Annotated in this window: 58 protein-coding genes and 3 pseudogenes; 27 read left to right on the plus strand and 34 right to left on the minus strand. The window is 59.6% G+C overall.

Translation table 11 applies throughout. The annotated features are described in order from the left end of the window. On the plus strand, positions 1-1,549 hold a 1,549-nt coding region (groL, locus tag EN745_RS00770; RefSeq protein ID WP_127420325.1), incomplete at its 5' end, for a chaperonin GroEL. A 58-nt stretch (positions 1,550-1,607) separates the two neighbouring features. Continuing rightward, on the plus strand, positions 1,608-1,823 hold the full coding sequence (locus tag EN745_RS00775) for a hypothetical protein (protein ID WP_127420326.1): 216 nt from the start codon (positions 1,608-1,610) through the stop codon (positions 1,821-1,823). A gap of 37 nt (positions 1,824-1,860) precedes the next feature. Here EN745_RS00775 and EN745_RS00780 read toward each other — a convergent pair whose 3' ends face one another. The 4 genes from EN745_RS00780 to EN745_RS00795 form a co-directional block, all read right to left on the minus strand. Next, positions 1,861-2,802, minus strand: coding sequence for a DUF72 domain-containing protein (locus EN745_RS00780; RefSeq protein ID WP_127420327.1), 942 nt, complete (start codon positions 2,800-2,802; stop codon positions 1,861-1,863). A 126-nt stretch (positions 2,803-2,928) separates the two neighbouring features. Further along, positions 2,929-3,450: a cupin gene (locus tag EN745_RS00785; RefSeq protein ID WP_348630934.1), complete on the minus strand. Its 522-nt coding sequence runs from the start codon at positions 3,448-3,450 to the stop codon at positions 2,929-2,931. Between the two features lie 83 nt (positions 3,451-3,533). Next, complete coding sequence (locus EN745_RS00790; RefSeq protein ID WP_127420351.1) at positions 3,534-5,087, minus strand: FAD-dependent oxidoreductase; 1,554 nt, start codon at positions 5,085-5,087, stop codon at positions 3,534-3,536. Between the two features lie 23 nt (positions 5,088-5,110). Further along, a complete protein-coding gene (locus EN745_RS00795; RefSeq protein WP_127309128.1) occupies positions 5,111-5,617 on the minus strand; it encodes a ferritin-like domain-containing protein in 507 nt (168 codons plus the stop codon). Positions 5,618-5,666: 49 nt separating this feature from the next. Between EN745_RS00795 and EN745_RS00800 the strand changes: the two genes are divergently transcribed. Next, on the plus strand, positions 5,667-5,933 hold the full coding sequence (locus EN745_RS00800) for a hypothetical protein (RefSeq protein ID WP_127404939.1): 267 nt from the start codon (positions 5,667-5,669) through the stop codon (positions 5,931-5,933). A gap of 9 nt (positions 5,934-5,942) precedes the next feature. Here the strand turns inward: EN745_RS00800 and EN745_RS35810 are convergent, their stop codons facing one another. The 8 genes from EN745_RS35810 to EN745_RS00835 all read right to left on the minus strand — a co-directional run bounded on the left by EN745_RS35810 (position 5,943) and on the right by EN745_RS00835 (position 14,277). Then, positions 5,943-6,143 carry a hypothetical protein gene (locus tag EN745_RS35810; RefSeq protein WP_145991969.1) on the minus strand — a complete coding sequence of 67 codons (201 nt, stop codon included), beginning with the start codon at positions 6,141-6,143 and terminating at the stop codon, positions 5,943-5,945. Further along, positions 6,131-7,441: a divalent metal cation transporter gene (locus EN745_RS00805; RefSeq protein WP_127420329.1), complete on the minus strand. Its 1,311-nt coding sequence runs from the start codon at positions 7,439-7,441 to the stop codon at positions 6,131-6,133. Before EN745_RS00805 ends, EN745_RS35810 begins: the two co-directional genes overlap by 13 nt. A gap of 236 nt (positions 7,442-7,677) precedes the next feature. Further along, the gene (locus tag EN745_RS35860) at positions 7,678-7,845 is read right to left on the minus strand and encodes a hypothetical protein (protein WP_189362918.1); all 168 of its coding nucleotides are present in this window, start codon (positions 7,843-7,845) and stop codon (positions 7,678-7,680) included. Next, positions 7,842-8,147, minus strand: a complete 306-nt coding sequence (locus EN745_RS00810) for a hypothetical protein (RefSeq protein ID WP_127404942.1) — start codon at positions 8,145-8,147, stop codon at positions 7,842-7,844. The genes EN745_RS35860 and EN745_RS00810 overlap by 4 nt, the downstream gene beginning before the upstream one ends. Before the next feature lie 221 nt (positions 8,148-8,368). After that, complete coding sequence (locus EN745_RS00815) at positions 8,369-9,223, minus strand: PRC-barrel domain-containing protein (protein ID WP_127420330.1); 855 nt, start codon at positions 9,221-9,223, stop codon at positions 8,369-8,371. 235 nt (positions 9,224-9,458) lie between these two features. After that, positions 9,459-11,165 carry a DNA polymerase/3'-5' exonuclease PolX gene (locus EN745_RS00820; RefSeq protein ID WP_127404943.1) on the minus strand — a complete coding sequence of 569 codons (1,707 nt, stop codon included), beginning with the start codon at positions 11,163-11,165 and terminating at the stop codon, positions 9,459-9,461. Positions 11,166-11,256: 91 nt separating this feature from the next. After that, positions 11,257-13,089 (minus strand): DNA ligase D, encoded by a 1,833-nt coding sequence (gene ligD, locus EN745_RS00825; protein ID WP_245487581.1) that lies wholly within the window; start codon positions 13,087-13,089, stop codon positions 11,257-11,259. A gap of 468 nt (positions 13,090-13,557) precedes the next feature. Next, a complete protein-coding gene (locus EN745_RS00835) occupies positions 13,558-14,277 on the minus strand; it encodes a DJ-1/PfpI family protein (protein WP_127420332.1) in 720 nt (239 codons plus the stop codon). A gap of 241 nt (positions 14,278-14,518) precedes the next feature. Between EN745_RS00835 and EN745_RS00840 the strand changes: the two genes are divergently transcribed. Beyond that, the gene (locus tag EN745_RS00840) at positions 14,519-16,285 is read left to right on the plus strand and encodes an adenylate/guanylate cyclase domain-containing protein (protein ID WP_127406484.1); all 1,767 of its coding nucleotides are present in this window, start codon (positions 14,519-14,521) and stop codon (positions 16,283-16,285) included. Between the two features lie 269 nt (positions 16,286-16,554). Here EN745_RS00840 and EN745_RS36680 read toward each other — a convergent pair whose 3' ends face one another. The 4 genes and pseudogenes from EN745_RS36680 to EN745_RS00860 all read right to left on the minus strand — a co-directional run bounded on the left by EN745_RS36680 (position 16,555) and on the right by EN745_RS00860 (position 19,372). Beyond that, positions 16,555-16,710 (minus strand): hypothetical protein, encoded by a 156-nt coding sequence (locus EN745_RS36680; protein WP_245455599.1) that lies wholly within the window; start codon positions 16,708-16,710, stop codon positions 16,555-16,557. 257 nt (positions 16,711-16,967) lie between these two features. Further along, positions 16,968-17,736, minus strand: a pseudogene (xth, locus tag EN745_RS00850) (exodeoxyribonuclease III). 123 nt (positions 17,737-17,859) lie between these two features. Beyond that, the gene (locus EN745_RS00855) at positions 17,860-18,465 is read right to left on the minus strand and encodes a general stress protein (RefSeq protein ID WP_127406485.1); all 606 of its coding nucleotides are present in this window, start codon (positions 18,463-18,465) and stop codon (positions 17,860-17,862) included. Between the two features lie 25 nt (positions 18,466-18,490). Further along, on the minus strand, positions 18,491-19,372 hold the full coding sequence (locus EN745_RS00860; protein ID WP_348630935.1) for a DUF4142 domain-containing protein: 882 nt from the start codon (positions 19,370-19,372) through the stop codon (positions 18,491-18,493). Positions 19,373-19,418: 46 nt separating this feature from the next. Between EN745_RS00860 and EN745_RS00865 the strand changes: the two genes are divergently transcribed. Continuing rightward, a complete protein-coding gene (locus EN745_RS00865) occupies positions 19,419-20,057 on the plus strand; it encodes a hypothetical protein (RefSeq protein ID WP_127420333.1) in 639 nt (212 codons plus the stop codon). Positions 20,058-20,072: 15 nt separating this feature from the next. Here the strand turns inward: EN745_RS00865 and EN745_RS00870 are convergent, their stop codons facing one another. After that, on the minus strand, positions 20,073-21,575 hold the full coding sequence (locus EN745_RS00870; protein WP_127405055.1) for a PAS domain S-box protein: 1,503 nt from the start codon (positions 21,573-21,575) through the stop codon (positions 20,073-20,075). Positions 21,576-21,816: 241 nt separating this feature from the next. Here EN745_RS00870 and EN745_RS36685 point away from each other — a divergent pair. Further along, positions 21,817-22,048 (plus strand): annotated as a pseudogene (locus tag EN745_RS36685) (short-chain dehydrogenase/reductase); the annotation flags it as partial. A 77-nt stretch (positions 22,049-22,125) separates the two neighbouring features. Here the strand turns inward: EN745_RS36685 and EN745_RS00880 are convergent. The 3 genes from EN745_RS00880 to EN745_RS00890 all read right to left on the minus strand — a co-directional run bounded on the left by EN745_RS00880 (position 22,126) and on the right by EN745_RS00890 (position 25,720). Next, entirely contained in the window at positions 22,126-23,532 is a 1,407-nt protein-coding gene (locus tag EN745_RS00880) for a hypothetical protein (protein ID WP_127420334.1), read from the minus strand. After that, the gene (locus tag EN745_RS00885; RefSeq protein WP_189362919.1) at positions 23,529-24,722 is read right to left on the minus strand and encodes an MFS transporter; all 1,194 of its coding nucleotides are present in this window, start codon (positions 24,720-24,722) and stop codon (positions 23,529-23,531) included. Before EN745_RS00885 ends, EN745_RS00880 begins: the two co-directional genes overlap by 4 nt. 107 nt (positions 24,723-24,829) lie before the next feature. After that, positions 24,830-25,720 carry an AraC family transcriptional regulator gene (locus EN745_RS00890; RefSeq protein WP_245487582.1) on the minus strand — a complete coding sequence of 297 codons (891 nt, stop codon included), beginning with the start codon at positions 25,718-25,720 and terminating at the stop codon, positions 24,830-24,832. A 266-nt stretch (positions 25,721-25,986) separates the two neighbouring features. Here EN745_RS00890 and EN745_RS00895 point away from each other — a divergent pair, with 266 nt between their 5' ends. From EN745_RS00895 to EN745_RS00915, 3 genes are all read left to right on the plus strand, one after another. Then, complete coding sequence (locus EN745_RS00895) at positions 25,987-26,973, plus strand: class I SAM-dependent methyltransferase (RefSeq protein ID WP_127420335.1); 987 nt, start codon at positions 25,987-25,989, stop codon at positions 26,971-26,973. Positions 26,974-27,103: 130 nt separating this feature from the next. Next, positions 27,104-28,045, plus strand: coding sequence for a LysR family transcriptional regulator (locus EN745_RS00900; protein WP_127420336.1), 942 nt, complete (start codon positions 27,104-27,106; stop codon positions 28,043-28,045). 788 nt (positions 28,046-28,833) lie between these two features. Then, positions 28,834-30,153, plus strand: coding sequence for a DUF6600 domain-containing protein (locus EN745_RS00915; RefSeq protein WP_127420338.1), 1,320 nt, complete (start codon positions 28,834-28,836; stop codon positions 30,151-30,153). Between the two features lie 1,250 nt (positions 30,154-31,403). On the opposite strand, the gene EN745_RS00925 is transcribed toward EN745_RS00915, so the two are convergent. After that, positions 31,404-32,042 carry a DUF6766 family protein gene (locus EN745_RS00925; protein WP_126056305.1) on the minus strand — a complete coding sequence of 213 codons (639 nt, stop codon included), beginning with the start codon at positions 32,040-32,042 and terminating at the stop codon, positions 31,404-31,406. 449 nt (positions 32,043-32,491) lie between these two features. After that, positions 32,492-32,860, minus strand: coding sequence for a low affinity iron permease family protein (locus EN745_RS00930; RefSeq protein WP_126056304.1), 369 nt, complete (start codon positions 32,858-32,860; stop codon positions 32,492-32,494). Positions 32,861-33,002: 142 nt separating this feature from the next. Here EN745_RS00930 and EN745_RS35865 point away from each other — a divergent pair, with 142 nt between their 5' ends. The 3 genes from EN745_RS35865 to EN745_RS00940 all read left to right on the plus strand — a co-directional run bounded on the left by EN745_RS35865 (position 33,003) and on the right by EN745_RS00940 (position 33,902). Beyond that, entirely contained in the window at positions 33,003-33,176 is a 174-nt protein-coding gene (locus tag EN745_RS35865) for a hypothetical protein (protein WP_189362920.1), read from the plus strand. Beyond that, a complete protein-coding gene (locus EN745_RS00935; RefSeq protein WP_127420339.1) occupies positions 33,173-33,487 on the plus strand; it encodes a DUF982 domain-containing protein in 315 nt (104 codons plus the stop codon). Before EN745_RS35865 ends, EN745_RS00935 begins: the two co-directional genes overlap by 4 nt. A gap of 91 nt (positions 33,488-33,578) precedes the next feature. Beyond that, positions 33,579-33,902, plus strand: coding sequence for a hypothetical protein (locus EN745_RS00940; RefSeq protein WP_126056302.1), 324 nt, complete (start codon positions 33,579-33,581; stop codon positions 33,900-33,902). Positions 33,903-34,828: 926 nt separating this feature from the next. Here EN745_RS00940 and EN745_RS00945 read toward each other — a convergent pair. The 4 genes and pseudogenes from EN745_RS00945 to EN745_RS36695 all read right to left on the minus strand — a co-directional run bounded on the left by EN745_RS00945 (position 34,829) and on the right by EN745_RS36695 (position 37,244). Then, positions 34,829-35,017 carry a DUF3606 domain-containing protein gene (locus EN745_RS00945; protein ID WP_126056301.1) on the minus strand — a complete coding sequence of 63 codons (189 nt, stop codon included), beginning with the start codon at positions 35,015-35,017 and terminating at the stop codon, positions 34,829-34,831. Positions 35,018-35,288: 271 nt separating this feature from the next. Beyond that, positions 35,289-35,795, minus strand: coding sequence for a ferritin-like domain-containing protein (locus EN745_RS00950; protein WP_127420340.1), 507 nt, complete (start codon positions 35,793-35,795; stop codon positions 35,289-35,291). Positions 35,796-35,861: 66 nt separating this feature from the next. Continuing rightward, positions 35,862-35,936: pseudogene (locus tag EN745_RS36690) on the minus strand (KGG domain-containing protein); the annotation flags it as partial. A gap of 951 nt (positions 35,937-36,887) precedes the next feature. After that, complete coding sequence (locus EN745_RS36695) at positions 36,888-37,244, minus strand: hypothetical protein (protein ID WP_245455596.1); 357 nt, start codon at positions 37,242-37,244, stop codon at positions 36,888-36,890. Between the two features lie 401 nt (positions 37,245-37,645). On the opposite strand from EN745_RS36695, the gene EN745_RS36700 reads away from it, so the two are divergent. From EN745_RS36700 to EN745_RS00990, 5 genes are all read left to right on the plus strand, one after another. Next, positions 37,646-37,858: a hypothetical protein gene (locus tag EN745_RS36700; RefSeq protein ID WP_245487583.1), complete on the plus strand. Its 213-nt coding sequence runs from the start codon at positions 37,646-37,648 to the stop codon at positions 37,856-37,858. 183 nt (positions 37,859-38,041) lie between these two features. After that, a complete protein-coding gene (locus EN745_RS00970) occupies positions 38,042-38,866 on the plus strand; it encodes a Ku protein (RefSeq protein WP_127420341.1) in 825 nt (274 codons plus the stop codon). 61 nt (positions 38,867-38,927) lie between these two features. After that, the gene (locus EN745_RS00975) at positions 38,928-39,242 is read left to right on the plus strand and encodes a hypothetical protein (protein ID WP_126056296.1); all 315 of its coding nucleotides are present in this window, start codon (positions 38,928-38,930) and stop codon (positions 39,240-39,242) included. A 3-nt stretch (positions 39,243-39,245) separates the two neighbouring features. After that, a complete protein-coding gene (locus EN745_RS00980; protein WP_127420342.1) occupies positions 39,246-40,763 on the plus strand; it encodes an FAD-dependent oxidoreductase in 1,518 nt (505 codons plus the stop codon). A gap of 883 nt (positions 40,764-41,646) precedes the next feature. Further along, a complete protein-coding gene (locus tag EN745_RS00990; RefSeq protein ID WP_127420343.1) occupies positions 41,647-42,519 on the plus strand; it encodes a hypothetical protein in 873 nt (290 codons plus the stop codon). Positions 42,520-42,539: 20 nt separating this feature from the next. Here the strand turns inward: EN745_RS00990 and EN745_RS00995 are convergent, their stop codons facing one another. Both EN745_RS00995 and EN745_RS01000 read right to left on the minus strand, forming a co-directional pair. Beyond that, entirely contained in the window at positions 42,540-42,833 is a 294-nt protein-coding gene (locus EN745_RS00995) for a hypothetical protein (protein WP_127405968.1), read from the minus strand. 189 nt (positions 42,834-43,022) lie between these two features. After that, entirely contained in the window at positions 43,023-43,331 is a 309-nt protein-coding gene (locus EN745_RS01000) for a low affinity iron permease family protein (protein WP_245482339.1), read from the minus strand. A 470-nt stretch (positions 43,332-43,801) separates the two neighbouring features. On the opposite strand from EN745_RS01000, the gene EN745_RS01010 reads away from it, so the two are divergent. The 6 genes from EN745_RS01010 (at position 43,802) to EN745_RS01035 (ending at position 48,468) form a co-directional block, all read left to right on the plus strand. Then, on the plus strand, positions 43,802-44,422 hold the full coding sequence (locus EN745_RS01010) for a hypothetical protein (protein ID WP_189362921.1): 621 nt from the start codon (positions 43,802-43,804) through the stop codon (positions 44,420-44,422). Then, positions 44,419-44,814, plus strand: a complete 396-nt coding sequence (locus EN745_RS01015; protein WP_126056291.1) for a phage holin family protein — start codon at positions 44,419-44,421, stop codon at positions 44,812-44,814. Before EN745_RS01010 ends, EN745_RS01015 begins: the two co-directional genes overlap by 4 nt. Beyond that, positions 44,811-45,692 carry a DUF3618 domain-containing protein gene (locus EN745_RS01020; protein WP_126056290.1) on the plus strand — a complete coding sequence of 294 codons (882 nt, stop codon included), beginning with the start codon at positions 44,811-44,813 and terminating at the stop codon, positions 45,690-45,692. The genes EN745_RS01015 and EN745_RS01020 overlap by 4 nt, the downstream gene beginning before the upstream one ends. A gap of 629 nt (positions 45,693-46,321) precedes the next feature. Continuing rightward, positions 46,322-47,377, plus strand: a complete 1,056-nt coding sequence (locus EN745_RS01025; protein WP_127420344.1) for a glycosyltransferase family 2 protein — start codon at positions 46,322-46,324, stop codon at positions 47,375-47,377. Continuing rightward, positions 47,352-48,044, plus strand: a complete 693-nt coding sequence (locus EN745_RS01030; protein ID WP_127420345.1) for a class I SAM-dependent methyltransferase — start codon at positions 47,352-47,354, stop codon at positions 48,042-48,044. Before EN745_RS01025 ends, EN745_RS01030 begins: the two co-directional genes overlap by 26 nt. Then, positions 48,022-48,468 carry a GtrA family protein gene (locus tag EN745_RS01035; protein WP_127405691.1) on the plus strand — a complete coding sequence of 149 codons (447 nt, stop codon included), beginning with the start codon at positions 48,022-48,024 and terminating at the stop codon, positions 48,466-48,468. The genes EN745_RS01030 and EN745_RS01035 overlap by 23 nt, the downstream gene beginning before the upstream one ends. Positions 48,469-48,485: 17 nt before the next feature. Here the strand turns inward: EN745_RS01035 and EN745_RS01040 are convergent, their stop codons facing one another. Further along, positions 48,486-49,109, minus strand: a complete 624-nt coding sequence (locus EN745_RS01040) for a hypothetical protein (RefSeq protein ID WP_126056286.1) — start codon at positions 49,107-49,109, stop codon at positions 48,486-48,488. Beyond that, positions 49,096-50,259: a hypothetical protein gene (locus tag EN745_RS01045; protein ID WP_127420346.1), complete on the minus strand. Its 1,164-nt coding sequence runs from the start codon at positions 50,257-50,259 to the stop codon at positions 49,096-49,098. The genes EN745_RS01040 and EN745_RS01045 overlap by 14 nt, the downstream gene beginning before the upstream one ends. Positions 50,260-50,501: 242 nt before the next feature. Between EN745_RS01045 and EN745_RS01050 the strand changes: the two genes are divergently transcribed. The 4 genes from EN745_RS01050 (at position 50,502) to EN745_RS36705 (ending at position 53,341) form a co-directional block, all read left to right on the plus strand. Further along, positions 50,502-51,035, plus strand: a complete 534-nt coding sequence (locus tag EN745_RS01050) for an inorganic diphosphatase (protein ID WP_126056284.1) — start codon at positions 50,502-50,504, stop codon at positions 51,033-51,035. Between the two features lie 165 nt (positions 51,036-51,200). Then, positions 51,201-52,115, plus strand: coding sequence for a hypothetical protein (locus EN745_RS01055; protein ID WP_126056283.1), 915 nt, complete (start codon positions 51,201-51,203; stop codon positions 52,113-52,115). 49 nt (positions 52,116-52,164) lie between these two features. Next, positions 52,165-52,596 (plus strand): hypothetical protein, encoded by a 432-nt coding sequence (locus tag EN745_RS01060; RefSeq protein WP_126056282.1) that lies wholly within the window; start codon positions 52,165-52,167, stop codon positions 52,594-52,596. Between the two features lie 412 nt (positions 52,597-53,008). After that, positions 53,009-53,341 (plus strand): alpha-ketoglutarate-dependent dioxygenase AlkB, encoded by a 333-nt coding sequence (locus EN745_RS36705; protein ID WP_245487586.1) that lies wholly within the window; start codon positions 53,009-53,011, stop codon positions 53,339-53,341. 41 nt (positions 53,342-53,382) lie between these two features. On the opposite strand, the gene EN745_RS01070 is transcribed toward EN745_RS36705, so the two are convergent. From EN745_RS01070 to EN745_RS37580, 4 genes are all read right to left on the minus strand, one after another. Further along, positions 53,383-54,396 (minus strand): ATP-dependent DNA ligase, encoded by a 1,014-nt coding sequence (locus tag EN745_RS01070; RefSeq protein WP_127420347.1) that lies wholly within the window; start codon positions 54,394-54,396, stop codon positions 53,383-53,385. Further along, positions 54,390-54,740 (minus strand): GFA family protein, encoded by a 351-nt coding sequence (locus EN745_RS01075; protein WP_245455590.1) that lies wholly within the window; start codon positions 54,738-54,740, stop codon positions 54,390-54,392. Before EN745_RS01075 ends, EN745_RS01070 begins: the two co-directional genes overlap by 7 nt. A 233-nt stretch (positions 54,741-54,973) precedes the next feature. Continuing rightward, complete coding sequence (locus EN745_RS37575) at positions 54,974-55,153, minus strand: hypothetical protein (protein WP_348628231.1); 180 nt, start codon at positions 55,151-55,153, stop codon at positions 54,974-54,976. After that, a complete protein-coding gene (locus tag EN745_RS37580) occupies positions 55,150-55,299 on the minus strand; it encodes a hypothetical protein (protein ID WP_348627261.1) in 150 nt (49 codons plus the stop codon). The genes EN745_RS37575 and EN745_RS37580 overlap by 4 nt, the downstream gene beginning before the upstream one ends. Positions 55,300-55,394: the final 95 nt, after the last annotated feature.

The raw sequence follows: 55,394 nt of genomic DNA on the forward strand, positions 1-55,394 counted from the left end.
GAAGGTGACCCTCGGCCCCAAGGGCCGCAACGTCGTCATCGACAAGTCGTTCGGCGCCCCGCGCATCACTAAGGACGGCGTCACCGTCGCCAAGGAAATCGAACTTGAGGACAAGTTCGAGAACATGGGCGCCCAGATGGTCCGCGAAGTCGCTTCGAAGACCAGCGACATCGCCGGCGACGGCACCACCACCGCGACCGTGCTTGCTCAGGCGATCGTTCGCGAAGGCGCCAAGGCGGTTGCATCGGGCATGAACCCGATGGACCTGAAGCGCGGCATCGACAAGGCCGTCGAAGCCGTCGTGGCTGAGCTGAAGACCAATGCCCGCAAGATCACCAAAAACGATGAGATCGCCCAGGTTGGTACGATATCGGCTAATGGCGACGCCGAGATCGGCCGCTTCCTTGCGGAAGCCATGCAAAAGGTCGGCAATGAGGGCGTCATCACGGTCGAGGAAGCCAAGACCGCCGAGACCGAACTCGAAGTCGTCGAAGGCATGCAGTTCGACCGTGGCTATCTCAGCCCGTATTTCATTACCAACCAGGACAAGATGCGTGTCGAGTTGGAAGAGCCCTATGTGCTTATCCACGAAAAGAAGCTGTCTAATCTGCAGGCACTGCTCCCGGTGCTGGAGGCTGTCGTTCAGTCATCCAAGCCGCTGCTGATCATCGCCGAGGATGTGGAGGGCGAAGCGTTGGCGACACTGGTCGTCAACAAGCTGCGCGGTGGCCTGAAGGTCGCCGCCGTCAAGGCGCCCGGCTTTGGGGATCGTCGCAAGGCGATGCTGGAGGATATTGCCATCCTCACCGGCGGGACCGCGATCTCGGAAGATCTCGGCATCAAGCTTGAGAATGTCACGCTGGCGATGCTCGGCCGCGCCAAGAAGGTGGTGATCGAAAAGGAGAACACCACCATCGTCGACGGGGCCGGCTCGAAGAGCGAAATCCAGGGCCGCGTTAGCCAGATCAAGGCGCAGATTGAGGAGACGACCTCCGATTACGATAAGGAAAAGCTGCAGGAGCGGCTAGCCAAGCTCGCCGGCGGTGTCGCCGTCATCCGGGTCGGCGGCTCGACCGAGGTCGAGGTCAAGGAGCGCAAGGACCGCGTAGACGATGCCATGCATGCGACGCGCGCTGCGGTCGAGGAAGGCGTATTACCGGGTGGCGGCGTAGCGCTTCTGCGTGCGGCCAAGGCACTGGACAGGGTTCAGGCCGAGAATGAGGATCAGAAGCACGGTATCGAGATCGTGCGCCGCGCGATCGAAGCGCCCGTGCGACAGATCGCCGAGAACGCCGGCGCGGAAGGCTCGATCATCGTAGGCAAGCTACGCGAGAGGCCGGAATTGGGCTGGGGCTGGAACGCACAGACCAACGCGTTTGGCGACCTCTATAAAGAAGGCGTCATCGATCCGGTGAAGGTGGTGCGGACCGCACTTCAGGATGCGGCATCGGTTGCCGGCCTGTTGGTGACGACGGAAGCGATGGTGGCCGAGAAGCCGAAGCAGGAACCCGCGGTGCCGGCAATGCCGAGTGGCGGCATGGATTTCTGATGAGAAACGGCGGTGTCCGCGCCCATGAGGCGCGGGCACCTGACAAATGGATAAAGCCATGAACGTGACGCACTTCAACGTGATTCCGCCGCCGTCACACGCGGCCACCGATCTGAACTACGAAGCGGAACTGAAGGTCGCGCTCGACCCCGTTCTAGACGATTTGCTCGACAGAACCGCCGCTGCGGGTTGGGACCGGCGAAAAGCCGCGTACACGATAATGTTTCTGGCCGCTCGCAAACTTTCGGACACCATGCCAAGCCCCAGAAGCTAGCGCTTTGTTGGCGGATTCATCGGACGCGGATTTCATACTATGATGAGGGAGCCGCCACGGGAACATCCACTTCGGACGGAGCTTGATCGAAGCCTGTTTGATCGAGCAGCCGGCGCATGGTCAAAGCGTTGCAGGGCGCAAAGCTTTCATGGTCGTTGTTGAAATAAACCCAGGCTCTCCGCGCGCCGCTGTTCTTGATCCTCTCGGCCCATTCGGCTAACTCGCCTTCGGAATAGTCGTGCCTGTACCAGCGCTCCGGACCGTGCATTCGGAGGTAAATATCGTTGGCTGTGCGAACCAGAACGTCCGGAAGCCGTGGACCGCTGCAGGAACAGAATATCGTGCCGCTCTCGCGGAAGGCGGAATAGACGGTCTCGTTCCACCAGCTGGCATGACGAAATTCCACAACGTTGCGTCGCGTGTGGTCGAGCTGGCTCAGAATGGCGCGGAGCCTCTCCTCGGTGAAGCGATAGCTTGGCGGAAGCTGGAAGAGAAAGCAGCCCATCCGCTTGCCAAGGATATCGCCTATCAGTCCAAAATCTTTTACCAGGGTTTCGGTATCCTCGAATCTCTTGACGTGAGTGATCAGCTCACAGACTTTTATGGTGTAAACGAACGCGCGCGTTCCGGGCTGACGAAGCCAGGTTTTCACATTCGCGACGGTCGGCCAGGAATAGAAGGATGCGTTTATTTCGACGGTGTCGAACTGCTGCGCATAATGAGTGAACCATTCGGAGGTTGGCATCTCAGCCGGATAGAACTTTCCGCGCCATTTCCAGTAGAACCATCCGGAGCAGCCGACATAGGCGGAGTTTGCCAACTCGGTCGAATGGCGACCGGGCCCTTTGCCCGCCAGCCGTGCGAGGTGCATTTTTTCCGCGCGCCCCACGTTCTCTGCGCGCTGCTTTTCGCGGCGCAGCCTGCGGCGCTTACGTCGCTCGTCAAGGCCTGTGTCTTTCCTGGGAACGTTGATGTCCATTGCATAATCTCTGTCCGTCTTAACGGCGATCAGAGCCAGTTGCTCCTTAGGCGAAGTGCATTGGCGCGGTCCTTTGTCCGCCCGCCATCGAGGCATCCAGAGGAAATGGGCGGAAGCGCTCAGCGCTTACCGAAATGCTTTCCAAATGTCGAAAAGCGGACCGCTGCCACCGTAGACGGGATCCTGTCGTGGTTTAGCGACCTTGAAAATGGTCTTGACGGCGTGGGCATGGTCCTCGCTCCTAGAACATTCATCGTATGTGCCGTTGGGCGGGTAGGCGCCAACCACGAGAAAGTCTTCGCTCGCCGCGAGGCACTGGTGACCAGTGCCTGCTGGCAAAATAGCGACGTCTGCCGCCTTGATGGTGAGCGTGCGGCCATGCTTGCCTCCGAACTGCACCTTTGCCGATCCGCGAGCGACGCCAAGAACCTCATGTATGCGGGAATGGTAATGCGCATAATCGTAGATGCCGTTTCGCCAGGACCCCTTCCAGTTGTTGCGCTCGAAGAGCTCCTCGAAGATTGCGGCCGGATCGAATTCGGGAGGCAGTTTCACGACGCCGCGATAGACGACCAACGGCCAGTGGGGATGATTGGGGATGATGCCGTCGTCCTCGAAGCGGAATGCATTGGCCTTGCGCTGGCGCACCAGCCGACCGAGCTCGTCGCTTGAGGGTCGTTGCCAGCCGGTGATCTTCTCGACGAGTGTTTTGCCGCGCTCAAGTATGGGCATCATGTTCCTCCCGCCGGTGCGTCCACGGGGTTGAGACGACCAACGGCCGGCCCGTTGAGCACGATGCCGTCGGGAGCAAAATGGGAGCCATGACAGCAGCAGTCCCAGCACTGCTCGGTGGAATTCCAGGCCACTTCGCATCCAGAATGCGTGCAGACGGCGGAATTCAGATAGAGCTTTCCAGCCATATCGCGGCAGGCTGCGATCTTGCGCAGTCCGTCCCGCAGGACGCCGCCTTGGCCAGGCGCAAGCTCGGCCAGTGACTTCAAGTCACCCGGAAGCAAATAGCCGGCGAGATTTTTGACCGCGGACAGGTTTTCACGAACATAGTTGATCACGCCGGAGGGCGTGTTGCGCGACGGGTCGTAGACCTCGGCCCACGGGTTCTCCTTGCCCGAAATCATATCCTTCACCAGCAAGCCGGACAGCGCGCCATGCGTTATTCCTTGGCCGGAATCGCCGGTGACGACATAGACCGACTTGCTGCCGGGATTGAGGCCGATGAAGGCGCAATAGTCGATGGTGTCCAGAACCTGCCCCGACCAGCGCGTGACCTCTTTGCCCAAGCTTGGCACGAGCGCTCTTATCCAGGCCTCGATTGCCTCGAAACGAATGTCGCCGTCGTCGGATTCGCCGGATTTGTGGTCGGCTCCGCCTGCGATCAGATAGTCAACCGAGCCGGGACCGGGATTCATTCGGACGTAATGGTAAGGATCGCCCGTGTCCCAGAACAACGCATCGGGGAGCGTACCCTTCGGCAATGTGAAAGCAATCGCGTAGGTCCGGTAGGGCGACATCTTGGTGTGCAGCTGAAAACGATCGTTGATCGGCGAGTTCGTGGCGACGACGGCCGATCCCGCTTCAATCACGCCGCCGTTCTCCGTGGAGACGCGCACGCCGTCCTCAGGCAGTTCTTCGACGGAGGTAGCGGCGCTGTCGGCGAAAATAAGGGAGCCGCTTTCGCGGATCGATCCCGCAAGCCCACGCAGATATCGCAACGGATGGAAAGTCGCCTGGTTGGGGTAGCACAGGACCGGCGCCTCCTCGAAACCCTTGAGCGGCAAGCCAGTTACCAGTTCGACAGCGGCCCCGACCTTTCGTGCTGCATCGAATTCTTGCTGGCGTTGATCGCGGGCGTCCTTGGGGTCGACACCCATCGCCGGAAACAGAAACGCGTCCAACCTGCGAAAATTGCAGTCGATCCTTAACTCGGAGACGTTTTCCTCGATGCGGGCGACGGCGGCCTCCTGACTTTGCTGGAAGAGCCTTGCAACGTCTTCACCCCGCAGGTTGATCAACGCGCTGAGGCCATCGTCACAGATCGGCGCCAGATGCGCCGTGGTTCGCGACGTCATACCGCCGGCGATCGTTCCGCGATCGATGACGATGACCTTCTGGCCGATGTTGGCCAGTTCGTGAGCGATCGACAGTCCGGCGATCCCCGCTCCTATGATGACTGTGTCACAGCTCTTCTTGCCCGAGAATTTCGGCGCATCGGGATAGACGTCGACCTTCATCCAAAGGGATCGGGTGAGTTCAGCGCGCGCGTTCATGCAAGCGTCCCCGAGCGCATCGATCAAGTCGACGCCTTCTCGTTGACTTTCCGTTCGGCGATGGTGGTGAGTTTCTTGTCGGCCGCCTTTTCCTCGTTGAGGGTCGCAGTGAGAAGTCGGGCGACGGCTTCGTTGCCGCTCTGCTCCGCCCACGCAATCAGAGTTCCGTAGCGGGTAATCTCATAATGCTCGACGGCCTGTGCGGCGGCAATCAGGGCGGCGTCGAGCACTTTCTTCTCGGCAACCTCGCCTGCGATCCCGTTGGCTTCCTTGATGATGCCATCGATCGCCGGGCAGGTCGTCCCCTTCGGGTTTTCACCGATAAGCTCGAAGGCTTGCTCCAGCCGTTGGACGTGCTTTTGCGTCTCGGCGAGGTGGGCTTTGAAAGCCGCCGTCAAATCCCGGTTGGTGGCCTTTTCAACCATATCGGGGAGCGCCTTCAGAATCTGTTTTTCAGCATAGTAGATGTCCTGCAAAACGTGCAGGAACAGATCGTCCATCGTCTTGATGTCCTTCGTAAACAGGCCCATAGCGCGCTCCCAATCTCCATTGCCGAAAGATCTTTGGAGAACGCGTGGCGTGACCGCCAGTTCCGGCCGCCAGCAGCAGGCCAGCCGCGCAGGTATGAATTTCGCCTCGGGACTCTGGTGTGGCGAAGTCGCCGGAACGAAAGCCGTCTGCTGCCGTTGCGGCTTGTCGGCTAAGGTCAAACGCGGCCTTGTGCCTTCCATGCGAGCGGCGACCAGTATTGTGCTGATCGGCACCTATTGGAATTCGCTACTGAATGAAGTGAGATACCTTAAGGCGCGCCACCAGGTGTTGGCCGTCGGCGGGCTGGCGATCTAATGCCCCTCATTACCAAACGCGAATGAATGCGGCAGCGCCAACGTCACAGCCATGCTTGGGAGGGCCGTTTGAACTGATGATCGTCTTGGCCTGCTTGAGCATCAGGCCATATTTTTTGGCCCAGACCTCGGCGTCATAGGTGACAGGCCATTTCTCTATCGGGCGCTCACCCATCGCTCCCCGGAATTCGAAAGCGGTCACAGTAGCCACTGAGCCGCCAAACCAACGACGCATAGCGTCATGGCTACGGTCGAGAGCCACCCCAGGGAACGGAGCCACCCTCGTATGGGGAAGTCTCCCATTATGTCGGCCCGGCCAGCCATAAGCATCATTACGACCATCACCGGCACCGCGCAGATGCCGTTGATTACGGCGCTCCAATAAAGCGCCTTGATCGGGTCGATTGGCGTGAACATGATGCCGGTGCCAAGAGCCGCGGCCATGGCAAGCGTCCCATAGAAGGCCACTGCCTCCTTCGGTTCACGGGCCAGGCCAACCTTCCAGTGTAGGGCCTCGCCGACTGCGAAGGCGGCCGATCCCGCGAGCACCGGAACGGCCAGTAACCCGGTACCGATGATTCCCGCCGCAAAGATGATGAAGGCGAATTTGCCGGCCACCGGTTCCAATGCCTTCGCCGCGTCCGTGGAAGAGGAGATATCGGTTACCCCTGCCTTGTTGAGCGTCGCAGCAGTGGTGAAGATGATGGCGATGGCAATAAGGTTGGACAGGGCCATCCCAACCAGTGTGTCAGCGCGAATCCGCCCGAACGCTTTTCGAGCCTGCCACGGTGCCCATTTCAGGGGCTTGGCGGAAGGATCGAGCTTTTCCTCCTCGACCTCTTGCGAAGCCTGCCAGAAAAACAGGTAGGGTGAAATTGTTGTGCCCAAGATGGCAAGCAGCGTGGTGAAGAAAGTGCCGTTCCATTCGATGTGCGGAATCAACACCCCATTTGCCGCTTCGCCCCATGGAACGTTTGCAGCGAACATCGCCACGACATAGGCGAACAGGCTAAGCGTGGTCCATTTAAGGATTTTCACGTAGCGGCTGTATTTGAGGAACACGATTGCCGCCACGCTGACCAGCGCAAACCCCAGGACATAGACCGAGCTAGGCCCTCCGATCAGAAGGTTGAGCGCATCAGCCATCGCGCTTAAGTCGGCACCAATGTTGATCACATTGGCGGAAAATAGCAGGACGACCACAAGATAAAGCAGGGGGGCAGGGTAATAGCGAGAAAGGTTGCCCGAGATGCCTTTGCCCGTGGTGCGACCTATCCGAGCCGCAATTTCCTGGATCGCCGCCATAAGAGGAAAGGTAAAGAGCATGGTCCAGCCGATGTTGAACCCGAGTTGGGCTCCGGCCTGGCTATACGTGCCTATCCCTGAGGGGTCGTCATCGGAGGCGCCGGTGATGAGGCCGGGGCCAATAATGCGGAGGAAACGTTGAAATGGCCCTTTGGCAACCGTGTTGCTTTGCTCTCGCTCAATTTCCGAGCTGACATCGGTCATTGCTTGGGCCGTGCCATGCAAAGAGCGTGAGCCACGGCACTTGTTGCAGCCCGCACTGGCCCGATCCCTATCGGTTCAAAAGTTGGTCCAAAAATCTCAAGCCGCACGTTTTTGAATGTCGAGCTGTGAGTCACGTGCCACCATCGCTTTGGAAGTTATGGAGCCTTCGGTTCAACGATGAGGAGACATGGCGGTTCCAAATGGAGTGGGTCTTGACGACAACAGTGGTGTGGCGGTTAACGCTTGCCATGATCGTAGGAGACGACCGTGACGTGGCGGTGGTTGAGGCGCCGGCTGCCATTGACGATGACATTGTGATCGGCGCCAGGTGCGACCAGGCCTATCGTCTCGCAAGCTGAATGCCTCAGTCTTGTTCCGGAGCGGCCAGCGAGCCTGAGCTTCAAAGGAGTGTTATCGTCCAGTAGCGGACCACAATATTTTCCTGCCGAAAGACATGCTCCAGGTCGCCCTGTCGGCGCCGCCAATCTGAAACATCCATGCTTGGCGTCATCACCTCGAAGATGACGATATCGTCGCTGTCTGTTTTTCCGCGGTCCTTCCAAAGACCCTCCGCAGGCGCCTGGAGATAGGCAGTCACGCCATCGAAGCGAGCCGCCAGTTCCTCTTTCAAACGGTCGAAATCTCTTCGGGGGTACAGTTGGCCCTGGTTGTCTGAGCGAGGCAACAGGATTTGGATGAGATACATCTTAGTCACCGCTATGCTGCGGATATCAGGAGAAGACTGATCTGCGAGGTCAGGCCAGCCCCTCTGACCGCGTCTCTTTCGACACGCGAGGGACATCAGACAGGACGAGGTCGCTGATATCTGCAGAGCTATGGCGAACCTCGTCGGCTAATTTCAAGGCCCGCTTCTGTCACCGGATGACCAAAGCGCCCGCCGTGGACGACGAGCGCTTCAGAAGTTCTTTACTTGTTGATGATTATCCGTTGCTTATCGCGGTTTTGGGCGTAAGTGGCCTTGTCGTAGGCAGTTTGCGCCTCCAACTGGTCCTTGCTGAAGTCCGTATAGAGGTAGCGATTGCCGTTCTTGTCGGTCAAGAACTTGAGGTTCTCCATGCCGACGGCGACCTTCTTTTCGCCAATGCCCAGGAAGCCGCCTACATCAACAATTATCGAGTCGACCTTGTTGTCGCCTGTCAGGATCACGTCGCCGATCTCGCCGACCTTCGCATCATCTGCGTCATAAACGTTGGTTCCGATCAGATTTGCCGCGCTGATTTTGTCTGAGGGCATTTCGGTCAAGCTCGACTTGTCGATCGAGGCCGTCGCAGTCGTATCGGTTTTGGCAGTTGTCGCTTGAGTGTCCGCCGTGCTTTTGGTCGGCTGGGTCGTCGAGGCTGCCGCAGGATCGTAGGCCGTCGTATCGAAATTGGGCTGAGCATTAAGCTCATCTTTGGTCGTCCTTGCGACCAGCCAGCGATCGCCGTTCTTGTTGATCCATTCAAGCTTGTTGAAATCGTAGGCGACATTTTTTTCGCCCACGCCGAGGAAACCCCCGACGCCAATGACGACGAGTTTGGCGTTCCCGTTCTTGTCGAGGACGATGTCATTAACATCGCCGATCTTCGTCGCGTCATCTGCGGTGCTGTCGTAGACCGCGGCTCCCATGATCTTGGAGACGAGCCTGCCATCCGTGACCGGAGCAACGACCTCCGTCTGGGCAGCGGGTTTGCCGGTATTTGCGGCGTAAGCACCGGCGGTGCACAGCACCGTCGACATGAGAGCAGCCGTGGCCACCGTAGCCAGTATCTTGCGGACCATGTGAAATTCCTCCTGTTGCCTTGGTTGATTGACCGTCGGATCTGCCAACGTCATTTCTACCAACGAAAACAAATGGCCCTACGTTCCGGGAGTGGGTCCATGTCCTACCGGCATAGACTGAAGGCTCATGCAGAACCTGATGCTACGTCGGGGGTGAGGGTCGCGGATCTGTTTCCGGCAAGGAGCCCGGCCGGGATCGCGTTCCAGGCAGCGACTCGTGCTAGACCGCCGCTCGTTACGCGGCTCTAGGGCTCTTCGCAGGCGAGTGACGGTTGCCGCCGTTACGGGCGGACTTGCGCTTTGAAAGATGCGCAAGCAGAGCCGTCAAACCCGTCGCGTTGAGAACCCGGTCTCTGGGGACACCTCCCTTGCGGGCCATTTCGACGCCCCAATGCATTTGGTCGAGTTCGCGGATTGAATGGGCGTCCGGATTGATGCTGAAGATGCAGCCGTAGTCGAGGGCCTTCCGATGCCAGCGCCAGTCGAGATCGAGCCGCCAGGGATGCGCGTTGATTTCGACAGCGACACCATATTTCGCGCACGCTCTGAGGACCTTGTCGACGTCGAGCTCGTAGCCGGGACGACGCAACAATTGGCGACCGGTCATGTGCCCGATGATTGTCGTCAGGGGGTTCGCGATTGCCTCAATGATACGGTCCGTCTGCTCTTTCTTCGGCAACTTGAAGCGGCTGTGCACGCTCGCGACAACGAAATCGAACTGCTTCAAGACGTGGTCCGGATAATCCAATGAGCCGTCGGCGAGGATGTCTGCCTCGATGCCCTTCAGGACACGGAATTTTCCGCCATACCTCTTGTTCAGCCGATCCGCTTCACGGTGCTGCTCGGCAATCTCCTGCAGTGTGAGGCCGCCCGCGTAGTGGGCAGACTGCGAATGGTCGGCGACACCAAAGTAGTCGAACCCGCGCTTGCGCGTCGCTTCAGCCATTGCCTCTAGCGTTTCGGTGCCATCGGATGCGGTCGTGTGAGAATGCAGGATACCATGCAGATCTTCATCCCGGACGAGGGTAGGGAGTTGCCGCCGCGCTGCCCGCTCAATCTCGTCCCTGCCTTCGCGCAGTTCAGGTTCGATGAACTGCAGGTCCAACGCTCCGTAGATTTCCTCCTCTGTCGCTGATGCGATCAGCTTTCTCCCGCGGTAGAGCCCATCCGCCTTGAGGGCGAACCCTCTTTCGGCCGCGTACATCTTCAACTGCTCAAGATGGGCCGCCGAACCCGTAGTTTCGAGGAGGCTCGCGCCAAAGTGCTTCTTGTCCGTGACGACAAGCCTGAGCGTGGACTGCTCGATTGCGGTCCGCTTCTTGCCCAGCGCGACCAGCGCGAGGTCGGCAACAAGTTCGCAACCGCGCCGGAAATCACCGGCGATTTCCACACGCGAAAATTCGGGATGCTCTTGCTTCACCGATAGGATTGCATGCTCAAGGAGTGCGGCGGCCTTGTGCAGGTGAAGCTGTGTTTCGCCGCTTCGAGCGACAGCCAGGTTTTGCAGGACTCTTGTCTGAAGCGAAGCACCAAGGCCTTTGACAGGCCGGATGCGATCTGCCTTTGCCGCGGCTTCGAGCTCGGCCAACGAGTTCACACCGAGCGCCTGATGGAGCTTCAGGATCTTGTCAGGCCGCAGGCCAGGTATTGTAAAAAGCTCCATCACACCTGCCGGCACCTCCTCGCGCAGCGTCTCAAGGCGTGGATGCGTACCCGTTTCATAGAGCTTGCGCACAATGTCCGCGATCGCGTCCCCGATTCCCGGGATTCTGGTAAGGGCGCCCGCGGCGATGATCCGATCAAGCGGCTGCGACAACGCAGCCAGACTATCGGCCGCGCGCAAGTAAGCCTTGGTGCGATAGGGATTGTCTCCGCGCAGGGACGATCGATGTGCGTATTCCCTAAGCAGACTGGCGACTGTCCGCGGATCGGTTTTGGCCATTCAAGGCAAACGGGGCCAATCTCCGCAGGTTCCAATCGGGGCAAGGCAGCGAAGCCCCCAATCCAGCCTCGCTGCCTTTCGCGGAGTGGGGCTACAGATCCGGCAATGATTGGTCGGCTCGACCCCATCCCGCCAGAGATTTGCTAACTGCGCGTTTCTTCAATTCAGGAGCATCGCCGACGTGGAAATGCGAGGGCGCATCAATCGTCTTCATTTCCGCCCAGGTGATCGGCGCCGCGACCGGAGCGCCAGGTCGGGACCTCGCGCTATAAGGCATGATTGCGGTCGCCCCACGCTGGTTGCGCAAATAGTCGACAAAGATGCGACCCTTGCGGCGGGCCTTCGACAACGCGGCCGTGAAGTGAGAGGGATCGCTTTGAGCGACCGCTTGAGCGAGGCGATGCGCAAAGTCTTTCACTTGCGGCCACTCGGCCTGTGGGGTGAGCGGCGCGATCACATGCACTCCTTTGCCTCCCGTCAGCATCGGGAACGTCGTAAGTCCCAGCGATTTCAAAATATCACGAAACTGGAAAGCGGCGGCGCGCACGGCTTCGAAATCGAGACCCTCATCCGGGTCGAGATCGAAGACGAGGCGGTCTGCCTTTTCGACATCCTCTATCCGAGCGCCCCACCCATGCAGCTCGATCGTTCCCATCTGGACGCAGGTCATCAGCCCATCGGCGTCGTCGACATAAAGGTATGGCTCCTCGTGACCGTCCTTTTCCATGATGCTTACATGGTGGACTTTGTCGCCAAAGCTCCCGGCATCATGCTTCTGGAAAAAGCACTTCTTGGCCCGGCCCTGGGGACACCGAACAAGGCTGATCGGCCGACTGCCGACCCAAGGCAACATGATCTCCGCGACGGCCGCATAGTGGTCGGCAAGCTGGCCTTTGGTGATATTGGACTCCGGATAGATCACGCGGTCACGGTTGCTGATAGCGATGGTGTTCGCCGGCGCCGCGGTCAGCTTGGCTGTGCGACGTTCCGTCTCCAGCACGACCGCGGCCGCCTTCTTGTCTTCGCGCAGACCAAGGTAGCTCGGATGTCTCAACGTTCCTTCGTTGGTCATCTCTGTGAAGGCAATCTCCGCCACCAACTTCGGTCGAAGCCAGTGTGCTCCGCGAACTTCGGCTCGCGGCGCCTCGACGGTCGCGGCCTTCTGCTCGAGTGGTGCCATGATCTTCATGAGGCGGAAAAGCTCAGCTGTGTCGAAGCCAGTGCCGACTTTCCCCGCAAAACGCAGCTTGCCCCCGTCATGCACTCCAAGGATCAATGACCGGAACGCGCGGACCTTGTCGGACGGCGTCCAGCCGACAATCACGAATTCCTGCCGCTTGATGCACTTGATCTTGAGCCAGTTTCCGCCGCGGGCCGCCACATAAGGAGAATCGGCAAGCTTCGAAACCACCCCCTCGAGACCAGCTGCGCAAAAGCGCTCGAGCAACTCTTCTCCGCGACCCAGAATATGATCGGAATAACGAAGCACCGGGTTCTTCGCGGGCAAAATGGCCTGGAGCTTTTCCTTGCGATCAAGGAAAGGACGCCTGGTGAGATCTTCGCCGTCGAGTTGAAGGAGGTCGAAGGCATAAAAGTCGATGGTCGCCGGCGCACCCTTCAATGCGTTTTGAAGGGCCTGGAAGTTTGATCGTCCGTTTGCATCGACAACGACGGCCTCGCCATCAATCAGCGCGGACCCGACCTTGAGCTTGCTGGCTTCCGAAAGAATGGAAGGAAAACGGTGAGACCAGTCCAGGCCAGATCGCGTGTAGGCACGCGCTTGCCCGCTGCCGACGGCGACTAGAATGCGATAGCCGTCATATTTCATTTCGTGGAGCCAGCGGTCGCCGGCAGGGACGTCCACGAGCGTTGCGAGCTGGACGGGCCGAAAAGTTGGCAGTTCTGAATTGGCTGGGTCACGCATAGGCGACTTCGCTTGACGAGCGGTTGACCCCTGAATTGCTTTACGCGACGTTGGCTTGACCATGCTCACCCGCCCCATCCCAAGACGAAATGGCTTAATCGCGTCCAACGCACGATTGCTTCTTTAGTTTCGCTGCGAGTGGAGCTTGCTGCCGTCATTGCCGAGTCGCTTGCAGCGCCTCGGCCGCTCTCAGCTGGATCCGTACTGGCTGCCTCCCTAGATTTCCCCGCACATTGTCGCCGGACCGCGCAAGAGCCTGGCTATTGACGTCGAAGCCGCCCGACGCGACTCTCCAAGTTCACACTTCGCGCTCCAAATTTGTACCCGGCGCGCATCTACTGGAGTTCATCGCGATCGGCACGGGCGTCGTCCATAGCGACGGGTGCAAGGGTTTTCGCGCCCATTACAGGGGCCGCTCACCTACGATTGTTGTACCTCGGCAGCTACACCTGTGAGGCGAAGAGTTGCCTACACCTTTCTATGCGAAACCTTCTCGAGCCCCCGCTTGATGCCCGCATGGGCCTCCTCATTGCGGTGAACCATCAGCGCCGTGGCCGCCTCGGACGCCTTGTCGGGCTGGCCGGCATCGAAAGGTGGCGACGGGTCGTACTCAATCCCAAGTTGGATGGCTTGTGCGACCTCCGGCCCTGCAAGTTCGGCAATGATGGTCAAGGCGAAGTCGATGCCTGCAGAGACTCCACCCGACGTGAAGACGTTGCCGTCTCGGACGACACGTGCCTTTTCGTGTCGCGCGCCAACCAGGGGCAATAGGTCGACATAGGCCCAATGCGTCGCTGCCCGACGCCCCTTCAGCAGTCCGGCTGCGCCAAGAAGAAACGCGCCCATGCATACCGATGTCACGTATTGTGCATGCGCGCCCAGCCGGCGAATGAAGTCGATCGTCACTGCATCGGCGAGCGCTTCCGCAACGCCCGAGCCGCCCGGCACGCAAAGGAGGTCGAGCGCGGGACAAGTTTCGAAAGTGCAACTGGGCATGATGCCAAGGCCGCGGTCACTCACGACAGGCAACATCGTCTTCGCGACGACGTGGGTGCGCGACTGCGGGAACTTGCTGCGAGCCGAGATAGAGGGCGGCGTTGCAAGCCGGCTCAGAACCTCAAACGGGCCGGTGAAGTCTAGTTGAGTGATATTGGGGAAAATCACGAAGCCGACGTTGAAATCAGCCATACAAGTGTCTCCCCTAAGTCCGGAAGCCGAATTGGCGCGGTTGAGATCATCGCGCCTAGTCACGACGTCCGCAACGGGATCAAGTCGCTCATCGCAGATGACCGCGCGGGACCCACTCCAAGCCCTTTCAACAATCGCCGGCAATGTCCACTGCGGACCGGAAGCGGCTGCAGGTCGAGCCGATCTAAATGAAGCAGCCCTAATGAGTCTGTGCTATGTCGGTGAGTGAAGGAAGGGGCAAATGAGCGAGACCCGCAAGCTTGCGGCGATCCTGGCAGCCGATGTCGTCGGATACAGCCGACTGGCTGGCTTGGACGAAGATCGGACTCTCGCGCGCCTCCGGGCCCTCCGCAGCGACCTGGTTGATCCTACGATCGCGGTATACATCGGACGAGTGGTGAAACGCACCGGTGACGGAACCCTCGTCGAGTTCCGCAGCGTTGTCGATTCAGTCCGTTGCGCTATCGAAGTGCAGAACGCCATGCTCGAACGCAACGCCGGGGTGCCGCCTGATAGACGTATCGAGTTCCGCATAGGTATCCATGTTGGCGATGTAATCGAAGAGAGCGACGGCGACCTGATGGGCGACGGTGTCAATATTGCTGCCCGTCTGCAAAGTATCGCCGAACCTAACGGTATTTGCCTGTCGGGTGCGGCATATGAACAAGTGCGCGACAAGCTGAAGGTTGATTTCGAGGATATCGGCGACAAAGAACTCAAAAACATTGCACGGCCGGTGCGAGCCTATCGAGTAGCCTTAGACCGTGACCCCGAAAGAGAGCCGACACTGCCCGGCCCTATCGGAGGAAAACTGGCCGAGCCCGACAAGCCGTCGATTGCTGTCCTGCCGTTCCTGAACATGAGCGGTGACCCCGAACAGGAATATTTTGGCGACGGCGTCGCCGAGGATATTATTACGGCCTTATCCAAGCTGCGGGGCTTCTTCGTTATCGCGCGCAATTCGACCTTCGCGTACAAAGGCAAGGCGCCAGATATCCGTCAGGTCGCGCGTGAGCTTGGTGTTCGCTACATACTGGAGGGCAGCGTCCGCAAAGCTGGCGAGCGGGTGCGGGTAACTGGGCAGCTTGTCGACGCGGCCAGCGGCAATCACATCTGGGCAGAGCGCTACGACCGGCCCACCTCTGATATTTTCGCCGTGCAGGACGAGATCACTCACAGCGTTGTCGCGGCGATAGAGCCGCAGATTTACGCAGCTGAACGCCTTCGCCTTCAAAGTAAGGCGCCGGAGAGTCTCGATGCCTGGGGCTGTGTTGTCCGGGCAATGCCTTATATCTGGACATGGGTTATTCAAGACGAGGACACTGGCATCAACCTCCTGAAGCGAGCGATTGAGGTTGATCCCCACTATGCACGCGCCCGCAGCCTACTCGCTTGGGCCTTTGCCACCCGTGTGGTCTCAGGCAATTTGGAATTTGCTCCAAGCATATCCAATGCCCTCACCCTCGCCCAACGCGCGATTGACCTCGATCCCGACGACGCATGGGCCCATTTTGCGGCGGGTTACGTATTTGCGATGTCGAGACGACTTGGGCCGGCGGTGGAGGAACTGAACGAGGCACTGCAGCGCAACCCGAACTTTGTATTCGCCCACATAATCTTGGGAGTTGCATTTGGCTATGCCGGACTTGCGGACGATGGCCTCCGTCAGCTCGAAATCGCACGACGATTGAGTCCTCTTGATCAAACCCAAGCGGCCAATCTTTCGGTTGAAGGGCTTTGCCATCTAGTCGCCGGGCGGTACGCCGAAGCGGTAAGCGCTGAACGTCGGGCCGTACAGATGAGACCGAACTTTGGAACCGCTTGGCGCACACTCACGGCAGCCGCAGGACTAGCCGGTGATCTGGAAATCGCACGCCAAGGGCTCGTCGAATGCAAACGCTTACAGCCGAATTTCAGCATCGACTGGGTCGAGAAATACCACCCACTGATACGGGCGGAAGACCGCTCAAGATATATCGAAGGCCTACGAAGTGCAGGCCTGGAATAGTCCAGGCTAGGGGGGCTGCCGCCGATCTCCGCGAGCCAGAAACGCGAATAGGCAACCTTACCCTGCTTCCGACCTCTGGAAAATGGCAAGGATGACTTGCAACGGGTCGGTACTGTCTCATTGAATCTTATGCAGATCGGCTTATCAGAACGCATCAAGTCATCTTAGGCTGACCCACTGCCCAATGAGGAGGTAGCTGATGGCCGGGGCGGCGGTGTGCTGCCAGGCATCACCCAGCGGAGCAATTCAAGCAAGACTGCACCGGGTTTTCAGCCCAGGGGCCACACCTCGACGACGCCATGCGCGACTGCACAGGGGACCTGCGAGATTTTGCCGATGGCCTCGGTGAGGTCAGCAGCTTCGATCAAGGCAAATCCGGCGATCGGCAGATCTGACGACATGAACGCACCATCGCGAGTTTCCACTCCCGACCCCTCCGGATTGCGCACCTGTACCGGCGTCCCCGCCCTGCCTATCGGGGCGCCTTCGGAGCGTAACCTCGCGTCCTGTTCATGAGCCGGCATCCCTGACGGGTTGGGGCGTGCGGTCATATCCGGCCCGATCGCCATATTGGATCGTAACGAACTTTGGCATCTGCGAGGTCTCCTTTCAGGGTTTCGACGTGAAGCGTGGGCGACGGCTGCCGGGCAGACTTTCTGCAACTGCAATTGCGCAAACGGTCTTAACCGACGTCGATCCAGGCGGGTGCGTGATCGCTCGGCTTTTCCCATCCACGGGTCTCGACATCGACTCCCGCGGCCAGAATGCGCTTCGCAAGGGACGGGCTTACGAGCAGATGGTCCATCCGCAGGCCTGAGCTTCGGTCGTAGCCGCCGCGATAGGAAAAGTTCCAGTAGGTGTATATGCCCTTGTCTGGATGGATACGACGCATCGCATCCACCCAACCCAAGGTTAGCATGTGGGCATAGGCTTTCCTGCATTCGGGGAAGAAGACGGCATCGCCCAGCCAGCGCGCCGGAACAACGGCGTCTATTTCGGTGGGCACGACGTTGTAATCACCACAAAGCACCGTGCGCTCGCCCAACAGCGACTGGCTGTAGGTGACGAGACGCTCGAACCAACGGAGCTTGTAATCGAACTTTGGCCCTGGCGCGGGATTGCCATTGGGCAGATAGATGCAGTCGACGATGAGACCGTCGATTTCCGCCTCGAGATAGCGGCTATGCGTATCATCGGGATCGCCCGGCAAGCCGCGGCGGCGCTCGACCGGATCCCTACCACGGGCCAGGATTGCCACGCCGTTATAGGATTTCTGGCCGTGCCAGATTGCGCCAAAGCCGAGGTCCCGAATCGCTCGATCGGAATTTTGCGTTCGATGTTTTCAGTTCCTGAAGGCAGACGACGTCACAGTCAGTCTCGCCAAGCCACTTAAAGAGCACGGGGAGCCGGCCGTTAACCCCATTGACGTTGAAGGTCGCGATCCGGGTCATCCCCTCTGCTCCTGCGTGGGATTGCCTTAGATGTTCCAGATGAGCAGACAATCAAAAAATTTTGGATGCCTCGTGCGCCCGGCAAGAAAAAGCCCCGTCGTGTATTCGACGGGGCCTCATTTTTTAGAGTGGTGTGGTCCGGCGAACGCGATCGCGTTCGGCCTCGATGTCATCATAGGGCTCTGCGGTCGCGTCGAATCCCGTCCACCCGCTGGCCTCGTAAGCGCTTCGCCGCTCGTCCAGGTTGGCGGCACGCTCGCCTCGCAGGATGCGTTCAGCCTCGCCGGTGAGCCGATCGTCGACTTTGGCCGTCACGAGACTGCCGCCGCGGCGAACGCCCTCGGCATAGACATGAGCATCGCGTTCAGGAACGCCGGACTCCGTCAGTGCGCCCACAATTCCGCCGGCGGCTCCGCCGACCACCGCGCCGCCCACCGCGCCAACTGCCGTAGCAGCTAGCCAGCCGGCCGCCACCACAGGCCCGACACCGGGTATGGCCATGATTCCGAGCCCGGTAAGAAGGCCGCCTGCGCCGCCCACGAGCGCTCCCAGGCCCGCGCCGGCCGCGGCATCGTCGCCGGCTTCCGAGGTCTCGTCCCCCCGATACCAATTGTCGGAATTGTTCGCCACGATGCTGATGTCGTCTCTCGGCACGCCAATCGCTTCCAGCTCGCTTACTGCGTCGGACGCGTCCTGATAGTCATCGAAAAGTCCGGTGACAGTCGTCATGTTTCACTCCATCGTCTGAGTTCGGTTATTGAGCGCCGGCAACCACGTTGCCTTTGAAATCGAGCGCTACGGCTACCTGCTTTCCGTCTTTCTCGGCGGTGCCGCGCCAGATGCCCTGGTCGTCCTTCGTCAATGTGCTGACATTGGCGAAGCCGGCATCCTGGATCCGTGATTTCGCCTGGGCTTCCGTAAAGCTGTTCGCTCCAGGCACCGGAGCGGATGCGTTCTGGTCTGTGTCTGTCGCTGCGGGTGCGGTGCTGGTCGTTGCCGTATTGTCGGTTTTGCCGGAGGCGATCTTTTCGATCATCTCCTGATGCATCTTGAGTGTCGGCAATGTCTGCTGTGCGAATGCCTTGAGATCCGTGTTGTCGCCGTCGGCCGCATAGTCCTGGAACAGCTTGACCGCGTCGGCGTGCGCGTCTTGCTGCATCTTCACGTAAGACTGGTCGGCTGACCCGTTCGTCGATCTCAACGCCTCGAGGTCACTCTTGTGATTGGCGTCCGTCTCCGCCGGAACCTGCAATTTCTGCTCGCCGGCGATCGACTGCAGTTTGGCGTTGGCGGCGCCGTGATCGGTAATCATTTTCAGGGCAAAGTCGTTGATGGCCTGATCTTTCGCCTTGGCCTGGACGATCTTGCTGGACTCGACTTCGAAGATCCCACCTTGCGCGGCCTTGTTGACGAAATCCTGCGCCTTTTCGGCACTGAGCGCCGGATGGGCAAAACCCAGTCCGACCGCCGTGCAGAGCGCAGCCGATAGCAAATGAAGTTTCATGGATATCCTCCAACGCACAGAATTGTGCCTGGAAGACAAACAGAGGGGCGCAGCGTTTGTTCCAACAATCGGTGCCACCCCCGCACTGAGAAATTGGCGTCCCGAGCTTCGCGTCTGTGCATAAAAGTGCATGGGGCGTCGGGTAGTGTCTGCAGCCGGGACGCCCTATCTTTCCGGCATGCCCGCGCGCCGAAAAATCGACCCGACCGCAAAATTGATCGCCGAGTGGCCGCTATCGCCGGCGGCGACACTGGGATCGTCCATGCGGACGAGGGGCATTTTCCTCGAGATCCGCTCGCGTCTGCCGCCTGCGCTCAGAAACTTGCTTCACATCGAATCCCGGGTGCTGACCTTGCGACTGCCGGAGGCCTCTGAGGCAGATGTCGATGCGGCAACGGCGATCGTGTCCAAAGCCATGCAGGACATCGAAGACCTACCCGTGATTCCCCGTGAAATCGAGGACATCCTGACGATCTCCTCTGGCGAGCGGCACCGATGGCTGAAGGACGGTCGACTTGAGAGCGCGGGGACCAGAACGGTCAACCTTCGCGGCCGCGCCAGGAAGATCACATTCCACGTGTTCGACCCACGCCACATCGAGGATGTGCTCGACCGCGACCTGGTCACCGTCTGGCGCGAGCACGACGCCGCCACCCGCGCCGAGAACCGGCGACGCGCTGCCGCAAAGGCGGCATTTAAGCGCGCGCAGAAGAGGGGGCGTGAGGCTCCCCATTCAGCAAGGAATGGGCGAGACGAAAGCTCGAAGGCCAAACTGCGCGGTTGGGACGATTTTGAGAGCGAAGGGCTGCTGCGCTGACAAGCGGCTCGGGCATCAGGCCGAGAATCTTCCAATATCGATCGTGATCTCAAGGACAATTCCGGCCGGGTCCCAACCTCGTACGAATCCGCCAAGCTCACTCGCCGCGGCGCGGATCAAGCGGCTCCCGAAACCTTCGTCTTCGGTTGCGACCGGAGATGGTCCTCCTACCTCCCTCCATTGGACAGTCACCTTACCGTCGCTATTGGAGCAAGCGATCTCTATGGAGCCGGCGGCCGCCGAGAGGCTGCCATGTTTGGCAGCGTTGGTGGCGAATTCGTGTAGCAAGAGAGAAAGCGGCGTGATCATCGCTGAAGGCACCGGCATATCGATGCCACTGATCGCGAAGCGGGGATGCTCGTCAGCTCCATGGCGGTATGGCGCGAGGATAGCGGCGATCAATGCATGTAGGCTCGTCGCGACCTGAACAGAGGGGCCAGTCGAGGGGAGCATCGTCAGCGCATGCGCCCGCGCGAGGGCGCCGAGCCGGTCAGAAACGGTGGAGGCGAGCGCGGCCGGCGTTTCAGCGGCTGACGCACTCAAATTGACGATGGAGCTTGCGATGGCAAAGAGATTCTTCACGCGGTGGTCCATCTCGCGAAGCAGCAGCTCCCGCTGCTCTTGCGCGCGCAGTCGCTCGGAAATGTCACGGGCGATCTTGGACGCACCGACAATTGCGCCAGACGCGTCCGCGATTGGGGAAACGGTCAAAGAGATGGGAATGCTGCTGCCATCCTTGCACAGGCGAACGGTCTCGAAATGCTCGACATGCTCTCCATTGCGAATGCGCGCCAGAATCTCCCGCTCCTCATTCTGGCGATCGGGCGGTATCAGCAACATGAGCGGACGTCCGATCATTTCCTTGCGGCCGTAGCCGTAGAGACGCTCGGCGCCGCTGTTCCAGTCCGTGACGGTGCCATCCGTATCGGTCGCGATGATTGCATCATCCGAGGATTCGACGAGCGCGCTCAGTCGCGCTGCCGTTGTTTCCGCCCGCTTCCGTTCGATGGCAAACCCGAGTTGACGGGCAATGGTCAAAGCAAGTTCGCGTTCACGATCTGCGAAGCGATGGGGTGCTGGATAGTAGACCATGAACTTGCCGACGAGCTCGTGGGAGCTGGCAAGCGGGATAAAGGCCAGCGCTTCGATTCCCTCGCCAAGGACCGTGTCGATGAGTTGCCGAGATTCACCGCTGAGACGAATATCCTCGACAAGGATTGGCTCGGCATTGTGCTCCCCGCGCGTCCATGGCGTGTGGCCGTTAACTGCCTCGCGGTATTCTTCAGAGAGTGAGCGCCACGCGACGAAGCTCATGACGCCGTGGCTGTCAAATCTCAGGATCGAGGCGCGCGACGAACCGAGCGCGTCGCATATGGCATCAAGTGCTGCATCGTAGATCTCTCCAAGGCCATTGGCTCGGTAAAGTCGGTCCGTGAGGCGAAAGAGGACGGCTTGCTCGCGGACAATATCGCCGTCGGCTGGCTCACGCCGGCCTTGCCCCATGGCCGCATCACTCATGGCCCTTTGCCTGCATGGCTCTACCCCCGGACGGCTCTATTGAAGTTCGACCAAATCCTCGACCAAACCACCTAACTTAGCACCGCGTCCACGGCCCATGTCCTTGGACTGCCGATTACGACCCCGACTATGCCAAACAATATGCGCCTTGCGCAGTTTCGCAATAGTGACTTCGGGTGTGACGTTGAGGACCGTCAAAAACATTCGTTATCGCTTGCTTGGGCCCTCGGGGACTGACTTCGACATCCGATACGCCGCCCGCGCAGGCATGATGTCGCCGTTCGGAAAGCGATGGAAAAAGGCGACTTGCCCGAAGTGGTCGCAAAGATGGTTCTGGCGGCCGCAACCGATCCTACGCCGAAGCTGCGCTCGCAGCGGGAAAGATGGCGCGCCAGGTCAGTTTCCTACGCCGTTTCGTGCCCCCATCGGCTTTCGACAAAAGCCTGCGGAAGCAACTCGGGCTGCCGGTCTGAAGTGATTCGCTCCGACTGCGTGTGGCCCCGATGGAGACGCTGGACTGAGCGTGATGTCCTGCGCGTACTGCTTTTGCTCAGGAAAAGGCCCATTCCGCATCAGTGGGGGAGATCGCCTGCTCGCCCAACTGTCTGCTAAGCTCTTGCCACGACGCGTCCGAAACGAAACTGGTCATACTTCCACAGGCTTTTGCGAAGGGAATTTTTCCGAGCCGGTCCATGATATCGCTGGACACGGCCATGTCTCCGTTTCGAAAAATGTCCAAGAGATCGTCATCGCACTCAATTACTCGGTGTCCCCAAGCGCCAGGTAGATCATCGGCCACGAGAGCCTCCCGCAGATCGGCATCCACATCTCCAGCCTCGAGTGCGCGGCAGACCACATAGCGCATGAGGGGGTAGTAGACCGGCTGATGACTGCCTCCGAGCGCGCGGACGCCCGGCAGGACCGACACGACCAGAAACATGAGGAGGAGATTCGGAATTAGACTGCGGTCGGCCAACCGCTCGATGATTTCGGAAGCCTCGAAGCGAACCATCTTCAACCCTGTTGCCGGATTGACGAGTTCGCCAGCGACCAGCCGCAGTGGCAGGCGCCTGCCGTTTTGATAGAACCAGAAGAAGTCGGTACCGCGCGCGAGCCAGCCACTCCAGGGGCCGTCTGCAAGCCTGTCGATCTCTGCAAGCATATTCAACGCGAGCCTTGGGTCTTCCAGCAGCCTCGTACGCAGCCAGGAGTTCTTTTCCGACAGATGGTCCGCCACCAGGTCGGCAATATCCTCGTCGTCAATCTGCAAGAACGTAAAGCGGCTTCCAAACAGCTTCGGCCACAGGCTGCAATTGGCTTCCTTTATGGCATGTGCTGGCCGTTCGAATTGGCCCTTCGGCAGAAGATTGTGAAGTACCGCAAGCGCGGCTGGCTCAGCGCCTTGTTCCGCAGGCACCAGTTCGAACCGATAGGCTCCAGGCCCAGTCAGAAGGCTGTACCCGATCATGCGGCTTCGAGTGAGGCCGAAGACGTTGATCGGCGTCTGATCAATTGTGAGCCAGCCCGGGCCCTTGCGAGCCCTTTCAACGAGGCTCACCGTGGAAACGGCATAGGACAGGTAGGTAGAGCAGCCATGCGCCGAGAGGCCCACGAGGCTAAGGATGTGAGTGTAGTAAGCCTCCGGGTCCATCAGGAGCAGCAGGTGAGGACCCGTCTGCAAAACGCGACGCTCTTCAAATTCCCTGCAGATTTCTGCGACCGCGCCGATCGGCAATCCATTTCGCTTCCCCGCGTTTTTGATCGCGTCGAGCAGCTTGGCCAGAGCGTATTGCCGACTTTCAGGCATGGCTGTCGAAACTGGTGCCTCGTACAGCCTGGCCGCGTAGTCGCGGATCGGACGGGAATAGTAGTGTTGCATCCACGGGTAGAGTGTCGCCAGCGATCTGAGTGCGGCCTGTTTCGCTCCTGCGGCTCCTGCTAGCTCATGCACGTTCATGGATCCCCCTCTTGCCGAGCGACGTTGATGCTCAAGGCAGAAACGCCGAACAGAAGCACCACAGCGAAACCGAGGAAAATCGTCGACGGAAAGGCCTGGTCTCCCAAAACGGTTGCGATACTGAAAATGACAAACCCAAGCCCGACTGCGAGGCTGTGCATGGCACCTTTGGCCCTGCCCAAGGCCTTATCGGGTACACGCGACTGCAGTGTGACCTCGACGCTGACCCGGCCCAGATTGCAGAGAAACCCAAGCGCGGCAAACATGGTCAATGTCCAGGGCGCGCGCAGAAGTACCAGCGCCATTAGCGCGAGCGCTGTTAAGCCTAAAACCATGAGGTGCAATGTATGAGGACTTATCGTTCCTGTCAGCCGACTGAGCAGTGCCGCTCCGATCAGAGAACCCGCCGACCAGGCTGCCTCGACGCGAGCGAAGTCCGCGGCGGTGCCCTTCTGTTCTACGAAAACGAAGCTAGATCCCATCACGCTGACCAACACCGCGCCTCCATATAGGAGCGCGTAGACGGCGAAGAGACGAACCAGGCGCCCGTCAATATTGAGAACAAGCCCGTTGACTTTGCGTTCGCCAGACGCCGAGCCGCCACGAATGCAGGACAAGCTTCCCGCCGAAACAAGAAAACATACGGCAAGGAGGACGAACACCAGGGTAGCGGAATGGTCGTTTGGCAACGCACCCACGAGCAGCGCTGCCGCAAGACATCCGAACTGCGTGACGAAGAAGACAATGGAATATGAAGCTGTCAGATCGCCTCCCGCAACGAGAGGGATCATTGACTGCGAACTCGTAAGTGCAACTCGGTCACATAGCGCAAAGGGAATCGCTGAACACCAGATCGCTGGAAACAAGTCCAGATAGGGAAGCGCGCAGGCTGTGGCGAGCATGACGGCAAAGCGACTAACGTCCGCTGCGATGTTCAGCAGTCGTCTGTCAAACCGATCCGCCATTGCGCCAGCCAGGGGGCTCGCGACAAATTCGACAACGCTGACGATCACGAGCAACGTCGCGACACTCGCGCTTCCATACCCTGCTTCGACGAGGGTCCATGAGCATGCGATGTAGTAGCCGTTTCGTCCGACAGACGCGGACAACGCACTGGCAAGGAAGCCAATGAAGGCGCGGGGCTCACGGAGCGTTCCTTTGGCATAATGAAACCGAACTTCGCGTGACATCGGCGGCCCACCCATCCATTGACCGCATGTCATGCCCACTCCGGCGATGTCTGATTTAACGGGATGCCGAGCCTTTCAATTCCTTGCTGAAATAATAGGGGCTCGGGCTAGATCCTGGACTTGCGCCGAAACTCTATCGGGTTCGTGCCAAAGGCGCGTTTGAACGCGGTCGTGAGGTGGCTTGAGCTTGCGAAGCCGCATTCCATCGCGATTTTTGTCGCCGACAAATCCGTCGACCGCAACATGTCCGCGGACTGTACCAACCGGCGCTGCGCGATGAACGCATGCGGCGTCATTCCAGTCGACTGCTTGAACGCCCTGCTGAAATGAAACCGGCTGATACCTAGCTCTTTTGCTAGATCGGCCAGCGTGGGTTTGGCGTCTGGGAATGCCTCAATCATTCCCACGACGCGCTTGAGATCGAAAGTCGAGAGACCGCCTTTTGCCGGCTTGCGGCCGGTTCGGTTCAACCTGACCATTTGCACGAACAATTGCGTGACCTGACTCTCCACCATCGTCTTGCTTATCGGATCAGGAAACCTGAGCTCGGCGGCTATTCTCTGCAACGCCACTTCTATGGTGTTGTCACGAAATCCGATCCACGGGGGCAGTCCCGTCAGGCAATCGGGTGCAAATCCTTGGAAGGTCTCGTCTGCGAACTCCTGCGCGATCGACACGAGGAGGTAGGAGGCGATTGCGTCGCCCTCATCCCAACCAGTCCATTCGCTGCCGGCAGGGATGTAGATAATCGAACCGGGCCGCCTGGCCGAGAAAGAAACCCGGCGACCGTCGACGAAGTCTTCGCCGCGCCGGGCGGCACCCTTCAAGTTCATCAAGAACATATGCCGGGGGTGGGCAATTCTCGTTTCTTGCCGCTCTAAACCCGTTCTCTTAATTAAGTCTGCGCGTATGTTCCCCCAGCTCTCATATTGGTGAGCAAGGGTTCGGTGCCGCGAGCGGCGCAATGTGGTCGGGTCGAGGCAAAAAATATCCGCCAATCGAAGCGACTCCTTCGGAGACTACTCATCCTCCTGTTTGTGCATAACCATAGGTTGTTGAACAACTCACAAATAATTCAGAGTTGTCGGTTGATGTGGCGCGAGCGAAAAAATCGCAATTCGATGGAAGCCGCTTCTACAAGGCCATTCTATTCGTCGCCTCCGCTGATACTCGACCACCAAGAATATTACTCGGCGCTAATCTTCGTGCCGTTGTCGAGTTGAGGCATCTCACCGATCACACGGGTAGTGGGAGGCACAATTCGATGCGAGGACTCGACGACTTTCTGGCCGAATGCGACCACGGCCCGCGGATCAACGAACTGTCGGGCTTTTTCGCGACGACGGCAGCCGGCGAAAGCGGAATGCCTACACGCAAGCCCGAGGTCGATTCCAGGCTTCTTCCGAACGATAACCTCATTCGCGACTTGATCAGCTTGCATGCGGCACGACAAGGCTTCTTCGATCAGCACTATCACAGCAGCATTCCCTACCGGCTGGAGGAGGAGTGTCGGATGGCCCACGGCGTGCTGAGATATGCACGAATTCGCGGTGCCCCGCTGTCGTTATATAGCCTTGGCACAGCGGAGGGCACCATGGCGAGAACACTGTCGGAGTTGTCCCGCGGGCAAATCCACAGCCTCTCCTGCAGTCCTAACGCGGAAAACTACAAGTGCTTCATGGCATATGGCGAACCGCCAGACGCCGAGTTCTTTGTCGGCCCGTTCCATCGGCTGACCAAGGCCGTCCTCAATTCAAACGCCCGATTGGGCAAATTCGCTTCCGGATTCGATATAATCCTCGAAGATACCACCTTTCAAATGTACTCGCCGAACAGACCTAAACAGATTGAGTTCGTGGCGCAGCATCTCAAGGAAGGAGGCATCTTCGTATTCCTCGAGAAATTTCGGGCGGTTGAGGACAGCGACTATCAGCGCCGCGAGTGCCAGAAGGATTTTGGCTTCAAGGCTCGCTACTTCCAGCTAGAGCAGATCGAGGCAAAGAAGACCGCCGTGCTGACCACGATGTTCAACAACGAGGTGACGCTTGAGGAGATGTCGCGCGCTGTAGGGACGCATTTCAAACACTGCGTCATGACCTGGAACAGCGGAAATTTCTGCAGCCTTGCGGCGAGCAACAGCCGGGAAAATCTTAACCTGTACGTCTCGCAGATGGCGGACCCGGCCATTCCACATGAGTATGTCTACGAAGCGGGCTTGTATCGAAGCCTAACGGATCATGCCGTCCCGTGAAATGTGCCTCGGCGAATTTCTTCAGCCGCGCGCACGGAGGGAACCTATTGCCTGCCTTTTGCACCAAAGAAGAGATTCGAACGCGTTGCGCCGAAACTGACACGATCTCTGTCCGCAAAGCGCCCGAGGCATGACGCCGAACGGCAACGCGTTGCGGCTACTGGCCTACGCCCTTGCAGCGGTCGATCATGGCAGCCTGAGGCGGGCGGCAAGGGCGATGAGGGTTCGAGAATCCTCCGTGAGCCGAAACATCGTCAAGCTCGAACAACACTTGGAAGTGCAATTGTTCGAACGCGATGTCCGCGGGGTTCGTTTGACGGAGCCGGGTCGAGCCTGGATCGATGTTGTGCGAGCTCACTACGAAGGCTTGCTGGACGCTTTCAATGACCGTGTCGGAGACAAGGACGCAAAGACGCTCCGGATTGGATTGTGTTGTGTGAGGGGAGGAGAATTCCTCAGAGGCATCATCGCTCGCTTCGGCAGCCTCTGTCCGGACGTGAGCTTTAGCATCGAGGATGTTCCCGCGGGGCGGTGGCTGTCAGCCATACGCCGCCGCCACCTCGACCTCGTGTTCACTCACGACTTTGGCGCCGTCCCTTCCTGTTGCAGCGAGGTGTTTTGGCAAGAGCGCCTCTTCGTCCTCTTGCCGTCGTCTCACTCGCTCGTCGACAGGCCCGTGGTCGCATGGTCCGATCTTGCAGAAATGTGCCTGCTCGTTCCAGTCGGGCCAGAGGGGCCGCTATTCGACCTGCGACTGTTGGAGCGCATCGCAGCAACCGGCGGCCCGGCAGTGCAGACGTGCCGAGCGAACCAAGCGACGGTCGCTCTCAAGGTGCAACTTGGGGAGGGCGTTACCTTGGCCGAGGAAAGCTGTGCCAGGACGACCGCTATCGAATCCACGATGTGGAAACCGCTGGCAGGGCAAAACAGTGTCAGCTCAATCAGGGCTGTCTGGCTCGACTCGAATCCAAAGCGTTCTGTGCTCCGGTTGGTTGCTGTTGCCAGGAATAGGGCAGGGGATACGCCCGGTAATTCGGGAACAAATGCTGCTCGACTTGGGCGAAGCACATGAGCGGTGGTTCAGCCTCTGGCGAGGACGGCGGGCTGATGCGCGGCCTCAACCAAATCGGCCGCCGCCTGTTCAACCTGATCGGCTGCATGGTCCACCTGTTCGAGCTTCTTGGCTAGCCGCTCGTGCAGCATCGAAAGCCGTGCTGCGTGGTAGATGGCGCTTCGCTTTCGGCCATCCATGTTGAGAGGTGCAAATAACATCGCGACTGCTCTCCTCAGTGTGCATTTGTCGGCGGGACGGCCTTCGGCAGTCGCCTTCTGGCTGCGAGCCGTTGGCGGCTCCGCATACGGGCGCAAAGGGCGAGGCTAACCGCGAGGCCGCAGATCTCGCCGACCATTGCCTCTGCCTGTTTGGGAGATTTTTCTGCTCGCTTCAAGCGTTGCCTGGCGACTGCCTGTTCCAAAACCACAAGTTCAACCATACTGCCGCATCCTCATGGTTAGCTGTCCTTCCAAGAGAACCGCGGGGTACTCCTTTAGTTCCGGGCGCTGCAATGTGGCTGACGCGGATGTCCTCGCCGGATAGCGATCTGACAAGCTGATCATACATCTTGCGAGCCGGAACCCGCCCCACAGATTGAACCATGATTTGCTTTCGCGCTGCCCTTTCGAAGGCCAGAAAAGGCTACCCGAGTTTGCACCTTCCCTCCCTCGCAGCAACAAGGAGGCTGGCTAGGGCGTTTGGGATGCCAAGCCGTGAGCGGATACGGGCAACGCTGGCAAAGTGGAACAATCCGACAGCCGGCGGGTTTCAAAGATGAAGGGCGATCTGTTTCGGAGGAAACTGGGATGAAACGCGTCCTTGCCCAAAATGCGGTACGACTGATGCTGGGCGGCGTAACCGCCTGTCTGCTCACCATCGTCGAGATTCCCAACCCGATTACGCCATTGTCGCTCGTGTCCGAGGCAAGGGCTGCCACCGACGTTTCAATCAGCACATTCTACCAGGACCTTTCTTCCCATGGTGATTGGGTTTCGTACCACGGAGCGGCCGTTTTCGTACCGGCTGATGTACCTGACGGTTGGCGTCCATATACCCTTGGACACTGGGTCTATACCGAGCAGTATGGCTGGCTCTGGGTATCCGACGAGCCATTCGGCTGGGCGACGTACCATTACGGCCGGTGGGGCTATGCCGACGACATCGGTTGGTACTGGGTCCCGGGCACTCGTTGGGCGCCAGCCTGGGTGAGTTGGCGTCGTGACAGGCAGCACATGATTTGGGCTCCGCTACCGCCGCGTCGTGATCCGGATTTGATTTCAATCGAGGTGACCTTCGACGCGACGCCGGATTTTTACTGGGTCGTTGTCCCCACACGCGAATTCCTTGCGGCGGACATTTCTGTCGTCGTTATCCGTGATGAGCCGGAAATTGTGCGCATTGTCGAGGCGGCTGAGCCGGTTGGCGATGTGACGATCCATAACAACGTGGTGATCAACAAAGTCATAGATGTTGATGTGATCGAGAAAGAGACGAACCAGGAGGTGACTGTCGTCAAGGTCAGCAAGACCGACGCGCCCGAGCAGTCTGGCAAATTGGAAAACAATACGGTCAGGGTCTTTGAAGGCGAGGTGAAAGCCGATGCCGATGCCAAACCAGCTGAGATCAAAGATATTGAGGAGGTGAAGAAGGTTCAGGCTGGCCGGAAATCGAAGCCGACCGAAGGCGCTGCCACGACCGAACAGGCCGAGCCCGAGCAGGCGGCCAAGCCGCAGAAAAAGACGCAGGAACAGCCTGCGGCCGAGCAGCAGCAGGTCGAGCCCGAGCAGGCGGCCAAGCCGCAGAAAAAGGCCAAGGAACAGCCTGCGGCCGAGCAGCAGCAGGTCGAGCCCGAGCAGGCGGCCAAGCCGCAGAAAAGGGCCAAGGAGCAGCCCACCGCCGAGCAGCAGCAGGTCGAGCCCGAGCAGGCGGCAAAGCCGCAGAAAAAGGCCAAGGAGCAGCCCGCCGCCGAGCAGCAGCAGGGCGAGCCCGAGCAGGCGGCCAAGCCGCAGAAAAAGGCCAAGGAGCAACCCGCCGCCGAGCAGCAGCAGCCGGAGCAGGCGGTGAAACCCAAGCCACAGAAGCAAGAAAAAAAGGCGTGTGATCCGCAGACTGAGGCGAACTGCTAGGTTTGTGGCGGTTAGACTAACCGCTCTTAATGCGGGCACACCTGCGATCCTGGCTTCTATCCTTCGCGGCCACCTGTGGCTGGGCGGTGTGCATTCGTCATTGATCCGAAATGGCGATATGCGCCGAAACCAGGAACTTATGATCTACAAGCCGAGGAGGGTGAACAGAAAAGAGGAGGGTGAACAGAAAATAGGCTCGCGCGCTGAGCGCCTTTTTGGCGATGACTGGCGGTCGAGCGTTTTGGTGAAGACTAGGCTGCTCGCACTGCCAGCAGCGAAGCTGCGAGCAAAGTTACGTGGCGGATATTCCACGAGAAGTCATGGAGCACAACGTCTGCACCAGTAGAAAGTGGTCTCGGATAGCGGCTCCAGGCCAGTGTTACGATAAACTTCGGTCGAGCCAAGGGGCGGGGGAAGACATGAGGGTCGAACGTTGGGTGAGGAGGGGAGCCTGTTTCTGCTCGGGCTCGCAGCAGCTTGGCGCCTTGAGCATGCGTTCAACGCCCTAACCCCACATGCAGTCCTATACTCTCCTCTTGGCAGTTTTTGGAGCAATCGTGCTCCTTACGGCCTGGCTACCTTTACTGCTCCGAAAGCTTCCGCTTTCGTTGCCAATGCTTTGCATCGGGATCGGGGTTCTTTGGGTTTGGTCACCATTCTCTCCTCGTAGGGGTAAACCCACTGGAGAACCGGATACTAACCGAGCGTCTCACAGAGTTCGTTGTGATCGTCGCCCTTATGGGAGCTGGCCTAAAGCTGGATCGGCCCGTGAGTTGGCGGGGTTGGGAGTCCTCGTGGCGCCTTCTTGGCATAGCCATACCTCTGACGATCGCAGGAATTACAATTCTAGGCTGGTCAATTCTCGGGCTTGGCATTGCAATTCCTATTTCAGAGTGTGCCGTAAAGTGGGGGTCGAAAAGGAAAATGGACCGCGCCCTGAAGTTCCTCCGCAAGGGCGATACGCCGGTGATCACGAAGATTGATAGCCCGCAATGTGCAGCCCTTCACCGGCAAGGCCACCACAGCCGTACAGCGGCGTCCCGCAACCGCCCTCGCCGCGCCAGCATGCGCTGGCGGTTGGCGTTTGTTCGGGCGCAATGCTCATGACGTTCAAACCGCCTGCGAGGGCAATGTGATGCGCATGGCCGTACCTTTTGCCGGCGAGCTTTGAACAATGAGCTGACCGCCTATTCTTTCCACCCGCTCCCCGCCTCGGGTTGTTCGGGAATCAGTTAGTATCGCCCCGCTTTCTACTCACCCGTGTCGGAATTTGCCGCATTCACCGGCTTCGATTCCGGGGAGCCCTTGTGTCGGAGGAAGATGGAAAGCAAAACCAGGACCGCCGTAGACAGGAATTCCGACTGCCAGTTCTGGAAGGATTCGAACCACAGCCGAGCGTTGAGAAGATAGGCTGCCAGAGATTGAGGCTGTTCCCCATGGCGGAGCGCTGCTTCGTTTGCGGCCGCCAAGCTTCCCCACCAGTGGAGGGCAAAGGAGACGATAAACAGAACGGCCAGAGCAATGCCCAGCGAGTAGGAATAGAGCCACGACCAAATCGGCCTTCGCCTCCGGGTCGCGAGGCCGAGTTCGTCCTTTGGTCTATGCGGATCCACGGGATTACGGGATTCTGCTGAGCCGCGCTGAAAAAGCATCGCAGTCAGCATCACATAGGCCGACATCTGCAGGAATTCGCTTTCCCAGTTTTCGAACAGGGCCGAGAGAAACTCACCGCTCTCCAGGTATGCCACCAGCCCGATAGCTGGCGCCCCGTGCTCCCGCAGCTCCTCATTGTTGGCAGCCTGGCCAGACCAGACCATGCCCAGCACACTAAACAGGAACATCGCGACCAGAGCGATGGTCAACCCGTTGTTGCGAAAGAAGGCTCTCAAAACGACTCCTGAGTCAGTTATCTGTGCCTGTCAGCGAGATGAACGTTTCCGACGCTGAATTGGCACGCCAAGCCAATGCTGCCGCGATCAAACGTGGCGATCTGCACTAGCAACGCTTTGGCCCGACCGATTGCGCGGAGCTCGGCATCGCCCGCAAGAGGCTCCGCGTTCGAGGCTAACTCGCTCGCCGCCCTCACCACAGAACGAAACGCGCAGGACCGGCTGCCCATTGTGCCCGATGGCCTCGCCGACATCAGTCCGAACCAGTTGCATGGATGAACCCCGCTTATCTGGTGTATATGGCCACGCGGGCGCCTCCTAGCTGATGCGCACGCCTGCAGCTCAATGTGCATCCAGAGATGAAGTTCCAGCGCATGCCTGGTGCGATTGCACGGCCACAGGGATACCGCGGAGAAGGACGCGCGTCGGCTTCTTCGCAATCGCGTAGTCTACAAATCTCCTGACAGTTTCCTTTGCTTGGCCTGGGCACACGCTGTCCGGAACTTTTCGACCTCCTCCTCCGTCAGATGCTCGATGCCGATAAAGTCGTTCTTGCCTTGGCCGGACCGGATCAACTCATCGAGCTTTGCCTGGATGGCGGCGCCATCGCGGTTCTGTGTGTTCTGAATCAAGAAGACCATCAGAAAGGTAACGATGGTGGTTCCGGTGTTGATGACCAGTTGCCAGGTCTCCGAGTATTGAAACACTGGGCCTGTGGCCGCCCAGGTCAAAACCGATCCCAAGCAAAGCGCGAAGGCCCACGGCCTGCCTGTGGCGTGAGCAACTACTTCCGCCATTCGATTGAACGTCTTTTCCATGACACAAACCTTGGATGATGCTGCGCAACAAACGTTGGTTTAGGGCACCAGTTCCCACCCGATCAGGATCGCGATTTCCGGCAACTTTTGCGCGCTTGCCGAGTTTTGTTTTCCGAGGGTTTCTAGAAGGAAGAGTGTCACCATGGAAGCGACACAAATTCAGCCAGCCGCGGTAGAAGCCGGCTTGGAACGCAAGCGCTGCGCCGACATAGCCGACCTGCAGGCCTTACATTTTGAGCGAAAGAAAATGTTCCCGGTAGCCAGGGCGTTGAAGGCGGTCGCGCAAGAAATTCGCGGCGTCCATTCTCAGGTATGAGCGCGCTGCTCCCCGGCAAGGCCGGCAGGCTCAATCACACGCTGGCAAGGCGGCGCTTCTATTCTCCGGTCTATGTGCAAGCGGGCCGGCCGGACAGGCGTTATGAAGTTAACCACGTCCAGGAAGCGGCCGAGCAACTCGTCAAGTGGTCGAAGCGGGGCCCCGGATGGCACAAGGCAATGATCCTTTGCCTGTCAGCTCTGGAGGGCGATCCAATCGACCCGCAGGTCATACGCAAAGCCTTCGAAGCTGCGGCAAAGGAGACTGGCATGTTGCTCCGTTCCGACCAAGGCAATGCCAGCCGAGATTAATTCGCTTTCCCGGGAACATCTCTCCCTGAACCCAGTTTTCTCCCTACAGGGTCTGCTGTAAACCTTTTCGGCGATCTGGGAGGAAAACCTGATGAACGTCGCCAACTTGCAACTTGAAGGCCTTCTCATGTCCGTTGCGTCAATCAACAATCTCCTGGTTCACAAGGGAGTTCTTTCGATCGACGAAATTGACAGCGCCCTACAACATGCCGAGGATTCGCTGTTGGACGACGCACGGCTTTACGAGGATATGTCCCCGTCAAATCGCGATGCTGTGTGTTTTCCGCTGAGACTGCTTCAGTTGGCTAACTTGGCTCAGTCGGAAACCGAGATTCCGCCGTTCTCAGAACTTGCTAAAATGGTGGGCGAACTCAAGCAGCCCTATAACGAAAAGAGGGCCGGCATATTGGGCTAAGCGCACGACGCCACTGCGGATTTCCAATCGATTAGATAACGCAGGCGGCCACGAAAGCCATATGCTGTTCACGCCGCGCGCATGCGGCCCTCATGCTCCTACGATCCCGCGGCAGGCGGTCCGAACGTGAGAATGATCAATAGGGCAATAAAAAGCACCGCGCTATCATGGCACCCCACATCAGGATATTTCCGGTGATCCCCGGGGCTGAGACCCTGTTCCGGAAGATTCCGGGCTGGGCGCTCGGAACATTAGCGGGTTCGAATAGTTAGGCCCTTGCGTCGGATGAGGCTGCTTGGAGTTCGGCGTAGGCTGGTGGGGCAAAAACATCAGCCGGCCCGCGTTATCGGTTCCTCCGTAGCGCGGGCTTTTTCATGCCGGAACAATGCGGCCGCCTCGCGGTTTTCATGTTGGCGGCGCATTCCAGATCACAACTCCGTGGCGCCGCCTCGGGCAGCTAGCCCGAAATGGAGCCCGCTCCGGTCCCTCCCGGTGCGGGCTTCGTTTGTGCAATATGATGCGGCCGTGGCCGCCTGGGATGACGATGACAGCAAAGACCCATTCAGAACTAGACCAACGAATAGACCGAACGAGTAGGGCTGCGCGTGAAATTATCAAGATGGAGGCAGCGGCGCGCGCTGAAAGGACCAGAAGGTTGAAGGATTTGCGCAAAGCAAAACAAGCCACTGAGCCGAAGCCTGTGAAGAAGACCTAGGCTTGACACCCGACTGGCACTTAGGAGTCGACATCCAACCGCCGGTGTTTGGGCTGCTCATGCCAAATGACTTGCCGCAGGTCGCGCCAGCCGACCGCTTGACCGCACACAAAATGGTCGCCTTCGCTAGCCGGCTGACTGCCGTGTCGCGCGCCGGTAATCGGCGGCCCTAGATCGGAAAGCTTGGTCATTTTGCAAAGTCGATGGCCATCTACCTGTTGCCGAGCTGTTCGGCTGCGCGCTCCAGCGTCCCGCGGTCATTCCCGTGCTTCCTGATAAGCTCGCGAACCTCCGGGATCGTTAGACCGAACCTGCTGGCGAGGTAGCCTACCTCGTATTCTTCATCCCCCGACACGCGGTCGCGGTCGTGATAGTCACGTTTGCTCTTGTCGTCAGTCATGAGATTTTCCTCCTGATGTCAGCGGTTGCTATCTCTTCAGCAACTGACGACAGAGCGCGTGAAACATTGAACAGTTTTAGTCGTTCAAAGACGCGCGCTCGTTCCTGCAGGATCATTATGCATCGTTGACGTTCCGAGACGGCTTCGGCCGCCGATGCTGCCGGTAACATCACACTAGCTGGTTGTTCAATCGGGAGGTTGGGTGGCATCGGTATGTTCATCGTAGCACCATGCGGCTCCGGACAAGCGCCGGAGCCGCTGTCGAGGGTGGTCAGGCCGCTTGCAGGGCGCGCTCGTTGGCATCGCTCTCGCCCAAAGCGCTGAGCGCTTCGTCGGTCGCCGTCTCTTCTTTGAGGGTTTCGCGCAACAGCGGGAGGGCATCCTTCATGCCGAGTTGTTCCGCCCAGGCGATGAGCGTCCCGTAGCGGGCAATCTCATAATGCTCAACCGACTGTGCGGCACCTACAAGGCCGGCATCGAGGGCGGGCGCCCCCTTATACTCCTCGAGAATCTCCGAGCCTTCTTCCAGAATGCCGTCGATGGCCGGACACGTCTTGCCTCTGGCAGGTTTGCCGAGTTGCTCGAAAACCTGTTCGAGCCGTTCTACCTGGCGTTCTGTTTCCATCCGATGTTTCTCGAATGCAGCGCCTACCTGTTCGGATTGTGCGGCCTTCGCCAGCTTCGGCAATGTCTTCAGGATCTTCTTTTCCGCGTAATAGTGGTCCTTCAGACCATCCACAAACAGGGTTTCCAAACCGTTTTCCGATTTCGTCGGCATTGCGTTTTCTCCTTCTGAATGGCTAAGAAGAAGCGGCGCCTGGGAGCGCCGCTTCCTCTCTCAAGACTGACCACCTTTGCGACCGGCTTCCGAAGCCTTCTCGCGGTCGTCAGCAAAGTTGCCGCTGCCGCCGCGCTGTTGGCCACCGCGTTGCTTGTCATCGGCCTGCTGCTGACCCCGCCTGTCGTCGTCGCGCTGCTGCTCGCCGCCGCTGCCGCGGCGCCGATCCTCATCCCCGGTGTTTTTCCGGCTCTGCTGTCCTGCCTTCACATGCTGTTCGCGATTTCCGCCTTGATTGGCCATGTTCTTCTCCTGCCTTGTTGGTAAGTTTTTCCTAACCATACTCAACTGTGGCCCTCGCGCTCTGTTCCGACGGAAATATTTCGTGATTTGGAATCAGCCTCGGCCGCCCCCTGCGCCCGCCCGCCACAATTCCTGCACGCCCACTCCGAGGTCGGGGAACGGTTGTGCTCGAATCTATGGCCACCGGTAATCAGACAGCGGTAACTCGACGGCGTGGCTGAAAACGACCGCCTTTAGGATCAGGGAAAACGAGCTGCTTGGTGTCGAAATGATTGACCGAACACGACAGCGGCACTTATTGGATTACCCGCACTATAGGCGACCGGATCACTGGCTCCAGGTCATTTGGGAAGTGTGGAGCATCGCCCGGTAGGGCATCGACCCCACGCAACTGCCGATCAACGCGTTGCCTACGGCCCAGTTCCGGTTTTCCATGCGAGCGCGGCTCGCCCCCTCCTCATATGCGACTTTGTCCAGACAAGGCGCAGTGCACAGGGAACGGGCGCCCCTCAAATGGACGTAGGTTGACAGCCCCCAAGTCTAAAATTGTCGGGAACTGCGCCGCCTATCACGCGTACCATGTCGAAAATCCCGTTGCCAACCAACCCCTGCAACGGGCTTTACTGGATAGCCCGGCACCGGTCCTGTCGCTCGGTCATGCTGCTGAGCAGCCGGGCTATTCGGTTCTCACCAAATGACTCGCAAATCCCCCCAACAGGTATAGGCTATCTTCGTGACCCGACAACCCAAAAGGGGGCGTCGATGTTATGTTCTGTCGTTTCCATTAATTCAGGCCAATTCAAGCCGGCAGCGCCCCTGCAGGGACGCAGGGTCCTTGTCGTCGAGGACGAGTATCTGATCGCAGCCGAACTCGAAGAGGCGATCAGGGAAGCTGGCGGCAGGGTAATTGGTCCGGTGGCCAATCCTCAAGATGCTTCGAGGAAAATCGCCAGCGAGGACGTCGAATGCGCCACGGTTGACATAAAGCTGGGTGGTGCCGCGACCTTCGCCGTCGCGGTCGAATTGAAGGCGCACGGTATCCCGTTCATATTCGTCACCGGATATGACCGGACCATTGTCCCAAGCGAATTTTCTGGCGTTCAGCGTCTTGTGAAGCCCGTCAAAACCGATGACGTCATCAGGCATTTAATCGAGCTGACCTAATTCACCGCCTTGTCCCGTCCCACTGGATAGGCGACTTCCTTCCCGGTGACCCCTCGCGCCATCTTCAACAGCCTCAGGCGCAAACTTTTTTCTTGTCAGCGACCTTGTTCCGTCTGGACGCTATATAAGGCGGCGCTAATCACGCCGATGATCACTTTCTGCTGAGTTTCGTATCGATCCTATTTTTCAGCACGCTTCTCCAGGCGCAAGCGTGTCAGCCTTCGGGGTCAGGCAGTTTGGCTTCACATTCGATGTGCCCCCAGGCTTTGTCTTGACCCAGCGCTCGGACCGGGGCGGCTTTTCAGGGCGCAAACGAAGCCTTTCTCGCCGTGTGGGGCGCTAGGCTCGGCCAGGCCAGTTTTCGGGCCGAGATCGAGCATCGGATGGTTGAGGACGAAAAGGCCGGCTGGAAGCTGACCTATCGGCGCGTCACGCCGCGATGGGCCAGTTACTCGGGCATCAACAATGGCCAGATCCGATATGTCCGTGCCATTGCCGTCTGCAATGACTCCGTGCCGCGCTCTTCACCATCAACTACAGCAGAACCGAAAAAGTCCCCTACGATCCAGTTGTGGTCCGCATGGTGCGATCCCTGATGGCGGAAGGCTGCTAAGCTGAGTCCGCCGCGAATTGATCGCTGGTGCTGCATTGTCGGCACACTATCCCATGTCTGTTTTGATCATTGTCCTCGCGAGGCTGCCAAGTCTAATACCGGCGGTTTGGAACCTCTCCGGCTGCTGAGTATTTCGGTAGAGCTCCAGAAAAACGAGGCAACAACAATGGCGGCGCCGCGGGCGGTTTGGAAAGGCTTCCTGAAAGTTGGTTCGGTCTCCTGCGGCGTGAAGCTGGTCGGCGCGACCAGCGAAGCCTCGAAAATCCATTTCAAGATTCTCAACCGGAAGGACGGTCTTCCGGTAAAGAGCGCCTACGTCGATGAGGAGACCGGCGACATCGTCGAGGCAGAAGACCAGACGAAGGGATACGAGGTCGAAAAGGGGGAATTCATCGAAGTTCCGCCCGACGACATCAAAAAGCTCAAGCTGACGTCCGCCCACACCCTGGAGGTCGAGGAATTCGTTGCTCTCGACGACATCGACACGCGTTATTTGGAAAAACCTTACTACGTCATCCCTGCCGATGGCGCGGCTGTCGAAGCGTTTTCGGTGCTGCGAGAAGCCATGGCAAAAAAGCGCGTAGCGGCCAGATCCTGTGTGGTGCTTTACCAGCGCGGGCGGGAAGTGGTGATTCAACCCTTCGGCAAAGGCATGCTGCTTACAGAGCTGCGCACCCATGACGAAATGATCCCGGAAAAGACCGTCTTCGACGATCTGAAGAGTCCTAAATATGATCAGGACCTGCTCGAGATCGCCGGCCTGCTGATCGACAAGAAGGTGACCAAATTCGATCCATCGAAATTCGAGGACACCTACGAGGATGCGCTCGTTGCAATGATCGACGCAAAGCGCAAGGGCAAGAAGCCGCCGAAACCGGCACCAAGGCCTAAAGAGAACGTCGTCGACCTCGCGTCGGTGCTGCGCAAGAGCCTTGCCAAGGAAGGCATCAAAGCAGGTCCCAAGTCAAAGGTAACCCGCAAGTCGGCATAAGGGAACTTGCCGCTGATCAGCGGGTTGATCCTCATGATCCTCATCTCAGGAGCACTGAGCTATGACAGGCGATGAAAACCGTCGCGAAACGGGTGCCACAAAATATCCGGCAATGAAAGACGCCGACCCGTCGGATGATTTCTCGCAAGATGCGGCGGGCAACAAGAAGCCGCCGAGCGGGATCGGCCTGACGAGGCCAGCCGGTCAAGGGGAAGACAGCCCCCAACGGTCCGCCCGCCAGAATCCAGGGAAAGAGGCGACCCCGAGTCCAGCAACAGAAAAGACGTCTGGAGCCGGTCCTGCCATCTCGGAACATTCGAAAGATGCAAAGGCGCCCAAGGCAGGTCGCCGACCAGGCGCTTACGTCAAAGAGTGAGTCATGAACGTCAGCGGCGAGGCGACCAAATCCGTTTGGATGCTTGACACCAAGTTCCCTACCGCTCCTCGCTTGCAACAGGACGAGCACTGCGACGTGGCCGTGGTTGGCGCCGGTATCGCAGGGGTTTCGATCGCCTATGAGCTCGTCCTGGCCGGTCGCAACGTTGTGCTCGTGGATCGCGGCCCCTTGCTCGGCGGCATGACCTCTCGCACGACCGCCCATTTGGCGCCCGTCTGCGACGACGGCCTGGGGGCACTGGTGGAGATGCGCGGCGAAGAGCTGGCGCGCGGATTTCAGGAAAGTCAGCAAGCCGCCGTCGACCGCATCGAAGAGCTTGTCGGCAACCTGGCGATCGACTGCGATTTTCGGCGGCTGGATGGGTTTCTTTTCCCGGCCGCGTGGATGGATGATGAAGAAGCCGCCAAACAATGTGACAAAGAGTATGCCGCCGCGATCAAGGTCGGCGCTATCGTGGAGCGCAGCAAGGGGGTTCCGCTCAACGGCCATGAATCCGCGCCCGTCTTGCGCTATCCCAATCAAGCCACCTTCCACCCGCTGAAATATCTTCGCGCTATCCTGGCGGATTTCGAGAAGCGTGGCGGCAGGGCATTCGCCAACAGCGCCGTCACCGACATCGAGGAAGGCGATCAGGTTCGCCTGAAATGTGAGCGAGGCGCCATCACGGCCTCCAACGCGGTGTTTGCTACGAATTCCCCGATCAACACCTGGGTCAAGATCCACAGCAAGATGGCGCCCTACCGCACCTATGCGATGGCCTTCGAGATCACCAAGCGACTTCTTTCGGACGCACTCTACTGGGACATGGACGACCCTTACTATTATGTCCGTCTCAATCCTGGCTCCGGCAAAACCAACTATCTCATAGTCGGGGGTCGTGATCACAAATCAGGCGAAGCGGATGACGGCGATGCACGCTTCGCCGCCCTCGAAGCCTGGATCAGGGCGTTGGTCCCCGATCTAGGCGGTGAAACGGCGAGATGGTCTGGTCAGGTCCTCGACACGATTGACTATTGCGGCTTCATCGGCAGGAGCCCCGGAAGCAAAAACGTCTTCGTCGCCACCGGAGATTCCGGTCAGGGCATAACGCACGGAGCGTTGGCCGGGCTGTTGATCAGGGACCTGGTCGTCAAGGGCTCGAATTCTTGGGAAGCCGTCTATGCGCCCGACAGGACGCCGCCCGCGGCCTTTGCGAACTATCTCAGCGAGAACCTCACGGCGGTGAAGAACTTTGCCGAATATCTGCTGCCCGGACAAGTCAAGTCGGCCGAGGACCTCAAGTCCGGGGAAGGGGGCGTTATTCACGACGGCCTGAGCAAGCTCGCCGTGTGCCGCGACCGCGACGGCAAGCTGCACACGCATTCAGCAAGCTGCAGCCATCTCGGCTGTATCGTGCACTGGAATTCTACCGAGCAGTGCTGGGATTGTCCGTGCCACGGCTCCCAATTCGCGCCGGATGGCGCGGTGCTCAACGGACCAGCGATCCGAGGGCTGAGCTAGCACCGCCTGCGCGGCTGCGTCTGTGCCGCTTTGCCAAAGCTAGGTCATCCTTGCTGTCGGCGTGCCGCCGTTATCAATCGAGTTGGACCCAAGCTGGTGCATGATCGCTTGGCTTTTCCCACCGCGCAACTCAGCATCGACGCCGGCGTCACGTAGCCTTCGAAAGCGAAGGGCTGATGAGAAGATGGTCCATCCGGAGGCCTGAGCTTCTATCGAAACCACCCCTGAAGGAAAAGTTCCAGTAGGTGCAGATGCCCTTCTCGGGATGGATGCGCCGGATGGCATCGAGCCAACCGCACTCAAGCATGTTGGCGTAGGCCTGCCGACTTTCCGGAAAGTAGACGGCGTCGCCTAGCCATCGTCTCGGCACCGCCGCATCGATCGCAGTTGGGACGACAACAGCCGCGCGTAGCTGGCCAGGCGGTTGAACCACCGAAGCTTGTAGTCGAACTTTGGGCCCGGCGCTGGGTTGCCGTTGGGCAAATAGAGGCAGCCAACGACAAGCCCATCCACCTCGGCCTCGATATAGCGGCTGTGAGTCTCGTCAGGATCGCCAGGCAGGCCGCGTCGACGTTCCGCCGGCTCCTTCCCTCAGCCCACGATATGTTTCACCTCTGCGTCCGCGCCTTTCAGCGGACGAGAACGAGGTTTTCTCGGCCGCGTAGGCGCTGTCCCCGTTTCATCGCGTCTCGGCATGGGCTTCGGAGTTAACCGCCGAATGTGGGGAAGGTTTCACCGCGCTTCGCAGAGCATGCATACGTGCGGCTACACTTGTCCTCGAGTGCCGCAGGATCGTTTGAAGTTCGTGAACCTACTGGCTCGGCCAGCGTTCAATGCATGGAACCGTCCCCCCGCATGAGGTCAAAAATCGGACGCTAGTCCCATGCCACAAGAGCCGCAAACTCCCGGTGCCGAAGCGCGCTTTCCCTTCGACAGGATGGCCGTCGAGCGGTTCCGACAGGCTTTTCCGCGAGCGAGGTGGAGCGACGAGCGCAAGAGCTGGTTCGTCCCCGGAAAGACAGCCACCGGCCGGATCGACCGTTGGCTGGCAAAAGAGGCAGCAATGCTGGCCATTCACGGCGACAGCAAAGGACGCGACGCCTTCGCCTTTGATCCAATATCAAGCCCATACCTGGAGGTGTCCGACGACCTCCGTATTCGAACGCCGTATTCGAAGACGGTTTTCGAGGAACTGCGAACAGTTCCCTGGGCAAGTTGGGACGAGGAATTGCGGGCCTGGCGAGTGCCGTTCCGTTCTTTTGAGGAGCTACGACGCCGTTGGCCCAGAATCGAAAAGGCTGCCCAACAGGCCGAACCCGAAGAAAGGAAGCGACGACGAGACGCTGCCAAAAACTCTGAAGGTGACAAGGTCGCTCGACTGCGGAATGCCGAACGCCGGCGTCGTCGCTATCCACTGCCAGCTGAACATTTACCGCCTGTGGGTAAGCCGGTTGCGACAGAACAATATGGCATTGTCGTTTTTAACGAAGTGTCCGGCGAACTCGTCGAGGCGCGTGATTTGACGGCCTCCTATCCAAACGCGGCGTGCGCAAACGCCGACTACATCTGGGGCAGGTGGCGTTCGGCCACGCTGTCCGAACTGGTCAGGACATGGCCCGCACGCAGTCCGCCAGGAGCGCACGAACGTTCAAGGGGCTGGTGGCAGCCGACACTTCCCGAACTAAGAGTTGCTCGTCAAAACGCCCGCAGCATGGAGCGCAGAAAACACAGTCGCGAGCTCAGCAGGGTTCGCTGACTCTTGGTTCTTCGAATTGCTCAACCCGAACGCATGACACCGGGCTCTTCGCCAGGTGCCTTACTGCTGGAGGAGCGCAGTCCAGGAATATCACGCACTACATCGGAAAAATTGACGGTCGCCACCAGATAGCCTGCCTCATCGTAGACCTTGATGCTCGAGCCCGATTGGGCAGCGCCGGCGGGGTCCTCGGCCACGAGGGCGGCGTGAGCCATTTCCAGCGCTCTCGGGCTGGCCAGATCGGCGCTGGAGAGCTCCTCCTCGACTATCTTGGTCTTGCCGAGTTGGACCGTCTCGAAGCGGAAAGTGGGCATGGGACATCTCCTGTTCCCATGCAATGCTTAGGACGGCGTAGCGTTCCAGGAAGGTGATCCGCCACCAACCAAATAGCGATCATCGCAACGCCCACATAGCTCAGACACTTCAGCAAGCGTGCGAACCCTCGATCGAACCCGCGCGGTTATCCGCCTGCCAGCACTGCCGCGAGACCAGAAGGCCGCACGTCAATCTCCCTGCTGTTTGCGGACGCGATGCTTTTCGATTTCCTCAGGTTCCTGATCTTCAATTCGGGTGATGTTCGAAGCCGAGTTATTTGATCGCAACATTTCAGCCAGCTTCGCATGGATTGCCTGTGTGTCGCGATGCTCTGCTCGCTGGATGAACAGCGTCATGGCCCAGGTGACGAGGGTAGCCGCCCCATGCCAATTCAAACTTTGCCGGTCGAAAACCATCCAAAGAATGGAATAAGCCAACAACACCAGGAAGGCTGCGGGACGTGAGGTCAAGTTGCCGATCGAGGTTAGCACGCTCATGTTTGGGTGATTTGCCATCAGCAAGAACTTTCGACTTTGACGCATGTTCCAGCGAGGCCTCGTGTCTCGGAGATCAGTCCAAGCTATTCATTCGCATATGTCGACCAGGCGGCGGCAAGATTTCTATCGCTATAGGTTTGTCGCACCGGAGTTGGCTCCCCCACAATTTCTCTGACAGCTCTTCTGGATTCTTGAACGAGACGCTGCCTTCCCGCCTTGCGATGCCTTCCAGCTTTCGATCAAGGCCTTGCAACACTGATTTTTCTGGGGCCCAGCCCGCCTTCAACTACCCAGCTCTCAACGACGATTACCGATCGAGAAAGATTGAGCCTCGGTGGAACATGATGCCGTCGTCGAGGTTCGTATTGCATGTAGGAGGATGCGTCATGAACGGTGTCATTTATCTAATCGGCCTGATCGTCGTCGTGCTTGCGATCCTATCCTTCCTCGGATTCCACTAGGAGGCACCCATGCGGGGCGAAGACAATCATGGCCGTGTGACGGCCGATTTCGAAACAGCCAAAGGCGAATTAGCCGACAGGCTCAAGCAAGAAACGCAGGGCGCCAGCGAGATATTGCACGACGCTCGCGACGAACTCACCCGAATGGCCGGCGACTACGGTTCGGAGGCGAAGCAGGCTCTTTACGAGAAGGCGGAAGATGCGCAGCGCGACATCTGTGCCGACTTGAAGTCCCTTGGTGGAGCGCTGCGCGCGGCGAGCGACCATCTGGCCAATAACAAACAGCAGGCCGCATCGAAGTTCGCGCTCGATGCCGCTGGCGGACTGGAACGTCTCTCCACATCCTTGAAAGACAGGCCGTTCAAGGATGTGCTTGGCGAAATCCAATCGTTCGGCCGCGAAAATTCGGGTGCGTTGCTAGCCGGTTCTGTGCTGGCCGGCGTGGCTCTTGGGCGTTTCATCAAAAGCTCGCCGCCGTCTCGCCGCACGGCTTCGGATGGAAGACTGTCCGGCGATTCCAACTCGCGTTCGCACCACTCGGCTGCGGCTGGCTCCGGAGACCAATCTGACCAACCCTCCCGCACCACGCAGGCCCACGATTGGCGTCCCAACCTGGAGGAGAAACCATGAGCAACGCTCACGACACCCGAAGCTTGGCCACGCTCGTCAGCGAGCTCGCGCAGCAAGTGACAACCTTGTTGCAGGCTGAGGGCAGGCTGTTGCGGGCCGAAATTTCGGAGAAGGCAAGCAAGGCTGGCGCCGGCGCTGTCGAGATTCTGGGAGGCGCGATCTGCCTCCTGGCCGCCTTGCTGGTGCTGCTGCAGGCTCTGGTGATCGCTTTGGCGAGCGCAGGGCTGGGCGCGGGATGGTCTTCACTGCTGGTCGGCGTCATCGTCGCCCTGCTTGGCGTCACTCTTTTGCGCAACGGCATGGCTGGCATGACGGTTTCCGAACTGACTCCCGACCGCACTCAAGACCAACTCAAGCGCGACGCGCGCGTGATCAAGGAACAGTTGAGATGAACGACAAATCTGCAGCCGAGCTCGAACGCGATGCTGACATCGCGCGCGCAAAATTGACGGACACGGCGGATTCGATCCGCCACAAGATGACCCCGGGTCAATTGATCGATGAGTTCACCGGAACGTTTGCGGGAGGCGATTTCTCCTCGATGCTCGATAACCTCAGGACACAGGTCCGAGACAACCCGCTGCCGGTTACCATGGTCGGTGCCGGCTTGGCCTGGCTGATGTTCGGTAAGGGTCCATCGGCCGATGACCTAAGTGATCTTCTCGGTTCTGGCAGTTCGGCTGCTCGCGAGCGCGGTAGTCGGAACGCCGAATCTGACTATGATTGGCAAGGGAGCCAGGGAGCTGATTCCCGACCGAGCACGACAGAACAAACTTCCCAACTTTCCGGCGTCACACACTCAATTGTTTCCACCGCGAGCGGTGTAGCCGACGCCGTTTCCGGTATTGCAAACGACGCCAGAGACACACTGTCAGGCACGGCCGCTGGAGTGAGGTCCGGCGCGGTGCGGATGGGGCGGCCGATGCAGGATCTCTTGCAGAGCGAACCGCTGGCCGTCGCCGCGGTCGGCCTGGTGGTGGGAACTGCTATCGGCGCAATGCTGCCACACACGGATACGGAAGACGAGGTGCTTGGCGGCTACAGCCAGAAACTTCGCGACAATGCGGAGAAGGTTCTCGATCAAGGCGTCGAACAGGCGAAGGAGGTTGCGGCCGAGGCTTATGGCGCAATCAAGGAGGAGGCTGCCCGACAGAGCTCCGATGGTTCGTCTGGCACGGTGATGAGCAAACTCGGCAAGGTGGTGAGATCGACAGCCGACAACACCGAGGAAGCAGTTCGCGAGCGCTTGTCGGAGGCCGACAAACCATAGACAACGAGCGGGTTGCGCGGGGAAGGGCATATGGCCGGTCGATGGGAAACCATTGCCGGCCTCGTCGGGTTCAGACCCTCCAACGTCTCCATGGCGCGCGCAGTGTTCAGGGCGCTTGCGACCGCGTAAATATTTGGTTCGACGAGCCGCGCCAAGCTGAGGCCTAGGAGCGGAATGACGAGTATTTTGCGCCTTCCAACGAAGCTGAAGCACGTTGAAATGCGAGAACGCAGGCCGAGGTTTGATCCGCCGATCAATCCTGCCGGAAATTGCGTCTTTGGGGACGGGAACCGGCGGTCAAGCTTTAGACAGCGGCTGAGCCATAGTTTAGCTGACGGTTCAGCTGGTTTGGCGCATCAGGCGTTCCTTGACCTTTTGAAACTAGTTGGCTTGAACTAGGGACAGACCCCGCTCGGCCGCCTTTATCGAGGGCGTTCCGATCCACGAAATACATGAGGAAATTGGCAGTGTTTACGAGGCGATCTTCCGAGCGGTCGAGCACTGCGAGGGCCGGCTGGCCGGTTGAAATCATTGGCTGATCCCGGAAGGTCGGCAAATTAGCGATTTCTGATAGACCTTTGGAACTTTGTGGCGAGTGTTCCATTTTCAACCGCATGCGAGACGCTGTGATGCAGGGCATTCGGACGCGCGTGAACGTGCAGTGCCCGCGCTACTCATTAGTGCTGCCGATCTACAATGAGGAAGAGGTGCTGCCCCGGCTGGTCGAGAGAATTAACCTGCTGGTGGATCAACTGGACGCAGAGACCGAGGTCATCTTCGTCGACGATGGAAGCCTCGACGGAAGCGTGAAATACCTTCGGCGCGTGGTCGCCGCCGAGCCGAGCTTCCGGCTGATCGAGTTTTCCCGCAACTTCGGACACCAGATCGCCATCACGGCCGGCATGGAGGCGGCGGCGGGCGAGGCCGTCATCGTCATGGATGCCGATCTGCAAGATCCCCCGGAAGTAGTTCTCGACTTGGTGGCGAAGTGGAAGGAAGGCTTCGAGATCGTCTATGCAAGGCGCACCAGACGACAGGGTGAATCCTGGTTCAAGCGTTTGTCAGCGAGCCTCTTCTACCGCCTGCTGGAGAAGATGACCCCGGTCGACATTCCGCGCGATGTCGGCGACTTCCGCCTGGTCGGCCGCAAGGCGCTGGAGACCTTCAAATGCATGCCGGAGCACGACCGCTTCGTCAGGGGCATGTTCGGCTGGATGGGCTTCAAACAGGCGGCGGTCCCCTTCGAGCGACCGGCGCGCACGCTGGGCGAGACCAAATACCCGTTCTGGAAGATGCTGCATCTCGCGCTCCACGGCATCATCGGCTTCTCGGAGAAACCGCTGCGTCTGGCGCTTTGGGCGGGATTGGCCATTTCAGCCCTTGCCGTGTTGTTCGGGGCTTACGCTACCTTTGCCTGGCTCTTTCAGGCGGGCGTCATAGCCGGCTGGACTTCGACCGTGGTGATAGTGTCGCTGCTCTGCGGCATCAATCTTTTCATGACGGGCGTGGTCGGGCTTTACGTCGGCAGCATCCATGCCGAAGTCAAACGCCGACCCCTCTACGTGATTGAAAGGCTGACCGGCTTTAATCGCTCGGTGCGCGTCGCCTCGGGCGAGCGGCGGGCATCGTTTCGCAAGGCAGAGAACCGGGTTCCCGCTGATGTCCGAACACTTCGACAGCTATGACGCCAGCTACGGCGAGGTGGTTGAAGGCTCGATCCGGTTCTCCGGCCTACAGCATGACTTCTTCCTCGCCGCCAAGGCCGACCTTTTGCGGCGCCTGGTCGGCGAGCGGTGCCTTCGCCAGGGCGGCGCGGACGTGCGCGGGCTCGATGTGGGCTGCGGTGTCGGCGCGCTCCATCCCTATCTCGATGGCGCCTTTGATCGTCTTGACGGCTGCGACGTCTCGCAGAAATCGCTCGCGCGTGCCCGCCGCGACAACCCGCATATCACCTACACCGCCTGCACCACGGATCGCCTGCCTTACCAAGACGGCGCCTTCGACCTGGCCTTCGCCAGTTGCGTCGTCCACCACGTGCCGCCCGCTTCTCGGCCCAATTTTTTCCATGAGATGAGGCGTGTCCTGCGGCAGGGCGGCGTCGCCTGCATCATCGAGCACAATCCCTACAATCCGCTGACGCGTATCGCAGTGTTCCGCTGCCCGTTCGACGAGGACGCCGTTTTGCTTGGCGCGGGCGAGGCGGCACGGCTGCTTCGAGACGCGGGGTTCAGGTATATCCGGTCCGAGCATTTCCTGCTTCTGCCTTCAGCAAGACCCTTTGCCAGGAAGGTCGAGCGTGCGCTCGCCGCCCTGCCGCTCGGAGCGCAGTATGCGTGTGTCGCTTATGCCTGAGCACCGTTTCACCGCCGGCGTGAAATTCCTGGCGCGCTTCGGATCGGTCGGCATCGCCGCGACGATTCTTTACGCCGTCCTGGCCGCGGTCTTCGCCCGGGCGGACAGGATCGGCTTCACGCCGGTGCAGGCCTCGCTCGCCGCTTATGCTGCGGCGGCGCTGTTTTCCTACCTGGCGCACAAGTCCTTCAGCTTCATGTCGGCCGGACCGCATCGCTCGGAAGCGCCACGTTTCCTGCTGCTGTCCGCGACCGGCCTTGGCGTCGCCTATGCTGCGCCCACGCTCTTCACGGTGATGCTCGGCCTGCCGCTTTTCGTCCCCATCCTGCTGACCTGCCTGATCATCCCGGCGCTCAATCTTATCGCGCTCGACCGCTGGGTCTTTGCCGGGCGGGAAGCCGACCGACGGGGCGACCCGTCCTGAGTGAATGTCGCTTGCGCCTAAAGCGCATCCAGCCGAAACGAGATCAGCTTGATCGACCGATTGTATATGTTGCTTGCCGCCGGGCTCTGCGCGATGCCGTCGGGATAGTCGAAGAACAATTCCAGCCTGCCTGTGTCGGCCAGGGCTGCCTGGGGAATGACGAAAGCTACCGTCATCGGTGCCGCGCCCGAAACTGTCGCCTGATGCAGCCTTACGCCATTTGCCGAGATGACGACCCTCTGTGTGAGTTGGGGAGGACGCTTGACTGCGGCCATCTGCAGCGTTGCCAGAAGACCGCCACGGACGGGCGGCAGCGCCAGGCGAAGGCGAGAGGTCTCGCCCAGCGAATGGGTGCCGTCCGCCACCGGGCCCGACCAGCCGCAAACCCTCATATCCGCCGTCTGTCTGGCGCCATCGGATCGGAACGATATCGTTCGGCCGGGCGTATAGCTGCCGATGGCATTGCGGTTGAGGCACGTTGTCGTGCGGTCGATGTAATAGGCGTGATAGTCGTCGCTGACGTCGGGACTGAGGGCAAGCGCGAGGATGGCGAACTCGGACAAGGCAAGGGCGACCGCTAGGCCGTAGCCGCCAAGCGACACAGCGGACCTAGGGGAACGCAGCGCTTCAGACAAGGGCAAGATAGCCTCCGATCCACGCCACCGTCATGAAGTAGCAGGCGGCGAGGAACAGCGCCAAGGCCGCGACGAAGGTCAGCTTCGATCCTGACAGCAAGACGGCTACCAGCATCGTCAGCGGCGCGAGCCCGACGACGTATCTGACCATCGAAGCCAGGTTCGTGGTCAAGGGCAAGATGATGCTAACCGCGCAGAAAAGGGCCGCGCCATATTGCCTGCGAGCCCCGAGCACCAAGCACAGCGCCAGGCCAGCCGTTGCCGTCATTGCGCTCCATTGCGGCGCCGTCGGCAGCCAGTCGGCATTCGGGTGGTAGGACAGGCCGTCCCATAGAAACAGCAGCGGATTGCCCGCCACGCGCCCGAAGGCACGCTGAACGTGGAGGAAGGCAAAGCCGTCCCCGACCGTGAGATAGAGAAAGAGCATATAGGCGAACAAACCGGCGGGCGAGATGAAGATGGCGACCAGAAGATCCGGCCGGCCGAGCAGCCAGCGGGGAAAGGCGACGATAGAACCCCCCTTCGCGCGATACTCCTCGAACAAGTGAATGACAGTGGCGAACACGCCGAGCACACCAACGAGCCGCGTTGCCGATAGGAGCGCCGTGGCCACGCCGGCGGCGAGATGGTTTGAGCGCTTGAGCGCCAAGAAGACGCACGAGGTAAGCAGGACAAAGAGCGGTTCGGTGAGGAAAGTGGTGAAATGGAAAGAGAACGGGCCGCTGAGCAGGAAGGCGCAGTAGAGCACATAGGCGCGCATGTTCTTCCCCAGGAGCGGCCACGCTACGAGGCAAGCTGCGTAGCTCAACGCCTGCGACGTGATCGTCGCGATCAGGATCGTAGGGAAGGGCAGGATGGATCGGATCGCCGCCACCAGGAGCGGATAGAGCGGGAAGAAGCCCCAGCGCCCGACATTGCTTCCGTTCGCAATTGGGAAGCGCTCATAGCCCTTCTCGGAAATGTCTATATACCAGGAGCAGTCCCACCGGCAGAGCGCCTTGGCATAGGCCGCAAAGCCAGACTCCGCCGACACCGAGGCAAAGGCGGCATAGCGAATGGCAAGGCCGCTCAGGGCGAACAGCAGGGGCACCGCCACCACCGTGACTATCATGACGCGAATGCCGATATTCGCACGCGCCGCACCTTCAAGCGCCATGTCTCCACCCGTTCGCGTTGGCCCGGCAGCCGCGGTATTCGGTAAAAAGCGACTCCTGGAATTTTGGTTCCGCGGCAGCACGCAGCCGGCTCGACGATGACGACGCACCCTTCAACCCGCTCGGCGCCTGGGCGCATTCGCCCCAACGACGCGGAACTGCGGCTGTCCTTCGCGCTGCCCTTCGGAACATTCGTCGCATCTTGAAGTTCCATCCGGAGCGAACCAGCGCGATAGGCATCGCAATGCCCGATTATCTGAGGCTGCCGACCACAACGAAGGGGCTTGTCAGAGTGGTGATTGAAACCCCGCGTGGCGCGGAGGCGAAGATTGCCTACGATCGCGCAACCCGGACCTTCGGTTATGTCCGCCCCTTACCGGCCGGGATGACTTATCCCTACGACTGGGGTTTTATCCCTTCGACCTTGGGCGATGATGGCGATCCCCTCGACGGGCTGGTCATCCACCAGGCGGCTTCCGCTCCTGGCATCGTCATCAAATGCGACCTGTTGGGTGCATTGCGTGTCAAGCAGAAGGACTCCGGTGGCGAGGCCTTGCGCAACGACCGCTATGTCTTCTGTCCCCATAGAGAAGATGCTGCCGATGAGCCGGTTGCGACCGATCGTGTGCCAGATGACCTGCGGCGCGAAATCGAGCAGTTCTTTCTGTCGTCCGTGCTGGGGACGGGCAAGACCATCAAGTTCAAGGGATGGCAGAATGCCGACGAGGCTCGCAGGGCGATCAAGAAGGGCATGAAGGCCTTTGCCGCCTGTAAATGACCCAGCTTACTGCCAACGGAACAGAAGACCTGCAGCGACATTGTTAGTTCATCACATACTAACGCACAGGAGGCTTCCATGGGTCGCGGTATCTTGCTCTGGCTGCTCGGCATTCCCATTCCGATCATCATACTCATCATGCTGTTTGCGCGGTAGGAGGCTCAGATGCAGGCAACACTTGTGACTGCCGAGGCCTCTGCACCGACAGAATCCTCATCTTCAGCAGTGAACTGGGGGCCAATCATTGCCGGCGCCTTTGCCGCTTCGACCCTGACAGTCATGCTCCTATTGTTGGGCTCCGGCCTTGGGCTGAGCATGGTTTCGCCATGGTCCGCTGCTGGCGCGTCGGCCACGACATTTGCTGTGTCCACCGCAGTCTGGCTGGTGGTTGTGCAATGGCTTTCATCTGGCGTCGGTGGATATCTCACGGGTCGGTTGCGCACCAAATGGGTGGGGATTCATACCGATGAAACCTACTTCCGTGACACAGCTCACGGTTTCCTTGCCTGGGCACTCGCCACGCTTCTTGTTGCGGGAGTTCTTGGCTCAGCGCTTTCGGCGGCATTGGGTTCTGGAGTGCAGGCAGTTTCGACGGTGGCCGCGGGCGCCGCGACCGGGGCTTCGGCCGGTGCCGCAAGCAAGGACAGCTCAGCATTTGACAGCACGTCCTACTATGTGGATGCCTTATTCCGCCCCGCCGACCTGACCAAGCTCGTCGACGCCAATCCGCAGAACGAAGCTGCAGCGACCGCGCAGGCGTCGCGCATCCTGCTCGCCTCTGCTGCGAACGGCGGCGAACTTGCGGCTGACGACAGCGCCTATCTGACGCAACTCGTGGCCGCCCGCACCGGGCTTCCGCAGGCCGATGCCAAGGCTCGGGTAGATGCAATGATGGCCAAGGTGAAGGACGCAAAGATCAAGGCCCAGCAGGCGGCCGATACAGCCAGGAAAGCCGGCGCCTCCTTCGCCCTTCTTGGCGCCCTGTCCATGGTGGTGGGCGCCTTTATTGCCAGCGTCGCAGCGGCGCTAGGCGGACGACAGCGTGACGATGAGGAGGCCACTTATTTGGCCGACCGATAGGCTTGTCGCGAAAACCCCTTGGGTGATGCTCGATCAACAGGAGCTAATTATGAAACACCAGACCCTCGCACAACTGCAGGCGATCGCCGACGTCAAGCCGCTGGCGCAGAGCCCCGTTATGACCCGGAGGCAACGGATCGAGCGTTGGGCGGAGCTGCTCGAGCGGCATCCCGGCCGATGCCTGGGCGCGCTTGCTGGCACCGAACGCCTGCGCCTGGACGCCCGCCAGGCCGCACGAGCCGATGGATCGCCAATTTCGGTTGCCTTGGAAGATCCGCTGCTGAAAGCCGCGGGACTTAGGAACGACACCTATGGAGAGGCCCTTCGCTTCTTCGAGCTCAGCGATTGGCAATTGCACGAAATCGTCTGCAGCTGTCATGTCGGCGCCACCATGCAAAGCAAATGGGCCGCCGCCAGGGTGCGCAGGACCGTCAATGGCAGCCGTTTCCTGGCTTGGTTGAGGACCGTCCTCCTGCACTGAGTACTGCGGGCGTCTTGCCATTCAGGCGGCAACCGAAAGGGCAGGGCGGCCAGGCAAGGCCGCCGACTGCAAACCATGACGCCTTGGCCTCCACGGCACGGGGAGCGCATCGTAGGCCTTGCGCTCAGGGAGCAGTTTCACCAGCTATTGTGCATGCCATTTCTAAAATCCAAAATGAATGTTGACCAGCCCGACCTGTTCGCTGCAGCCGATGACCTGCCAGAAGGGTTTCGCTATCAGGGGAACCTTCGCGGCGGATGAAGAAACGGACCTGCTGCGCCACCTTGAGAGGCTCCCCTTTCAGCCTTCGATTTCCACGGCCACCTGGCAAATCGGCAGGTGATCGGTTTCGGCCTGCGCTACGACTACGATCGGCGCGGTGGTCGAGGCGCCCCCGAGACCAGATTTCTTGATGACGCTAAGGCGCAAAGTCGCTACTTTCGTCGGGTTGCCGGAAAGCGCTTTCGAACAGGTTCTGATCAACGAGTATCGATCGGGCGCAGGCATCGGCTGGCATCGCGACAAGCCGCATTTCGAGACGGTGGCCGGCGTATCCCTTCTTGCTCCCTGCAGCTTCCGACTCCGGCGCAAGAACGGCACGAAATGGGACCGCAAGACAATCATTGTCGAGCCGCGGTCGGCTTTCCTCTTGAGCGGCCCGGCGCGCGATGAATGGGAGCACAGCATCCCGCCCCTGACCGAACACCGCTATTCGATTACTTTGCGAACCTTGCGCAAAAAGTGAATGCGCGATGGCAGACAACGATCGTCGCGATTGCTAGGCCACTACTCCATCTGCTCGAACGTGCACTGGCGCGGCGCCTTGTCGGGCCGCCAGCGCAAAAGCCTGGTTCCGTGGCGGAAGCGGTCGCTGGTGATATGGTCGAAGCGCACCTCGACGACCAGTTCCGGCCGCACCGGCTCCCATTCGCCGCTGCGTTCCGTGCTCCAGCGGCTTGGCCCACCCGGCGCCTTGCCTGTGAAGCCGGGTCCGCCGCGCAATTCCTCCAGCTTCACGGTGACCGCCAACCGCTCTTCATTGCTGATGGTCGAGGTGAAGCCGACATGGTCGAGCAAGCCATTGTCGTTATAGAGGCCCAGCAGCAGCGACCCGACCTGGCGCTTGCGGTTCAGGTAGCGGAACCCGCCAACCACGCAGTCGGCGGTGCGCAGCCGCTTGACCTTGACCATCGCACGCTCGCCTGGCTGATAGGGCTCGTCCAGCATCTTGGCGACGACCCCGTCGGTCGACCCGCGGCCAGCACCCTGCAGCCACTTGTTGGCGTTGGCGATACTCGTGGTTGCCGACGAAAGTCGCAGCGCCTCATTCTCCGCCCTGGCGACAAAATCTTCGGTTGCCGCGCGTCGTTCCCGCAACGGCAGTTCGAGAACGATCTTGCCTCCGGGCGCGGCAAGGGTATCGAAGAGGACTATCCGCGCAGGCGTTTGTCTGCTCAGCGTCCGGATACGGCTCTCTGCCGGGTGAAGCCGCATCTGCAGCGCGTCAAACGATGCGCGTCCTTCGATCTCGATTATGATCTCGCCGTCCACAACGAAATCCCGTGCTTCGAGCTCGCCCAGAAGCGCCGTCAGTTCGGGAAAATAGCGGCCAAGCGGCTTGCCGGATTTCGCCCTGAGATCGACCGCCTTTCTTCCTTTGAAGGCAAGGCAGCGAAAGCCATCCCACTTGGGCTCATACTGCCAGATGCCGCTGCCCTCGGGCAGCGTGTCGGCGGTCCGGGCTTCCATCGGCGGCGTGTCCAGAGTGAGCGGAAACTCATGATCGGATTCCGCTACCATCGCTCTTCCGTGTCGTGATGCGGCAAGTCGATGCCACAGCAAACCCAGGCAAGCCGCTGCGAGGATCCGTAATTGTATTGCGGTTCCAGACCTTCAGGATCGTCAAAGGTTCCGACATGCAGAGCGACTTCGTCCTCGGCGGCGGCGTAGGAAAGGGTCAAGGGAGAACCGCATGCTCGGCAGAATCCCCTCCGGGCGATGGGTGAAGATACGCGATAGGCAGGCTCCTCGCTGAGCCATGACAGGTTGGAGGAGGACGTCCAGGCCAACACGGCGAAGGCGCTTCCGGTCGCGCGGCGGCACATGTCACAGTGACAGTAGTGAACGCGCGGATCGCCGGTCACTCGATAACGGATCCTGCCGCAGAGACATCCCCCTGTTCGTTCGACGGCGGCGGTCCGGGAGGCGATCTCGACTGTGTCCATCTCGCTTGAACGTTCGAACGGAAATGTGGTTTCCGTCCTACGGCCACATCGAGACCCATTCGATTGTGATGTTGGCGATGGAATCGGAAAGTATCCCCCAAGAAGTAGCCGAGCTTTCAATGTCCAGGGGCCGAAGGATGCGGGTGGAGCACCTACAAATCTCCACCGCCCCCCGGCCGCTGCACATGCTCCAGCACCTGGTCGGCGATAACGACGGAGAATTGCTCGTCGGTGCGGTGCTGGCAGATATCGATGTCGGGGAAGTCGACCGAGCGATAGTTCAGGCACATCACTGTCCAACAGCGATTCCAGCCCGGCGAGATCTCGATCACGTCGGAGGCCTTGCTGTTGCCAGCCTCGAGAAAGCGCTGAGCGCCTCGATCTGGCGGATGCGCAGCCAGCGGCTGTCGTAGCCGATCAGTCGCTTCACCGCTTGCTTGCTTCGGTTTTTCAGGGTGCCGGCAAGGCTTGTCGTCATACCTTCTCCGGAGGTCCCGCCGCCAGACTCCTTCTACATCGAGAACCGTACAAATGAATGGCGCTACGAGGAGGCCAGCGCCCAAAACGCCGGCC

The sequence above is a fragment of the Mesorhizobium sp. M4A.F.Ca.ET.022.05.2.1 genome (genome assembly GCF_003998845.1).
In the GTDB taxonomy this organism is placed as follows: Bacteria; Pseudomonadota; Alphaproteobacteria; order Rhizobiales; family Rhizobiaceae; genus Mesorhizobium.

What these genes read in the sequence shown, in the direction of transcription:
- EN745_RS00775 (WP_127420326.1), top strand. Translation starts at nt 1,608, where the DNA reads ATGAACGTGACGCACTTCAACGTGATTCCGCCGCCGTCACACGCGGCC.
- EN745_RS00780 (WP_127420327.1), bottom strand. Translation starts at nt 2,802, where the DNA reads ATGGACATCAACGTTCCCAGGAAAGACACAGGCCTTGACGAGCGACGT.
- EN745_RS00790 (WP_127420351.1), bottom strand. Translation starts at nt 5,087, where the DNA reads ATGAACGCGCGCGCTGAACTCACCCGATCCCTTTGGATGAAGGTCGAC.
- EN745_RS00795 (WP_127309128.1), bottom strand. Translation starts at nt 5,617, where the DNA reads ATGGGCCTGTTTACGAAGGACATCAAGACGATGGACGATCTGTTCCTG.
- EN745_RS00805 (WP_127420329.1), bottom strand. Translation starts at nt 7,441, where the DNA reads ATGACCGATGTCAGCTCGGAAATTGAGCGAGAGCAAAGCAACACGGTT.
- EN745_RS00810 (WP_127404942.1), bottom strand. Translation starts at nt 8,147, where the DNA reads ATGTATCTCATCCAAATCCTGTTGCCTCGCTCAGACAACCAGGGCCAA.
- EN745_RS00815 (WP_127420330.1), bottom strand. Translation starts at nt 9,223, where the DNA reads ATGGTCCGCAAGATACTGGCTACGGTGGCCACGGCTGCTCTCATGTCG.
- EN745_RS00820 (WP_127404943.1), bottom strand. Translation starts at nt 11,165, where the DNA reads ATGGCCAAAACCGATCCGCGGACAGTCGCCAGTCTGCTTAGGGAATAC.
- ligD (WP_245487581.1), bottom strand. Translation starts at nt 13,089, where the DNA reads ATGCGTGACCCAGCCAATTCAGAACTGCCAACTTTTCGGCCCGTCCAG.
- EN745_RS00835 (WP_127420332.1), bottom strand. Translation starts at nt 14,277, where the DNA reads ATGGCTGATTTCAACGTCGGCTTCGTGATTTTCCCCAATATCACTCAA.
- EN745_RS00840 (WP_127406484.1), top strand. Translation starts at nt 14,519, where the DNA reads ATGAGCGAGACCCGCAAGCTTGCGGCGATCCTGGCAGCCGATGTCGTC.
- EN745_RS00855 (WP_127406485.1), bottom strand. Translation starts at nt 18,465, where the DNA reads ATGACGACTGTCACCGGACTTTTCGATGACTATCAGGACGCGTCCGAC.
- EN745_RS00860 (WP_348630935.1), bottom strand. Translation starts at nt 19,372, where the DNA reads ATGCACTTTTATGCACAGACGCGAAGCTCGGGACGCCAATTTCTCAGT.
- EN745_RS00865 (WP_127420333.1), top strand. Translation starts at nt 19,419, where the DNA reads ATGCCCGCGCGCCGAAAAATCGACCCGACCGCAAAATTGATCGCCGAG.
- EN745_RS00870 (WP_127405055.1), bottom strand. Translation starts at nt 21,575, where the DNA reads ATGAGTGATGCGGCCATGGGGCAAGGCCGGCGTGAGCCAGCCGACGGC.
- EN745_RS00880 (WP_127420334.1), bottom strand. Translation starts at nt 23,532, where the DNA reads ATGAACGTGCATGAGCTAGCAGGAGCCGCAGGAGCGAAACAGGCCGCA.
- EN745_RS00885 (WP_189362919.1), bottom strand. Translation starts at nt 24,722, where the DNA reads ATGTCACGCGAAGTTCGGTTTCATTATGCCAAAGGAACGCTCCGTGAG.
- EN745_RS00895 (WP_127420335.1), top strand. Translation starts at nt 25,987, where the DNA reads ATGCGAGGACTCGACGACTTTCTGGCCGAATGCGACCACGGCCCGCGG.
- EN745_RS00900 (WP_127420336.1), top strand. Translation starts at nt 27,104, where the DNA reads ATGACGCCGAACGGCAACGCGTTGCGGCTACTGGCCTACGCCCTTGCA.
- EN745_RS00915 (WP_127420338.1), top strand. Translation starts at nt 28,834, where the DNA reads ATGAAACGCGTCCTTGCCCAAAATGCGGTACGACTGATGCTGGGCGGC.
- EN745_RS00930 (WP_126056304.1), bottom strand. Translation starts at nt 32,860, where the DNA reads ATGGAAAAGACGTTCAATCGAATGGCGGAAGTAGTTGCTCACGCCACA.
- EN745_RS35865 (WP_189362920.1), top strand. Translation starts at nt 33,003, where the DNA reads ATGGAAGCGACACAAATTCAGCCAGCCGCGGTAGAAGCCGGCTTGGAA.
- EN745_RS00935 (WP_127420339.1), top strand. Translation starts at nt 33,173, where the DNA reads ATGAGCGCGCTGCTCCCCGGCAAGGCCGGCAGGCTCAATCACACGCTG.
- EN745_RS00940 (WP_126056302.1), top strand. Translation starts at nt 33,579, where the DNA reads ATGAACGTCGCCAACTTGCAACTTGAAGGCCTTCTCATGTCCGTTGCG.
- EN745_RS00945 (WP_126056301.1), bottom strand. Translation starts at nt 35,017, where the DNA reads ATGACTGACGACAAGAGCAAACGTGACTATCACGACCGCGACCGCGTG.
- EN745_RS00950 (WP_127420340.1), bottom strand. Translation starts at nt 35,795, where the DNA reads ATGCCGACGAAATCGGAAAACGGTTTGGAAACCCTGTTTGTGGATGGT.
- EN745_RS36695 (WP_245455596.1), bottom strand. Translation starts at nt 37,244, where the DNA reads ATGCCTGATGACGTCATCGGTTTTGACGGGCTTCACAAGACGCTGAAC.
- EN745_RS36700 (WP_245487583.1), top strand. Translation starts at nt 37,646, where the DNA reads ATGGTTGAGGACGAAAAGGCCGGCTGGAAGCTGACCTATCGGCGCGTC.
- EN745_RS00970 (WP_127420341.1), top strand. Translation starts at nt 38,042, where the DNA reads ATGGCGGCGCCGCGGGCGGTTTGGAAAGGCTTCCTGAAAGTTGGTTCG.
- EN745_RS00975 (WP_126056296.1), top strand. Translation starts at nt 38,928, where the DNA reads ATGACAGGCGATGAAAACCGTCGCGAAACGGGTGCCACAAAATATCCG.
- EN745_RS00980 (WP_127420342.1), top strand. Translation starts at nt 39,246, where the DNA reads ATGAACGTCAGCGGCGAGGCGACCAAATCCGTTTGGATGCTTGACACC.
- EN745_RS00990 (WP_127420343.1), top strand. Translation starts at nt 41,647, where the DNA reads ATGCCACAAGAGCCGCAAACTCCCGGTGCCGAAGCGCGCTTTCCCTTC.
- EN745_RS00995 (WP_127405968.1), bottom strand. Translation starts at nt 42,833, where the DNA reads ATGCCCACTTTCCGCTTCGAGACGGTCCAACTCGGCAAGACCAAGATA.
- EN745_RS01000 (WP_245482339.1), bottom strand. Translation starts at nt 43,331, where the DNA reads ATGAGCGTGCTAACCTCGATCGGCAACTTGACCTCACGTCCCGCAGCC.
- EN745_RS01010 (WP_189362921.1), top strand. Translation starts at nt 43,802, where the DNA reads ATGCGGGGCGAAGACAATCATGGCCGTGTGACGGCCGATTTCGAAACA.
- EN745_RS01015 (WP_126056291.1), top strand. Translation starts at nt 44,419, where the DNA reads ATGAGCAACGCTCACGACACCCGAAGCTTGGCCACGCTCGTCAGCGAG.
- EN745_RS01020 (WP_126056290.1), top strand. Translation starts at nt 44,811, where the DNA reads ATGAACGACAAATCTGCAGCCGAGCTCGAACGCGATGCTGACATCGCG.
- EN745_RS01025 (WP_127420344.1), top strand. Translation starts at nt 46,322, where the DNA reads ATGCAGGGCATTCGGACGCGCGTGAACGTGCAGTGCCCGCGCTACTCA.
- EN745_RS01030 (WP_127420345.1), top strand. Translation starts at nt 47,352, where the DNA reads ATGTCCGAACACTTCGACAGCTATGACGCCAGCTACGGCGAGGTGGTT.
- EN745_RS01035 (WP_127405691.1), top strand. Translation starts at nt 48,022, where the DNA reads ATGCGTGTGTCGCTTATGCCTGAGCACCGTTTCACCGCCGGCGTGAAA.
- EN745_RS01045 (WP_127420346.1), bottom strand. Translation starts at nt 50,259, where the DNA reads ATGGCGCTTGAAGGTGCGGCGCGTGCGAATATCGGCATTCGCGTCATG.
- EN745_RS01050 (WP_126056284.1), top strand. Translation starts at nt 50,502, where the DNA reads ATGCCCGATTATCTGAGGCTGCCGACCACAACGAAGGGGCTTGTCAGA.
- EN745_RS01055 (WP_126056283.1), top strand. Translation starts at nt 51,201, where the DNA reads ATGCAGGCAACACTTGTGACTGCCGAGGCCTCTGCACCGACAGAATCC.
- EN745_RS01060 (WP_126056282.1), top strand. Translation starts at nt 52,165, where the DNA reads ATGAAACACCAGACCCTCGCACAACTGCAGGCGATCGCCGACGTCAAG.
- EN745_RS36705 (WP_245487586.1), top strand. Translation starts at nt 53,009, where the DNA reads ATGACGCTAAGGCGCAAAGTCGCTACTTTCGTCGGGTTGCCGGAAAGC.
- EN745_RS01070 (WP_127420347.1), bottom strand. Translation starts at nt 54,396, where the DNA reads ATGGTAGCGGAATCCGATCATGAGTTTCCGCTCACTCTGGACACGCCG.
- EN745_RS37580 (WP_348627261.1), bottom strand. Translation starts at nt 55,299, where the DNA reads ATGACGACAAGCCTTGCCGGCACCCTGAAAAACCGAAGCAAGCAAGCG.